General features: G+C 48.0%; 52 protein-coding genes and 4 tRNA genes (2 of these 56 running past the window's edge). 22 read left to right on the forward strand and 34 right to left on the reverse strand.

All coding sequences use genetic code 11. The features are described from left to right. Positions 1-422, forward strand: partial view of a peptide-methionine (S)-S-oxide reductase MsrA gene (gene msrA, locus L2713_RS11340; RefSeq protein ID WP_011717096.1) — the 3' portion only. It extends 58 nt beyond the left edge of the window; 422 of the gene's 480 nt are visible here — the last part of the coding sequence; its start codon lies off the left edge, out of view; its stop codon occupies positions 420-422. 119 nt (positions 423-541) lie between these two features. Here the strand turns inward: msrA and pgm are convergent, their stop codons facing one another. Continuing rightward, positions 542-2,194 carry a phosphoglucomutase (alpha-D-glucose-1,6-bisphosphate-dependent) gene (pgm, locus tag L2713_RS11345; RefSeq protein ID WP_248967976.1) on the reverse strand — a complete coding sequence of 551 codons (1,653 nt, stop codon included), beginning with the start codon at positions 2,192-2,194 and terminating at the stop codon, positions 542-544. Positions 2,195-2,265: 71 nt separating this feature from the next. Then, a complete protein-coding gene (seqA, locus tag L2713_RS11350) occupies positions 2,266-2,817 on the reverse strand; it encodes a replication initiation negative regulator SeqA (RefSeq protein WP_248967977.1) in 552 nt (183 codons plus the stop codon). 295 nt (positions 2,818-3,112) lie between these two features. Here seqA and L2713_RS11355 point away from each other — a divergent pair, with 295 nt between their 5' ends. From L2713_RS11355 to efp, 6 genes are all read left to right on the forward strand, one after another. After that, positions 3,113-3,889 carry an alpha/beta fold hydrolase gene (locus L2713_RS11355; protein ID WP_041416833.1) on the forward strand — a complete coding sequence of 259 codons (777 nt, stop codon included), beginning with the start codon at positions 3,113-3,115 and terminating at the stop codon, positions 3,887-3,889. A 101-nt stretch (positions 3,890-3,990) separates the two neighbouring features. After that, entirely contained in the window at positions 3,991-4,212 is a 222-nt protein-coding gene (locus tag L2713_RS11360) for a DUF2788 domain-containing protein (protein WP_007648263.1), read from the forward strand. A gap of 11 nt (positions 4,213-4,223) precedes the next feature. Continuing rightward, positions 4,224-4,496: a LexA regulated protein gene (gene ybfE / locus L2713_RS11365; RefSeq protein WP_011622798.1), complete on the forward strand. Its 273-nt coding sequence runs from the start codon at positions 4,224-4,226 to the stop codon at positions 4,494-4,496. Between the two features lie 55 nt (positions 4,497-4,551). Then, entirely contained in the window at positions 4,552-5,079 is a 528-nt protein-coding gene (gene fldA / locus L2713_RS11370; protein WP_011622799.1) for a flavodoxin FldA, read from the forward strand. A gap of 79 nt (positions 5,080-5,158) precedes the next feature. Beyond that, positions 5,159-6,340 carry an elongation factor P maturation arginine rhamnosyltransferase EarP gene (earP, locus tag L2713_RS11375; protein WP_248967978.1) on the forward strand — a complete coding sequence of 394 codons (1,182 nt, stop codon included), beginning with the start codon at positions 5,159-5,161 and terminating at the stop codon, positions 6,338-6,340. A gap of 44 nt (positions 6,341-6,384) precedes the next feature. Continuing rightward, positions 6,385-6,945 carry an elongation factor P gene (gene efp / locus L2713_RS11380; RefSeq protein WP_011622801.1) on the forward strand — a complete coding sequence of 187 codons (561 nt, stop codon included), beginning with the start codon at positions 6,385-6,387 and terminating at the stop codon, positions 6,943-6,945. 241 nt (positions 6,946-7,186) lie between these two features. Here efp and L2713_RS11385 read toward each other — a convergent pair whose 3' ends face one another. Further along, positions 7,187-8,569, reverse strand: a complete 1,383-nt coding sequence (locus tag L2713_RS11385; protein WP_011717101.1) for a Na+/H+ antiporter NhaC family protein — start codon at positions 8,567-8,569, stop codon at positions 7,187-7,189. Between the two features lie 739 nt (positions 8,570-9,308). Between L2713_RS11385 and L2713_RS11390 the strand changes: the two genes are divergently transcribed. From L2713_RS11390 to L2713_RS11400, 3 genes are all read left to right on the forward strand, one after another. Then, the gene (locus tag L2713_RS11390) at positions 9,309-10,523 is read left to right on the forward strand and encodes a pyridoxal phosphate-dependent aminotransferase (RefSeq protein WP_011622803.1); all 1,215 of its coding nucleotides are present in this window, start codon (positions 9,309-9,311) and stop codon (positions 10,521-10,523) included. Positions 10,524-10,777: 254 nt separating this feature from the next. Next, positions 10,778-11,365: a 5'-deoxynucleotidase gene (yfbR, locus tag L2713_RS11395; protein ID WP_248967979.1), complete on the forward strand. Its 588-nt coding sequence runs from the start codon at positions 10,778-10,780 to the stop codon at positions 11,363-11,365. Between the two features lie 25 nt (positions 11,366-11,390). Beyond that, positions 11,391-12,731, forward strand: coding sequence for an anti-phage deoxyguanosine triphosphatase (locus tag L2713_RS11400; protein ID WP_248967980.1), 1,341 nt, complete (start codon positions 11,391-11,393; stop codon positions 12,729-12,731). 70 nt (positions 12,732-12,801) lie between these two features. On the opposite strand, the gene L2713_RS11405 is transcribed toward L2713_RS11400, so the two are convergent. Genes L2713_RS11405 through zwf form a run of 4 tightly spaced genes read right to left on the reverse strand, consistent with a single transcriptional unit; the run spans position 12,802 to position 17,483 of the window. Further along, on the reverse strand, positions 12,802-13,443 hold the full coding sequence (locus L2713_RS11405) for a bifunctional 4-hydroxy-2-oxoglutarate aldolase/2-dehydro-3-deoxy-phosphogluconate aldolase (RefSeq protein WP_011622806.1): 642 nt from the start codon (positions 13,441-13,443) through the stop codon (positions 12,802-12,804). Positions 13,444-13,463: 20 nt separating this feature from the next. Next, positions 13,464-15,290, reverse strand: a complete 1,827-nt coding sequence (edd, locus tag L2713_RS11410) for a phosphogluconate dehydratase (protein WP_248967981.1) — start codon at positions 15,288-15,290, stop codon at positions 13,464-13,466. A gap of 12 nt (positions 15,291-15,302) precedes the next feature. Further along, positions 15,303-16,001, reverse strand: a complete 699-nt coding sequence (gene pgl / locus L2713_RS11415; RefSeq protein ID WP_011622808.1) for a 6-phosphogluconolactonase — start codon at positions 15,999-16,001, stop codon at positions 15,303-15,305. 9 nt (positions 16,002-16,010) lie between these two features. Then, a complete protein-coding gene (zwf, locus tag L2713_RS11420; RefSeq protein ID WP_011717106.1) occupies positions 16,011-17,483 on the reverse strand; it encodes a glucose-6-phosphate dehydrogenase in 1,473 nt (490 codons plus the stop codon). A gap of 312 nt (positions 17,484-17,795) precedes the next feature. On the opposite strand from zwf, the gene L2713_RS11425 reads away from it, so the two are divergent. After that, positions 17,796-18,650, forward strand: coding sequence for a MurR/RpiR family transcriptional regulator (locus tag L2713_RS11425; RefSeq protein ID WP_011622810.1), 855 nt, complete (start codon positions 17,796-17,798; stop codon positions 18,648-18,650). A gap of 185 nt (positions 18,651-18,835) precedes the next feature. Beyond that, positions 18,836-20,275, forward strand: coding sequence for a pyruvate kinase (pyk, locus tag L2713_RS11430; RefSeq protein WP_088212341.1), 1,440 nt, complete (start codon positions 18,836-18,838; stop codon positions 20,273-20,275). A gap of 128 nt (positions 20,276-20,403) precedes the next feature. Here pyk and L2713_RS11435 read toward each other — a convergent pair whose 3' ends face one another. Further along, the gene (locus L2713_RS11435) at positions 20,404-22,683 is read right to left on the reverse strand and encodes an acyl-CoA dehydrogenase (RefSeq protein ID WP_248967982.1); all 2,280 of its coding nucleotides are present in this window, start codon (positions 22,681-22,683) and stop codon (positions 20,404-20,406) included. 15 nt (positions 22,684-22,698) lie between these two features. Continuing rightward, a complete protein-coding gene (gene psrA / locus L2713_RS11440) occupies positions 22,699-23,337 on the reverse strand; it encodes a TetR family transcriptional repressor PsrA (RefSeq protein ID WP_248967983.1) in 639 nt (212 codons plus the stop codon). Between the two features lie 218 nt (positions 23,338-23,555). On the opposite strand from psrA, the gene L2713_RS11445 reads away from it, so the two are divergent. After that, positions 23,556-25,418, forward strand: a complete 1,863-nt coding sequence (locus L2713_RS11445; protein ID WP_248967984.1) for a M2 family metallopeptidase — start codon at positions 23,556-23,558, stop codon at positions 25,416-25,418. Between the two features lie 169 nt (positions 25,419-25,587). On the opposite strand, the gene smrA is transcribed toward L2713_RS11445, so the two are convergent. Then, on the reverse strand, positions 25,588-26,178 hold the full coding sequence (smrA, locus tag L2713_RS11450; RefSeq protein WP_089067744.1) for a DNA endonuclease SmrA: 591 nt from the start codon (positions 26,176-26,178) through the stop codon (positions 25,588-25,590). A 132-nt stretch (positions 26,179-26,310) separates the two neighbouring features. On the opposite strand from smrA, the gene L2713_RS11455 reads away from it, so the two are divergent. Together L2713_RS11455 and L2713_RS11460 are read left to right on the forward strand one after the other, a co-directional pair. Beyond that, complete coding sequence (locus L2713_RS11455; protein WP_248967985.1) at positions 26,311-26,889, forward strand: DUF4440 domain-containing protein; 579 nt, start codon at positions 26,311-26,313, stop codon at positions 26,887-26,889. Positions 26,890-26,916: 27 nt separating this feature from the next. Beyond that, entirely contained in the window at positions 26,917-27,411 is a 495-nt protein-coding gene (locus L2713_RS11460) for a YchJ family protein (protein ID WP_248967986.1), read from the forward strand. Positions 27,412-27,491: 80 nt separating this feature from the next. Here L2713_RS11460 and L2713_RS11465 read toward each other — a convergent pair whose 3' ends face one another. From L2713_RS11465 to L2713_RS11475, 3 genes are all read right to left on the reverse strand, one after another. Beyond that, the gene (locus L2713_RS11465) at positions 27,492-29,675 is read right to left on the reverse strand and encodes a putative bifunctional diguanylate cyclase/phosphodiesterase (RefSeq protein WP_248967987.1); all 2,184 of its coding nucleotides are present in this window, start codon (positions 29,673-29,675) and stop codon (positions 27,492-27,494) included. A gap of 188 nt (positions 29,676-29,863) precedes the next feature. Further along, a complete protein-coding gene (locus L2713_RS11470) occupies positions 29,864-30,151 on the reverse strand; it encodes a DUF406 family protein (RefSeq protein WP_248967988.1) in 288 nt (95 codons plus the stop codon). Positions 30,152-30,389: 238 nt separating this feature from the next. Next, entirely contained in the window at positions 30,390-30,878 is a 489-nt protein-coding gene (locus L2713_RS11475) for a VC2046/SO_2500 family protein (protein ID WP_248967989.1), read from the reverse strand. A gap of 125 nt (positions 30,879-31,003) precedes the next feature. Here L2713_RS11475 and L2713_RS11480 point away from each other — a divergent pair. From L2713_RS11480 to L2713_RS11490, 3 genes are all read left to right on the forward strand, one after another. Continuing rightward, positions 31,004-31,088, forward strand: a tRNA-Tyr gene (locus L2713_RS11480). 39 nt (positions 31,089-31,127) lie between these two features. Then, positions 31,128-31,212: transfer RNA gene (locus tag L2713_RS11485), tRNA-Tyr, on the forward strand. 130 nt (positions 31,213-31,342) lie between these two features. Continuing rightward, positions 31,343-31,427 (forward strand) — tRNA-Tyr (locus L2713_RS11490). Positions 31,428-31,607: 180 nt separating this feature from the next. Here the strand turns inward: L2713_RS11490 and queE are convergent. After that, entirely contained in the window at positions 31,608-32,276 is a 669-nt protein-coding gene (queE, locus tag L2713_RS11495) for a 7-carboxy-7-deazaguanine synthase QueE (protein WP_248967990.1), read from the reverse strand. A gap of 188 nt (positions 32,277-32,464) precedes the next feature. Between queE and queC the strand changes: the two genes are divergently transcribed. Together queC and rrtA are read left to right on the forward strand one after the other, a co-directional pair. After that, a complete protein-coding gene (gene queC, locus L2713_RS11500; protein ID WP_248967991.1) occupies positions 32,465-33,184 on the forward strand; it encodes a 7-cyano-7-deazaguanine synthase QueC in 720 nt (239 codons plus the stop codon). After that, positions 33,181-33,798: a rhombosortase gene (gene rrtA / locus L2713_RS11505; protein WP_248967992.1), complete on the forward strand. Its 618-nt coding sequence runs from the start codon at positions 33,181-33,183 to the stop codon at positions 33,796-33,798. Before queC ends, rrtA begins: the two co-directional genes overlap by 4 nt. Before the next feature lie 140 nt (positions 33,799-33,938). Here rrtA and uvrB read toward each other — a convergent pair whose 3' ends face one another. The 17 genes from uvrB to L2713_RS11590 all read right to left on the reverse strand — a co-directional run bounded on the left by uvrB (position 33,939) and on the right by L2713_RS11590 (position 54,429). Continuing rightward, a complete protein-coding gene (uvrB, locus tag L2713_RS11510; RefSeq protein WP_248967993.1) occupies positions 33,939-35,960 on the reverse strand; it encodes an excinuclease ABC subunit UvrB in 2,022 nt (673 codons plus the stop codon). A gap of 708 nt (positions 35,961-36,668) precedes the next feature. Then, entirely contained in the window at positions 36,669-37,430 is a 762-nt protein-coding gene (locus L2713_RS11515; RefSeq protein WP_248967994.1) for a DNA adenine methylase, read from the reverse strand. A 142-nt stretch (positions 37,431-37,572) separates the two neighbouring features. Then, positions 37,573-37,791 (reverse strand): hypothetical protein, encoded by a 219-nt coding sequence (locus L2713_RS11520; protein WP_224021798.1) that lies wholly within the window; start codon positions 37,789-37,791, stop codon positions 37,573-37,575. Beyond that, on the reverse strand, positions 37,788-39,587 hold the full coding sequence (locus L2713_RS11525) for a hypothetical protein (RefSeq protein WP_248967995.1): 1,800 nt from the start codon (positions 39,585-39,587) through the stop codon (positions 37,788-37,790). The genes L2713_RS11520 and L2713_RS11525 overlap by 4 nt, the downstream gene beginning before the upstream one ends. Continuing rightward, positions 39,584-39,892, reverse strand: a complete 309-nt coding sequence (locus tag L2713_RS11530) for a hypothetical protein (protein WP_248967996.1) — start codon at positions 39,890-39,892, stop codon at positions 39,584-39,586. The genes L2713_RS11525 and L2713_RS11530 overlap by 4 nt, the downstream gene beginning before the upstream one ends. Further along, positions 39,885-40,838, reverse strand: a complete 954-nt coding sequence (locus tag L2713_RS11535; protein ID WP_248967997.1) for a hypothetical protein — start codon at positions 40,836-40,838, stop codon at positions 39,885-39,887. The genes L2713_RS11530 and L2713_RS11535 overlap by 8 nt, the downstream gene beginning before the upstream one ends. A gap of 12 nt (positions 40,839-40,850) precedes the next feature. Further along, on the reverse strand, positions 40,851-43,343 hold the full coding sequence (locus tag L2713_RS11540; protein ID WP_248967998.1) for a hypothetical protein: 2,493 nt from the start codon (positions 43,341-43,343) through the stop codon (positions 40,851-40,853). Between the two features lie 12 nt (positions 43,344-43,355). Continuing rightward, positions 43,356-43,721 (reverse strand): hypothetical protein, encoded by a 366-nt coding sequence (locus L2713_RS11545; RefSeq protein WP_248967999.1) that lies wholly within the window; start codon positions 43,719-43,721, stop codon positions 43,356-43,358. After that, the gene (locus L2713_RS11550) at positions 43,718-47,644 is read right to left on the reverse strand and encodes a tape measure protein (RefSeq protein WP_428847968.1); all 3,927 of its coding nucleotides are present in this window, start codon (positions 47,642-47,644) and stop codon (positions 43,718-43,720) included. Before L2713_RS11550 ends, L2713_RS11545 begins: the two co-directional genes overlap by 4 nt. A gap of 119 nt (positions 47,645-47,763) precedes the next feature. Next, on the reverse strand, positions 47,764-48,510 hold the full coding sequence (locus L2713_RS11555; protein WP_144374889.1) for a phage tail tube protein: 747 nt from the start codon (positions 48,508-48,510) through the stop codon (positions 47,764-47,766). Positions 48,511-48,530: 20 nt separating this feature from the next. Further along, positions 48,531-48,971: a phage tail terminator protein gene (locus tag L2713_RS11560; protein ID WP_248968001.1), complete on the reverse strand. Its 441-nt coding sequence runs from the start codon at positions 48,969-48,971 to the stop codon at positions 48,531-48,533. Further along, positions 48,971-49,411: a gp436 family protein gene (locus L2713_RS11565; protein ID WP_248968002.1), complete on the reverse strand. Its 441-nt coding sequence runs from the start codon at positions 49,409-49,411 to the stop codon at positions 48,971-48,973. The genes L2713_RS11560 and L2713_RS11565 overlap by 1 nt, the downstream gene beginning before the upstream one ends. A 2-nt stretch (positions 49,412-49,413) precedes the next feature. After that, complete coding sequence (locus L2713_RS11570; RefSeq protein WP_248968003.1) at positions 49,414-49,863, reverse strand: HI1506-related protein; 450 nt, start codon at positions 49,861-49,863, stop codon at positions 49,414-49,416. Between the two features lie 69 nt (positions 49,864-49,932). Continuing rightward, entirely contained in the window at positions 49,933-50,853 is a 921-nt protein-coding gene (locus L2713_RS11575) for a Mu-like prophage major head subunit gpT family protein (RefSeq protein WP_248968004.1), read from the reverse strand. Then, positions 50,853-52,046 carry a phage protease gene (locus L2713_RS11580; RefSeq protein ID WP_248968005.1) on the reverse strand — a complete coding sequence of 398 codons (1,194 nt, stop codon included), beginning with the start codon at positions 52,044-52,046 and terminating at the stop codon, positions 50,853-50,855. Before L2713_RS11580 ends, L2713_RS11575 begins: the two co-directional genes overlap by 1 nt. A gap of 128 nt (positions 52,047-52,174) precedes the next feature. After that, the gene (locus L2713_RS11585; protein ID WP_248968006.1) at positions 52,175-53,368 is read right to left on the reverse strand and encodes a hypothetical protein; all 1,194 of its coding nucleotides are present in this window, start codon (positions 53,366-53,368) and stop codon (positions 52,175-52,177) included. Positions 53,369-53,388: 20 nt separating this feature from the next. After that, positions 53,389-54,429, reverse strand: a complete 1,041-nt coding sequence (locus L2713_RS11590; RefSeq protein WP_248968007.1) for a nucleoid-associated protein — start codon at positions 54,427-54,429, stop codon at positions 53,389-53,391. A gap of 376 nt (positions 54,430-54,805) precedes the next feature. Between L2713_RS11590 and L2713_RS11595 the strand changes: the two genes are divergently transcribed. Continuing rightward, entirely contained in the window at positions 54,806-55,648 is an 843-nt protein-coding gene (locus tag L2713_RS11595) for a hypothetical protein (protein ID WP_248968008.1), read from the forward strand. Positions 55,649-55,650: 2 nt separating this feature from the next. Here the strand turns inward: L2713_RS11595 and L2713_RS11600 are convergent, their stop codons facing one another. Then, positions 55,651-56,103, reverse strand: coding sequence for a phage virion morphogenesis protein (locus L2713_RS11600; RefSeq protein WP_248968009.1), 453 nt, complete (start codon positions 56,101-56,103; stop codon positions 55,651-55,653). A 55-nt stretch (positions 56,104-56,158) separates the two neighbouring features. Here L2713_RS11600 and L2713_RS11605 point away from each other — a divergent pair. Beyond that, a tRNA-OTHER gene (locus tag L2713_RS11605) sits at positions 56,159-56,246 on the forward strand. A 3-nt stretch (positions 56,247-56,249) separates the two neighbouring features. Here the strand turns inward: L2713_RS11605 and L2713_RS11610 are convergent. After that, complete coding sequence (locus L2713_RS11610; RefSeq protein ID WP_248968010.1) at positions 56,250-57,587, reverse strand: phage head morphogenesis protein; 1,338 nt, start codon at positions 57,585-57,587, stop codon at positions 56,250-56,252. Then, on the reverse strand, positions 57,580-57,671 hold the 3' portion of the coding sequence (locus L2713_RS11615) for a DUF935 domain-containing protein (RefSeq protein ID WP_248968011.1). 1,525 nt of this gene lie beyond the right edge of the window; the window shows 92 of its 1,617 coding nt (coding positions 1,526-1,617); its start codon lies off the right edge, out of view; it ends in the stop codon at positions 57,580-57,582. Before L2713_RS11615 ends, L2713_RS11610 begins: the two co-directional genes overlap by 8 nt.

The following is a 57,671-nucleotide window of genomic DNA, read 5'->3' on the forward strand; positions in this document are numbered from 1 at the left end:
AAGTCAACGGCGTGACCAACGCGACCTGCGGCTATATGGGTGGTAATAACGAAGCGACCACCTATGAGGAAGTCAAAAAAGGTAAGACAGGCCATGCTGAAGTCGTGCAAGTGGAATTTGACCCTGCGATTGTCAGCTACGACGAATTACTGGATGTGTTTTGGAAGAACCACAACCCCACCACGCTCAATATGCAGGGTGGCGATATTGGCACTCAGTACCGCAGTACCATTTTCTTCCATGACCGTGAGCAAAAAGCGACGGCCGAAGCTTCTAAACTGGCCTTTGCCCGCTCGGGCCGCTGGGGATTACGCCACATTGTGACTGAAATTGTACCTTTGCAGCAATTCCATGTGGCAGAGGAATATCATCAAAACTATATCGATAAGAACAACTTACCAAGTTGCCATCTCGAGTATTGATCATCACCATTTAGCATCTGCGTGAGCGGCTTGACTTCTCATCGCTGCAAATAAAAACGCACTCATAGGATTTCCATGAGTGCGTTTTTTATCGGTAAAATCAATGCTTAACTGCTAGGTCAGGCGCTAAGCGCCTTATCAATCAAGGCCTGTGCGTCCTTGATGATATCGGCAAGATGCTGCTCACTGATAAAGCTCTCACCATAAATCTTAAATAACGCCTCAGTGCCCGACGGCCGCGCCGCGAACCAACCATTGGCCGTCGTCACTTTAATGCCACCTATCGAGGCATTGTTACCAGGGGCGTGGGTCAATACGGCATCAATCTTCTCACCCGCCAGCATAGTAGCGTTCAAGGTCTCGGCATTAAGCTTGGCAAATTTGGCTTTGTTCTCAAGACTAATCGGGCTGTCGATACGCTTGTAGAAGCTTTGACCGAATTGCGCCACTAATTCTTGATGGCGTTGCCCCGGCGTCTTGCCAGTAACCGCGAGCATTTCGGCCGCTAGCAGTACCAGAATAAAACCGTCTTTGTCGGTACACCAAGTCGTGCCATCACGGCGCAGGAACGCCGCGCCAGCACTCTCCTCACCACCAAATGCAATGGTTGCCTCGGCTAATCCATCGACGAACCACTTAAAGCCTACCGGGACTTCGAGTAATTTTTTGCCATGGAAGGCGCAGATTTTATCGATAAGCGCGCTCGATACCAGCGTCTTGCCGATGGCTAACTGCTCGCTCCATTCAGGTCTGTGGGTCAGCAGATAATCAATGGCTACCGCTAAATAGTGGTTGGGGTCCATCAGCCCTGTTCCCGGACACACGATACCGTGTCTGTCGTAGTCAGGATCGTTACCGACGCATAAATCGAAGGATTCTTTATGGGCCAGTAAGCCTGCCATCGCATAGGGAGAAGAACAATCCATGCGGATCTTGCCGTCTTTATCGAGCGACATAAAGCTAAAGCTTGGGTCGACCTTATCGTTAACTAAGGTGATATCGATGCCATAGTGCTTGGCAATCGGCGTCCAATAATGAATACCCGAGCCGCCTAATGGGTCAACGCCCAATTTCAGCTTAGCCTTAGCGATAGCGTGCATATCGACCACATTGACTAAATCCGCGACATAGGGCGTGATCAAATCAATGGCATGCACATAACCCGAAGTTAACGCATCGGCATAAGCCAGCTTATTAACGCCCTTAAGCCCTGCGCGCAGGTAATCATTAGCACGGGATTCAATCCAAGCGGTGATATTGCCTTCGGCTGGGCCGCCATGGGGAGGATTGTACTTGATGCCACCATCCTGCGGTGGATTATGGGATGGCGTAATAATCAAACCATCACTTAACGCGGCGCCACTCAGCGCCGCTTCACGATTAGAGCAAATAATGGCATGGGACACCACAGGTGTGGGGGTAAAGCCATCATTTTGCTGAATATGCACAGTCACCTTATTGGCCGCTAACACTTCAATCGCCGACACGTAAGCCGCATAAGATAAGGCGTGGGTATCGATACCTAAAAATAGCGGGCCGTCGATATTCACCGATTGGCGATAATCCACCACGGCCTGGGTAATAGCCCAAATATGGTCTTGGTTAAAACTTGCTTGAAATGCGGTTCCGCGGTGACCCGAGGTCCCGAACGTCACACGTTGCTCGGCAGCATCCACATTAGGTTTGATGCTGTAATAATGGCTCATCAGCTTTGGAATATTCACCAGATCCGTCTGACTCGCGGTTTGTCCTGCCCGTTGATGTATTGCCACCTGATCCTCTCCTACTGGAAAATCGGTTAATTAAATGGAAACGCCGCATCATTGCGGCGTCGATAAAGGCGTTATACGCGTTCGGCAATGCCGTTGGCGATTTGGGCATCGCAGCCAAATTGCATTAAGGCTTCGACTAAAATGGCCCGTTTTTTGGCGGTGTTATTGTTGGTCGTGACCCAAAATCCGGTGTTACCGATTTCCTTAGGATTAGCAGTAGCACTGGCCTTGAGTAACTCTTCCCGTGAACGCGCAAAATAGAGTCGATCGCGACCTTGGATCTGTAAAATTTGCGAGAATTGCGCTTGGCTCTGTTGGTATAAACTCTCGAGCAAGAATAAGAAACGACCCACGGCGCCTTTTTGCTGCTCTAACTTATGCTCATCCACCAATTGATTGAAATCGGGCGCAGAGACTAAGGTTTCTACCTGAGACGCAATCTGTGGTTCAGGCGTCGTTGCTTCTAAACTCGGTTGGCTAATGGCCTGTGGCTGCGTTTGTTCAACCGCATCGACGGACAGGCCGAGTAATCGACGGAGAATGTCAGAGGCGCTCTCACCAATACGTTCCGTTTTGCTGGCAATATGACGATAGAGCTCTTCATCCACTTCGATGTATTTCATAACCTTATTATCCTTTGTTATTCGATAGGCTTAACCGAAAAAGTGCACCACAGGCGATCCTCGCAAAGGATCTGTGCGATCGTTGCCCCAGTGTATCTATCTCTATCAATCTGATAAAGCATCATTAATCTAAAAATGCGTGAAATCGCACATCAAATTAGCACAAGCGGGTTAATCGCTGAAAAAGCCAGCAAGTTCGGCGCACTGTGCCTCAAAATTGCCTCAAGACTTGTCAAACTTAACCCATTAGGGGCACAATCCGCAGCACTTTATGTACCACAGCACAGGCGATTTCATGAATTTTGCATCCACAGGTCAAGGAGAAGCAGTCCTCCTTATCCACGGACTCTTTGGCAATTTAGATAATCTTAAGGGGCTAGGACAAGTCCTCGAAGCAAATCATCAGGTTATCCGCGTTGATGTGCCTAATCACGGTTTGAGTGAACATTGGCAGGAGATGGATTACCCAAGCTTAGCCGAGGCCATGGTGGCATTGTTAGATGAACTTGAGCTTGAGCGTGTACACATTGTTGGCCATTCCATGGGCGGTAAAATCGCCATGGCAACCGCGCTTGCCTATCCAGAACGCATCATCAGCATGGTAGCCGCCGATATTGCCCCAGTTGCTTACCAGCCGCGCCATGATGCGGTATTTGCGGCACTCGAAAGTTTGCCACTTGAAGGCCACACCGACCGCCGCTTTGCGTTATCGCATTTATTAGCGGGTGGCATCGATGAACCGACCGCGCAGTTTTTACTCAAAAACCTCCAGCGCACCGACACCGGCTTTCGTTGGAAGATGAACCTGACTGGCTTAAAAAGCTGTTATCCCAACATCATTGGTTGGCCTAATGAAAACCACAAATCGCAGCAAGTCTATAACGGACCGAGCCTTTTTATCCGTGGTGGTGACTCCAATTATGTGACCGCAGAACATCGCGACGAGATCATGCGTCAATTTCCCGCGGCGCAGGCCAAAACATTAGAAGGTTGTGGCCATTGGCTACATGCTCAAAAACCAGCGGTGTTTAATCGTATTGTGTCTGAATTTATTGACAAACACTCAGTGTAAATGACAATGATTCTCGACCTAAATCATATAGCCGACACCCTGCTGATATGATATATTCGCGCCTCTTTTAGCCTTAGAAGACTCTAGAGGACTAAGAAAGTATGTTATCTCAGTACATGGAACAAATTGAAACCATTGGCCTGAACCTGTTTTTTGCCGCGATATTTTTCTTTATCGGCATGGCCATCCACGATGTGCTTAAACAAGGTAATGTGCCGAAATTTGGTCGATTTATTGTGTGGTTAGTGTTATTTCTCGGCTGCGCCGGGTTTATTGCAAAAGGTATTATCCAGATGTCCTGGGAAGGTTCAGGCATCGGTTAAACAATAAGAACATGGCAAAAGAAGCAACAGATAGAACAACCATTGACCTTTTTGCCAATGAAAAGCGCCGGGGCCGCCCACGTAGCAATCCTTTGTCCCGTAGCCAGCAACTTAAGGTCAATAAGCGCAACCAGATCCAGCGGGATAAAGCCAAAGGATTAAAGCGAATAGAGTTAAAGGTGTCACAAGATTTATATGACGCCTTGAATGAGCAGGCATTGGCCAGTAACATCAGCCGAAGCCAGTTAATCGAATTAATTCTTCAGCAAAAAATTGAATGCTGAGCAATCGATAGCAGCAAGATTAACGTATAAGTGAACTAGACATAAAGGATAGACAATGGCAACTGTAGGTCTTTTTTTCGGTAGCGACACAGGCAACACCGAAGCTGTCGCCAAGATGATCCAGAAGAAACTGGGTAAGAAAATGGTTGAGGTGAAAGATATCGCCAAGAGCACCAAAGAACAGATCGCAGAATACGACCTGCTGCTGTTCGGCATCCCAACCTGGTATTACGGTGAAGCACAGTGCGACTGGGATGACTTTTTCCCTGAATTAGAACAGATTGATTTTACAGACAAACTGGTTGCTATCTTCGGTTGTGGTGACCAAGAAGACTACGCAGAATACTTCCTCGATGCCATGGGCATGGTGGGCGATATCGTTCAAGCACGTGGCGGTATCATCATCGGTCACTGGCCAACGGCAGGTTATAACTTCGAAGCGTCAAAAGGCTTAGTCGATGATGACCACTTCATCGGTTTAGGGATTGACGAAGACCGTCAACCAGAGCTGACTGAAGAGCGTGTGGATGCTTGGGTTAAGCAAATCTACGAAGAAATGTGCTTAGCCGAGTTCGAAGACTAAGCTCAGTTCCGTAAAAAAAGCGGCCGAAACGCCGCTTTTTTTATGTGTGCTCTCCCGATTAATGAAAGCGATACACTCAATGGCAACCACCGCCCCCCACTGGGACATCTTTTGCTGCGTCGTCGATAATTACGGCGATATCGGCGTCACTTGGCGCTTAGCCAAACAGCTGGTCAATGAATATCAACTCCCCATTACACTCTGGGTCGATGACTTAAACAGCTTCTCGCATATTTTACCGAGCCTTGATCCAAACCAAAGCAGCCAAGTCTTTCATGGCGTCACCATCAATCATTGGACAACGCCCCTGCCCGTGGCATTTGTGCCTGGCACCGTATTAATTGAAGCCTTTGCCTGCGAACTGCCTGACGAGGTCAAACAACAACTCATCACGCTGCACAGCACCACACCGCAAGCGGTGCCTGTATGGCTGAATTTAGAATATTTAAGCGCAGAAGACTGGGTCGATGACTGCCATGGGTTACCCTCAATGCAGGCAAGTGGCATCAAAAAGTATTTCTTTTTCCCGGGTTTTACCCCAAAGACGGGTGGACTCATCTGTGAGCGTGAGCTATTTGCTGAACGCGATAGATGGCAACTGGATAGCACCAATAAACTGCAATTATTTGAGCGCCTTGGTCTTAAGGATATTCAAGCGCAAGATACTGTCTACAGTGTCTTTAGCTATGAAACTGATTCTCTACCGGCCTTGTGTGAGCTCTGGCAAGCCAGTGCAACAAGCGATGCCAAAATTCATGCGCTTATTCCCAAGGGACGCAGCTTAAACAGCTTACAACACTTATTACCCTGCAAGGTTGAGGCGCTCAGCCCCGGACAGCAAATTAAGCTAGGTCATTTGACTCTGCATATCTTGCCGATGACAGACCAACAAGGGTTCGACCGCCTACTGTGGAGCTGCGACTTTAATATTGTCCGCGGTGAAGACAGCTTCTTGAGGGCGCAATGGGCAGCTAAACCCTTTATTTGGCATATTTATCCGCAAGAAGATGATTATCATCTAATAAAATTAGGAGCTTTTATCCAACTTTACTGCGATAATCTGCCCCCTGATATTGCCGACACTTGGTCTAAATTGAATGTTGCATTTAACCAAGGCGAGCAATCTGCCGTGAAAACTCACTGGCAAAACCTAAATCCTGTCCGTTTGCCACTCTTGCAACATGCTAAAGATTGGCCAATTGACGCAATAAATGCTGCAGATCTTGCGACTCGGCTAGTCCAATTCGTCAAAAAAAGCTAAGATGCTGCGCTGAAATAGAAAATCGACATATAGGAAATTGTGTAATGAAAACTGCTCATGAAGTCCGTCCTGGTAACGTGATCATGTTTGAAGGCAGCCCATGGGTTGTACAGAAAACAGAAACAACTCGTTCTGGCCGTAACGCTGCCATCGTTAAGTTAAAGCTGAAAAACTTACTGCTTAACTCTGGTACTGAAACCACTTTCAAAGGTGAAGATAAGATTGACGATATTATCCTAGATCGTCTGGATTGTACTTATTCTTACTTTGCTGATCCTATGTACGTGTTCATGGATGCAGAATACAACCAATACGACGTAGAAGCTGAGAACTTAGGTGATGCAGCGGCTTACATCGTTGACGGTATGGAAGAAACTTGCCAAGTGACTTTCTACGAAGGCAAAGCAATTTCTGTTGAAATGCCAACCACTATCGTACGTGAAGTGATCTACACTGAGCCATCTGCTCGTGGCGATACTTCAGGTAAAGTAATGAAGCCAGCAACTATCACTGGCGGCGGTACAATCAGCGTGGCTGACTTCGTTAAAGTTGGCGACAAGATTGAAATCGACACTCGTACTGGCGAATTCAAGAAGCGCGTATAATCGCCCTTCCTACTCCCAGATAAAAAAGCCAGTGCCTGCACTGGCTTTTTTATTGCCTCGAATTTGATAATTCTAACGGTTTGCAGCGAACTGTTATCACATGAAATTGGGTATCGAAGTAAAGAGCGAAGAGTTCTTTAGTGGCGCGAGCCAGTCAACACGCTCAATAAACCTTCGCAATAAACGGTTGGCAATAAAAAAACCAGCCGTAGCTGGTTTTTTATATTTACTGCATCGCAGCTTAGGCAATCAAGATAAAGCCAAAGAACGCAATCACAGCGGCAATTAACGCATAGGGTAACTGAGTCACCGCATGGCTCACTAAGTTACAACCAGAGCCTTGTGCGGCCAATACGGTTGAATCTGAGTAGAAACACGCTTGGCTACCAAATGATGATGCCGACAGCAGCGCACCAATCACCAGTGGAATATCCGCACCAACCGATTGCGCCAGTGGCATCACAATTGGAATGGTCACCGCAAAAATACCCCAGCTTGAACCCGTCGCAAAGGCAAGAATAGCCATAGAGAGGAATACTACCGCTGGCAACATCTTAGGCGTCATGAATGGGCTCAATGATTCAATCACATATTGTGGCAGCAGCAGCGCATCACACACATCCTTAAACACGAATGCGGCGATCACGGTACCAATGGCGGGCAACATGCTCTTAAAACCATCGATCATCTGATCCATCATCTCTGACAGTGGCATTAAACGCTGCACCGCATAGTAAGGCAGCGTGATAACTAATGTCGCTAACAAGCCCTTCCACACGTCGATATCAAAATAAACGGTAAAGGCAACCAGTAGCAGAATAGGCACCAAGAAGTTGTGCAGCTTGCCCTGATTGTCGGCATGCTTAAACTCTTCTTCAATCGCAGCAATCGCGTATTCGTCAGAGGTTTGTACCTGGTCTAAATCGACTTGCGCCTCAGCAGGTTCACCTTGGGCGGCGCGCAGCTGGGCTTTTTTCATCGGACCAATGGCAGGCACAACACCTAACACCACCAGTAACACCATGGCTACGGCTAACCAAGCGTAAAGCATGTAGGGGATCGCCTGCATATATACGCTAATGCCCTGACCTTCAGCCGCCACACCGTTATCGACCAGCAAGCCACCAAAGAATACTGCCCAGGTGGATAATGGCACGAGCACGCACACTGGTGCTGCGGTAGAGTCAACCACATAGGCCAGCATTTCACGGGACACTTTAAACTTATCGGTCACACGCTTCATGGTTTCACCCACGGTTAACGCGTTCAAATAGTCATCGATAAAAATCACAATCCCGAGAATAAAGGTCATAAACAGAGAGGATTTAGGGCCTTTAGCAAATTTCAGTGCGTTTCGACCAAACGCCAGTGCACCACCAGTACGCACTAACAGGGCAATTAACGCACCAAAACAACCACACACTAAAATCAACCAACCGATGGTTTCATCGGCCATGACTTTTAATGAAGTGCTGGCGAAATTATTTAAGACTTGCGACGGATCGAGTAACAGAAAACCAGTTACCGCACCAATGATCAGAGAAAGAATGGGGCGGCGTAACCAAATGGCCAACACCAATACCACCAGAGGTGGAATAAGACTTAACGCTGTCGGTTCAGACATGCACTTAGGTCCTCTAAATAAGTTGCCTAAAGGCAAAAGTTTTTAGAACAGCGCCTGAAATCACCTCGATAACGGACGCCAATATTGCTGCTTCATGATGACTAACTCCGCTGATAAAACCTGCTAAAAGCTTGTTATCTTAGGTGCCTTGCCAAAAACATCGCGCAGAAAATAAAGCGCATCGAATATCGAGTCAACCATAAATTTATGCTAACCATAAATAATTTTTAATACTGAAATAAGCATTGATATATGTGCATGATTTTAAATAACTTTAAACCCGCACAACGAAATCTTTATTTGACCTTAAATGCTTAATAAGCATTCAGTTAATCTGCCTAAATATCAAAAAATCGCTGAACACCCGATAAAACCGCATTAACTAAAATCACCACTAGTAAATCAGCGGTTAAGCAAAAACTGATTAACAATTTTATTAACATTTAACCGCTGAATGGATTTTCAGTTTCAAAAAATGCGGCCACAGGCTCAAACAAGCCACTTGATAGTCGCAAAGGCTGACCCCACCAAAACCAACAGTGAATTAGTTTGATACTTTGCATGCATTCAGCATTTAAAACTTGTTTTAATTTATTTAAAGCTTGGTTAAAGCATATTTAACTGGCGAGTTTGATGAAAAAAACTTGTTATTTGTGCTCAAGCCCCCTTCCTTAAGCCCAATAATTTCGTTATGGTGCACAAACTTAAGCCTAAATTAACTGCATGTTTCGAGGTGTAAATGCGCCCTATCATCAAGTCCAACAAGTTGGATACTGTTTGCTACGACATCCGCGGCCCAGTGCACAAGGAAGCCAGACGTTTAGAAGACGAGGGACACCGCATCCTCAAACTCAACATTGGTAACCCTGCCCCCTTCGGTTTTGAAGCGCCGGAAGAAATTGTGCGCGATGTGATCCTCAATCTTCCCAGCGCCCAAGGCTACTGTGAGTCGAAAGGATTATTCTCTGCCCGCAAGGCGATTGTGCAGCATTATCAAGCGCAGGGCATTAAAGGCGTCGATATCGAAGATGTCTATATCGGTAATGGTGTGTCAGAGCTGATTATGATGGCCATGCAGGGCTTATTAAACACCGATGATGAAGTGCTGATCCCCTCGCCCGACTATCCGCTATGGACCGCGGCGGCGAATTTAGCCGGCGGTAAAGCGGTACATTACCGCTGTGATGAAGAGGCGGATTGGTTCCCGGATCTTGATGATATTAAGAGCAAAATTTCGTCTCGTACCCGTGGTATTGTGTTGATTAACCCAAATAACCCAACGGGCGCTGTTTACAGCAAAGAATTACTGCTGCAAGTTATCGAGCTCTGCCGCGAGCACAACCTGATTTTATTTGCTGATGAAATCTACGATAAGATTTTATACGACGAGGCCAAACATATTCCGGCCGCGAGCCTCTCTGACGATATCTTAACCGTGACCTTTAATGGACTATCAAAAGCCTATCGCGCAGCGGGCTTTCGTGTCGGTTGGATGATGTTGTCTGGCAATCTTAAGGCCGCCAAGAGTTATATCGAAGGTTTAGAGATGCTCTCCTCGATGCGCCTGTGTGCCAACGTGCCAAATCAACACGCGATTCAAACCGCGCTCGGCGGTTACCAAAGCATTAATGAGCTGATTTTACCGAGCGGGCGCTTAACCGTGCAGCGCGATACCTGTTATGAGTTATTGAACCAAATTCCCGGTGTGAGCGTGAAAAAGCCCAAGGGTGCACTGTACGCCTTCCCCAAACTGGACATGAAGAAGTTCAACCTCAGGGATGATGAGCGCTTAGTACTCGATTTGCTCAGGGATAAAAAAATCCTCCTCGTGCACGGCAGCGCCTTTAACTGGCCAGAGCCAGATCATCTCAGAGTGGTATTTTTACCCTATAAGGAAGATTTGACTAAAGCATTGACAGAGTTTGGCAATTTCCTCGAGACCTACAAGCAATAATGTTTTAGTCTCACCGCCAAGATGACCATTAGGTTAACCTCGACTAAAGCGATCCTCTGGGTCGCTTTATTTTTGCTGTGCGTAAAAACTCTTCAATCATTCCACTCACTTATCTACCTTGCCTGTGTTAGGCTAAAGCTTCATCGCCGTACTTTTTTATGCAGTATTTTTAAGCCGTATTTTTAAGCCACGCTTCTCACCGATTTGTCTCGAGTTGAGTGTTATGCGGTCCGGCATTCATATAAAGGAGCATTATGAGTCATTTATTTGCCCACCTCGCCCGAATGAAACTTATCCAGCGCTGGCCCTTAATGTACAACGTGCGCACCGAAAACGTTCAAGAGCATTCACTGCAAGTTGCCATGGTCGCCCATGCCCTCGTGATTATCAGTAATAAGAAATTTGGCACCACGCTCGATGCCCATCAGGCGACCAGTTTAGCGATTTTCCATGATGCCAGTGAGATTTTAACTGGCGACTTGCCGACTCCGGTAAAGTACTTTAATAAAGAAATCGAAGCCGAGTATAAGAAGATTGAGGCCATTGCCGAGCAGCGCATGCTCGATATGGTACCCGATGAATTTAAAGAGGATTATCGCAGCCTTTTTATTAGCGATTACGCCGATCCGATTTACAAAGCCATAGTCAAATCCGCCGATACCCTGTGCGCTTACCTTAAATGTCTAGAGGAAAACCGCGCTGGCAACACCGAATTTAATACCGCGCGTAAACGTCTCGAAGCCATGCTGGCGGCCAATCCCGATCCGTCGGTGAAATATTTTATGGATTGCTTTGTGCCAAGTTTCACCTTGAATTTGGACGAAATTAACAAGATGTTATGATGTATCACTCTCGCTAGGAATGCATATGAGCTCAAGTGTTTGGCAAGAACGCCGCCATGGCGAAGATAAACAAAGACGTAATGATCATCGAAGCCCTTTCCAAAGGGACAGAGCAAGGATCCTCCACTCCGCCGCCTTTCGCCGCCTACAGGCCAAAACCCAAGTGCTTGGGGTGGGCATGAATGACTTTTATCGCACACGCTTAACCCATTCACTCGAAGTGTCACAAATCGGCACCGGCATCGCGGCGCAGCTCAGCCGCAAGTATCCCGAGCATAAGCCCTTATTAGGCTCGATGAGCCTACTCGAATCCCTCTGTCTTGCCCATGATATTGGCCATCCACCCTTTGGTCACGGCGGTGAAGTCGCGCTCAACTATATGATGCGCCACCACGGTGGCTTTGAAGGAAATGGCCAGACGTTTCGTATTCTCTCGAAACTCGAGCCTTACACCGAGGCCTTTGGGATGAATCTGTGCCGCCGTACTATGCTCGGGATTTTAAAATATCCCGCGCCGCAATCACTGCTATTTGTGCCAGGTTCACATCCTGAAATCACCAATCACAGACAGCTTAAACCATCACAATGGCCGCCTGTTAAAGGCATATTCGACGATGATAGTGACATTTTCGATTGGGTACTGGAACCGTTATCCGTTGCCGATAGAGCGCGCTTTATCTCCGTTCAGCCGAGCCTGCAGCCAAACTACCCGCATCTACGCACTCAGTTTAAATCCTTCGATTGCTCGATTATGGAACTGGCTGACGATATCGCCTACGCCGTGCACGATCTTGAAGATGCGATTGTCATGGGCATAGTTACCGCCTCACAATGGCAACAGGATGTGGCGCCGACACTTAAGCACAGTGGCGATCCTTGGATCCGCCAGGAGCTTGCCGATATCGGCACTAAGCTCTTCTCCCATGAACATCATCTGCGAAAGGATGCCATCGGCACCTTAGTAAATGGCTTTGTCACCGCCATTATTATCAACGACGATCCGGCCTTCGAGGAACCGTTGCTGCGGTTTAATGCCAGCCTCGAACCCGAATTTGCTGATGCGCTCAATGTGCTAAAGCAGTTAGTGTTTAAATACGTTATCCGTAAACCCGAGATCCAAATGCTGGAATACAAGGGCCAACAGATAGTGATGGGGCTCTTTGAGGCGTTTGCCTCGGATCCTGAGCGGTTATTACCACTCAATACCCAAGAACGTTGGCGCACCAGTGAGCTGCAAGGCCAAAACAGCCACAGGGTGTTGGCGGATTATATTTCTGGCATGACGGATGAATTTGCCGGACGACTATACCAGCAATTGTTTAGCCCCAAGGCGGGCTCCAACGTGGAACTCAGCAAAGAGATGTAGCGCTGAACAGGCAGTAAAAAACCACCGCAAGGTGGTTTTTTATTCTTAGTGCGTTCTGCAAGTAAACGGCTTAGAGACCGCCAATCGCATCTTTACACAATTGAGTGATACGCGCCCAATCGCCCTGCTCCATCGCATCGGTTGGGGCAATCCAGCTGCCGCCGATACAATCCACATTTTTCAGCGCTAAGTAATCTTTATAGCTGCTTGGCGTAATTCCACCCGTTGGGCAGAAACGGATATCCGCTAATGGGCCAGAGAATGCTTTTAGCGCATCCACACCGCCCGAAGCTTCCGCTGGGAAGAATTTAAAGTGAGTGTAACCGAGCGCCATGCCAGTCATCACTTCAGAGATGCTGGCAACGCCAGGGATCAAAGGCACAGGGCCTTGCATACCGGCTTTAAGCAGCTCAACCGTCGCCCCAGGGGTGATAATAAATTGTGCGCCGGCGGCAATCGCCTGATCGAGCTGGGCTTCATTTAAAATGGTACCCGCACCGACAAGCGCCTCAGGCACTTCTTGGGCGATCTTAGTGATAGCTTCGAGGGCGCATGGAGTACGTAATGTCACTTCCAAAACGCTGATCCCGCCAGCGACTAAGGCTTTAGCCAACGGCACCGCATGTTCAATCTTGTTAATGACCATAACAGGAACAATAGGGCTGCGTTTAAAAATATCTTGTGGTTGTAGTGACCAGTTATTCTCAAGCATTGCGGTATTCTTCCTTTGTATTAATAAAGTTCGTCAATGGCGCTGGTACTGCGCGCACCGGTTTCTGGACTGCTTAAGTTTGAACGCAGTGCCCCAAACAACTCTCGGCCCATTCCATAGCGTGAGTGGCGTAAATCGATTTCTGCGGCGGTTCTCGCGGCAAGTTCGGCATCCGAGACCAATAAACTCAGCTCACCGGTCAGCGCGTCGACACGAATAAGATCGCCATCTTGCACTTTGGCAATGAGCCCGCCATCGATAGCCTCTGGCGTTAAGTGAATCGCTGCTGGTACTTTGCCCGATGCGCCCGACATACGACCGTCGGTCATAAGTGCCACTTTAAAGCCTTTGTCCTGCAGAGAGCCTAACAGCGGCGTTAACTTGTGCAGCTCTGGCATACCGTTCGCTTTCGGTCCTTGGCCTTTTACGACCACCACACAATCTCGGTCTAATGCACCGGATTTAAACAGCGCATCGAGTTTATTTTGATCGTCAATCACCACGGCAGGCGCTTCCACCACACGGTGCTTTTCTTGCACGGCTGACACTTTAATCACAGCACGGCCCAAGTTGCCCTTAAGCAGTTTTAAGCCACCGTTGTTTTGGAAAGGCGTAGCGACAGACGTTAATACTTCGGTATCTAGGCTGACGGTTGGACCATCTACCCAGCGCAGCTCGCCATCGAGTAATTTGGGCTCTTGGGTGTAACGACGTAGACCAAAACCTGCAACTGTGTTGACATCCTCGTGCAGTAGGCCCGCATCGAGTAATTCCTTGATAAGGAAAGCCATACCGCCTGCGGCGTGGAAGTGGTTAATGTCCGCATGACCGTTTGGATAAACACGTGCCAATAATGGAACCGCGTCAGATAATTCAGAAAAATCATCCCAGTTCACGATAATGCCAGCCGCACGCGCCGCCGCCACAATGTGCATGGTCAAGTTAGTTGAACCACCCGTAGCAAGTAACGCCACTATGCCATTCACCACGGATTTCTCGTTAACCACTTCACCGATTGGGCTGTATTGAGTACCCAGTTCAGTTAAGCGGCACACTTGCTTGGCCGCCATTTTATTCAGCGCTTCACGCAGTGGGTCGTCAGGATTCACAAAGGAGGAACCCGGTAATTGTAGCCCCATCACTTCAAGCATCAGCTGATTCGAGTTAGCCGTACCATAGAAGGTACAAGTGCCTGCGCTGTGGTAAGACTGCGCTTCGGCTTCAAGCAGCTGCGCTCTATCGACTTTGCCTTGGGCAAATTGCTGGCGAATACGGGCTTTTTCCTTGTTAGGGATCCCCGACTTCATTGGCCCTGCAGGCACAAACAGCATAGGTAAATGGCCAAAACTTAAGGCGCCAATCAATAAACCCGGCACGATTTTGTCGCAGATACCCAGTAATAAGGCACCATCAAACATGTTGTGGGATAAGCCCACCGCCGTCGCCATGGCAATCACTTCACGACTCAGTAAGCTCAGTTCCATCCCGGGTTGACCTTGAGTCACACCGTCACACATCGCAGGTACACCACCGGCGACCTGTGCAACACTGCCCACTTCCTGACAGGCATTTTTCAGCAGTTCAGGATAGGTTTCATAGGGTTGGTGTGCAGACAACATGTCGTTGAATGCGGTAATAATCCCGATGTTGGCTTTGGTCAGTTGACGCAATGAATTTTTGTCATCTGGATTACAAGCAGCAAAACCGTGGGCTAAGTTACCGCAGCTTAACGAGCTACGGTGTACGCCATGGTTACGAGCATCATTTAACGCGGCTAAATACGCTTCACGAGATGCTTTGCTACGGGCAATAATTCTGTCGGTTACAGATTGAACGACTGAGTGCATGAGAGTGACTCCTTAAGCGCTCCAGAACACGTCAACGGGCGTTTTACGCTGCGCTAACACGGCTCTGATGGGCATAGCATTAACATCATCATTTTCTAAGGCTTGACGATATACGGATAATTTCTGTTCCCCGACCAAATGCAGATAAATCTGTCTGCTATTGAGGATCGCATTCTTAGATAATGTGATCCGGCCATGGGGCGCCGTGGTGGGATTGGTTGCCACACACAGGGCTTGAGTGCTCAAGGCATCATTTAACTCGGCGCTGCAGGGGAACCATGAGCAAGTGTGACCATCGTTGCCCATACCGAGCACCACCACATCGAAGGGACGCGGGAAATTAGACAGCGACTCGGCGGTCATATCGGCGCCCGCTTCGGCGGTGGAAAACATATTCTTCAATCCACGGAACTTGGCATTGGCCGCACGGTTTTGCAGTAAATGTTCACGCACTAAACGCTCATTCGATGCACTGTCTTCCACATCTACCCAGCGCTCATCGGCGAGCGTGACATAAACATCACTCCAATCGATGGATTTCATGCTGAGGAGCTCAAACAGTTTCAGCGGTGTTGAGCCGCCGGAGACGACTAAGCTTGCCTTACCACGGGCATCCACGGCCTCTTGCAACTGGCTGGCGATCTTATTCGCCAACTGTTGCTCGAGCGCGGCGGGTGTATCAAAGGATTTAAATACGGTTTCTTTAATCATCGAAGTCCCCTATTCATCCCACGAACGGCCGTCTTTGGTGATCAGCGCGACCGACGCTACAGGTCCCCAAGTGCCCGCAGGATAAGGTTTCGGCTTCTCGTTACTTTGTTCCCATGATTGGATGATGCCATCCACCCAAGTCCAAGCCTGCTCCACTTCGTCACGGCGAACGAACAGTGCTTGGTTACCGAGCATGGCTTCGAGCAACAGACGCTCGTAAGCATCTGCGATACGCTCGTTTTTAAAGGTATCCGAGAAACTCAAGTCGAGTTTAGTGGTTTGTAAACGTTGCTTCTGCTCTAGCCCCGGCACCTTGTTCATCATCTGAATCTCAACCCCTTCATGTGGTTGCAGACGGATGGTTAACTTGTTAGGTGGCAAGTTACGGTAGCTTGAGCGATACAAATTGTGGGGTGGGTTTTTAAAATACACCACAATTTCAGAGCTCTTGAACGGCATGCGTTTACCGCTACGCAGATAAAATGGCACGCCCGCCCAACGCCAGTTGTCGATATCGACACGCAGCGCCACAAAGGTTTCGGTGTGGGACTGAAGGTTAGCGCCCTCTTCCTCTAAATAGCCTGGCACTGGACTGCCTTTTAGGAAGCCTGCACTATACTGACCACGGACAGTGTTTTCATACACATTGTCGGCATTGATTGGGCGCAGCGACTTCAGTACCTTCACTTTTTCATCGCGAATACTGTCGGCATCTAAGTTAACCGGTGGATCCATGGCAACCAGTGTCAACACTTGCAGTAAGTGGTTTTGGATCATATCGCGCATCTGACCGGCTTTGTCGAAGTAACCCCAACGGCCTTCGATACCCACTTCTTCAGCAACGGTGATCTGGACATGGTCAATGGTCCGGTTGTCCCACTTAGACGCGAATAACGAGTTAGCGAAACGCAGCGCAATCAGGTTTTGGACTGTCTCTTTACCTAAGTAATGGTCGATACGATAAACTTGGTTTTCTTTGAAGTAGGCAGAAACTTGATCGTTAATCACGCGGGAAGATGCAAGGTCAGAGCCAATGGGCTTTTCGAGTACCACGCGAGAATCGCTATGGATAAGGTTTTGTTCGTGTAAACAGCGGCAGATATCGCCAAAAATCGCAGGAGGGGTGGCAAAATAACTCACCATGACGCGCTCTTCTGGTTTGAGCAATTCATGGAAGGCGCTGTAGCCTGCAGATTCAGTGAAATTAGTGCCAACATAATGGCAGCGGGACAAGAAGCGTTGGACAGTCTCTTCGCAGAGGGCTTCTTTTACGAAGGTTTTTAACGCAAGGATGACGAGTTCTCTAAATTCATCCTGACTGAACTCATCTTTGGCAACCCCAATGACTTTGGTGTTTTTATCCAGAAGTTCAGCTTTATCTAGCTGGTATAAAGAAGGTAACAACTTGCGTCGTGCCAAGTCGCCTTTAGTACCAAAGAGTACGAAGTCACAAGCTTTGGCGCCTGATGTTGTTTTGCCCATTGCGTTACGCTCTCCTTTCTATGTCGTGTCCCTTCATGCCAATGAAGAAATCCACACTTTTGTTGTAATATAACAACAGAATTTGTTAAATGCATCTATTTTTATCAATATTAACATTCTTGCTAACTAGGCACCTAGGGCATAAATCTGATATGCTTTTTGTGCTTAAATTACTGATGATAGTAAATTCTTATTTCAAAAATGTACTTAAAACTTACTTAAGCAGTGTCGATTAGTGAGATCCTGAAACAGATCAGCAGCACTAAACAAAAATAAATAAAATTACATTCTCAATTTAGCGGACGTACGCGTATGAATACCCTAGAAAAGGTTCAAAAAAGCCTCACCCATTTTAGTAAGTCAGAACGCAAGGTTGCAGAGGTGATCTTAGCCTCTCCGCAAACAGCTATTCACTCCAGTATTGCCACTCTGGCTAAGATGGCAGATGTGAGTGAACCTACTGTGAACCGTTTCTGTCGCCGCTTAGATACTAAAGGCTTTCCTGATTTTAAGTTACATCTGGCGCAAAGTCTCGCAAACGGTACGCCTTATGTGAGCCGCCATGTGGAAGAAGATGACTCTCCAGAGTCTTACACCACAAAAATTTTCGAATCATCAATGGCTTCCTTAGATACAGCACGTCAAAGCTTAGACGTCACTGCCATCAATAAAGCCGTGGATATTCTGACTCAAGCCAAAACTATTTCCTTCTTTGGCTTAGGCGCTTCGGCCTCCGTTGCCCATGATGCCCAGAATAAATTTTTCCGTTTTAATGTGCCTGTCATCTGTTTTGACGATGTTCTGATGCAGCGCATGAGCTGTATTAACAGCAATGAAGGCGACGTAGTGGTGCTGATTTCCCATACCGGTCGCACTAAATCATTGATTGAAATAGCGCGTTTAGCGAGAGAAAACGGCGCGGCTGTAATTGGTATTACGGCTCGTAACTCACCGTTATCTATGGAATGTACACTGCCCGTGACGATGGAAGTGCCTGAAGATACCGATATGTATTTACCAATGGCCTCGCGTTTAGCGCAATTGGTGACTATAGATGTATTGGCGACTGGCTTTACCCTACGCCGCGGCCCGCGTTTCCGTGACAATTTAAAACGTGTGAAAGAAGTGTTGAAAGAGTCTCGTATCAATAAAGATCCGATACTGTAATTCACTTCCTATCTTAAAAAAGGCTAGTGCAAATCGTCCGTCTAGCCTTTTTTAAAGCAAATTTCAGCGATACCTCACAAATTTGAAACATAACTTTAGATCAATTTGATTGTAACTTTACTACATAATTTGGAATTGCATGGTAATATAGCCCCAAGATTTTTTTAACTTTAACGGAGTATCTTATGTTCCGCAGAACCAAAATCGTCACCACTCTGGGCCCCGCCACTGACCGTGACGATAACTTACGCCGTATTATCGCGGCAGGTGCAAACGTTGTTCGTCTTAACTTCTCCCACGGCTCCCCCGAAGATCATCTCAAACGCGCGACTCAAGCTCGCGAAATTGCAAAAGAATTAGGTGTCCATGTTGCTATTTTAGGTGACTTACAAGGTCCTAAGATCCGTGTATCTACCTTTAAAGACAACAAGAAAGTTCAACTGAACTTAGGTCAAGCCTACATTCTGGATGCCGAGTTAGGTAAAGGCGAAGGCGACGAGAATCAAGTCGGTATCGACTATAAGCAATTGCCAGACGATGTGAATGTTGGCGATATCCTGATGCTCGACGACGGCCGTGTTCAACTGCGTGTTGAGCGCGTTGAAGGTCGTAAAGTGCACACGACTGTTACCGTTGCTGGCCCTCTATCAAACAATAAAGGGATCAACAAACAAGGTGGTGGCCTATCGGCAGCTGCTCTGACTGAAAAAGACAAGGCAGACATTCTGACTGCGGCCATGATCCAAGTGGATTACTTAGCCGTGTCTTTCCCACGTAGCGGCGCCGATCTAGAATACGCCCGTTCTTTAGCGCAACAAGCTGGCAGCAATGCACTGATCGTCGCAAAAGTAGAACGTGCTGAAGCCGTTGCTAGCGAAGAAGCGATGGATGATGTGATTTTAGCCTCTGACGTAGTCATGGTTGCCCGTGGCGACTTAGGGGTTGAGATTGGTGACGCAGCACTGGTTGCAGTGCAGAAAAAGCTTATCGCGCGCTCTCGTCAACTGAATAAAATCGTGATCACTGCGACTCAAATGATGGAGTCAATGATTTCGAGCCCAATGCCAACGCGCGCTGAAGTCATGGACGTGGCCAACGCCGTGCTCGATGGTACCGACGCAGTGATGCTGTCTGCCGAAACCGCTGCTGGTGACTTCCCAGAAGAAACCGTTAAGGCGATGGCGAATGTGTGTATCGGTGCCGAATCTCACCCAAGCGTGAAAGTGTCTAAGCACAGATTAGATGCACGTTTCACTTCAGTTGAAGAAACGATTGCACTATCGACTATGTATGCCGCTAACCACTTAGAAGGCGTTAAAGCGATTATTGCCTTAACTGAGTCCGGCGCAACACCTAAACTGATGTCACGTATCAGTTCATCTTTACCAATCCTTGGTTTATCACGCCATGAGACAACGCTGGCGAAGATGGCACTGTACCGGGGTGTGTTACCGATTTACTTCGACTCAACCATTTATCCTGCCGATGAGTTAGCGCAAAAAGCGTTGGAATCATTAACAACTGCGGGTTATCTACAGAGTGGCGACTTGGTATTAATGACCAAGGGCGATGCGATGGAAACTATCGGCGGCACTAACACTTGTAAAGTGTTGATCGTTGCATAATTTTTGCTGATTGGCGTTAGCTAGACGTACAAAGTAAGGCTAACTGTCATTAAGCTTAAAAACAAAAACCACCTCAATTGAGGTGGTTTTTTTATATCTTGTCATTTCAATCGTGCTAGCAGACCCGATTAAAGGGCTTCAAAATCATTCACATTGATGGCCGCTAAGCGCAGCTTATCGGCATGTAACAGCTTTTGATGCTCATCTTGAGTCACAGTGCCCTGCTCCAGCGCTTTAGCAAATAACACTAAGTTAGGCACTTTGGCAGGTAACTCACCGGCGCGTTGTGCTTTCTTGAGCTTCTTGTAAATCTCTTTACAGGCATATTGCGCCACGAAGGCCTGTTCAACCTCAGCAATACCACCGACATCGCCTTCAAACTCAGGGCATAGGAAAGTAATGCGTTCACGGGCAGGACTTGGTTTTAACATGCCAGAGACCAATTCAGTCGCCATTTTATCGCTAGGCGCATTGAAATGGTTGCCGATGGGGAAAATCAGCGCGCGTAGCAACCATGCAAATGGGCGGTTCGGGAAGTTACGGATCACTTCTTCAAGCGCTTTAGCCGCTAAGTGCAAGCGATTTGCCATCACATAACGCACCGCAGGTAAATCGTCCTGTTGACGGCCATTATCTTCAAACAGTTTTAGGGTAGCCGAGCCTAAGTACAGCTGGCTTAACACATCCCCCATGCGTGCCGACAACATTTCCTTACGCTTCAAATCGCCGCCCATGATCAGCATCGAAATATCTGTCATCAAGGCTAATGCCGATGAAATGCGCGACATGTCTTTATAATATTGCTTGGTTTCGCCGCTCACTGGCGCACTGCCGAAACGGCTGGCAGTCAAGGCGTTGAATAAGGCGCTAAACGCATTACGAGTGGCGTAACCCATATGACCCATTAACAGCGAGTCGAAACGCTCGAGCGCATCGTGCTCATTTTCCATCGCCGCAGCTTCCATTTCGGCCAACACATATGGATGGCAACGGGTCGCACCTTGACCAAAGATCATCAAGGAACGCGTCAAAATGTTCGCCCCTTCAACGGTAATCGAAATCGGATTCGACATATAAGGGTGGCCTAAGTAGTTTTTAGGTCCTAATTGGATACCCTTACCCGACTGAATATCCATCGCATCGTTCATCACCGCACGGCCAAGTTCAGTCATGTGGAATTTAGCAATTGCCGTCACCACTGAAGGTTTAACTTTAAGATCGATGCCCGTAGTGGTTAAACGGCGCGCCGCTTCCAATTGATAGGTATTAGCAATAATGCGCGCCAGCGCTTCCTGCACACCCTCAAAGTTGCCAATCGCCATACCAAATTGGTGACGCACATAGCTGTAAGCTGTGGTGGTTTTGGTCGCCATATGGCCAGAAGCGGTAGCCAATGCAGGCAGAGAAATACCGCGACCCGCCGATAAACATTCAACCAGCATGCGCCAGCCTCTGCCCGCAAACTCAGGACCACCGATGATCCAATCCAGCGGAATAAAGACTTCCTCGCCCTTAGTGGTCCCGTTCATAAACGCCATGTTAAGCGGATTATGACGACGGCCAATCACCACACCAGGATGATCGGTTGGGATCAAGGCGCAGGTAATACCTAAATTCTTTTTATCGCCAAGCAAACCATCAGGGTCGCGCATCTGGAAGGCTAAACCTAATACGGTTGCCACTGGTGCGAGGGTGATATAACGCTTGTCCCAGGTTAATTTAAGGCCTAAAACTTCTTCGCCGTTAAACTCACCACGGCAAACAATACCCACATCGGGGATAGCGCCCGCATCACTACCTGCTTCAGGACCAGTTAATGCAAAACATGGGATCTCATCACCCTTGGCTAATGCAGGTAACCAGCGCTCCTTTTGCTCTTTGGTACCATAATGAGTCAAAAGCTCACCTGGGCCTAATGAGTTTGGCACCATCACAGTGACCGCGGCACTCACACTGCGGCTGGCTAATTTACTCACAATCGTCGAGTTGGCATAGGCAGAAAACGCACGACCACCAAACTTTTTCGGGATGATCAGTGCAAAGAAGCCTTCTTTTTTAAAGTAGTCCCACAGCTCTGGTGGCAAATCCTTACGATTATGCACAATGTCGAAATCATCGATCATCTTCAGGGCGGTCATAACCTGATTATCGATAAAGTCTTTCTCTTCAGCCGTCAGGGTTGGTTTACCGTAGCTGTGCAGGGTATTCCAATTCGGATTACCGCGGAATAGCTCGCCTTCCCACCACACATCACCCGCTTCCATCGCTTCGCGCTCGGTATCGGATAATGGCGGTAATACTTTTTTAAAGAAGTGAAACACAGGCTGGGTGATAAATTGCATCCGAAGGCTTTTTACTGCAAACAGCGCAATAATCGCAATCAGGGCAATAATTATAATCGTCAACATAATCAAGACCTTTTATTAAGAAGCCACGGGGACTGATACGCCCGCAGCCATATAGGGGATCACTTTACGGATCACGGCTTCGATGTCGTTATGCTCACCAAATTCGGCCGCGGCAATATCATTGAGCGCATCGGCTGACGCCATGGTGAAAACAATCGTGCCTAGGGTAAAGTGTAAGCGCCAAAACATTTCAGCAGGAGGAATATGCGGAGCACTGGCCGAAACAGCTTTAACAAAGGTGTCTAAATGCTGCCCATAATGGGTGGTGATAAACCAACGCAGGTGCCCTTGGCTTTCAATGTAACCGCGACCCAGCAATTGTAGGAAAATTGTCGTGCCTTCGGTGCGCAGCTCGTTCAAATCCAATAATGGATCGACTAACGCAGAGAAAATCTCCTCTAACGAAGCTTGTGTTGGCGCAGTATGCAAACATTTTATGGCCGTCGATGCGGCGGGCATAAACACGTCTAAATAGCGGGCTAACACGGCGCGGATTAACTCTTTTTTAGAGCCAAAGTGATAGTTCACCGAGGCTAAGTTAACCTCCGCCTTGCTCGTGATAAGTCGCAATGACGTCTCAGAAAACCCCCTTTCGGCAAATAGCTTCTCTGCGGCATCAAGTATTCTAGTTTTTGTATCGGATCGACTTGCCATTCCGTGACCTTGAATTAATTTAAAACACTCGTTTAAATTAAACATTGGTATGGGAGTTGTCAAACGAAAAATGGCCAAATAAGCTGCGCCATGCTGACAGGGATTAACAGGCCACTCACATCCGTTGCAAAAAACCATGAAAAGTCATCAAGTCCTGTGCAAAAAACACTGTGCTTAGGTAGAATGCTTAACACAAAAACAACAAAGGACTGCAATACATGGCTATTCTATTGAATCGTCCCACCACTCTTGCGCTCACCATAGCGCTAACCTTAGGCTTAACCGCCTGTAATGATGCCCAAAGCAAGGCCGAAAGCACTGCAGCGGCACCAGTAGCAACTCAGGCCGCGCCCGATAAAGCTCAGGCCATCGCCTTTATTCAAGATGCTGAAGCCCAGATGGCGCAGCTCTCTATCGAAGCGAATCGCGCCGAATGGATTTACAGTAACTTCATCACCGAAGATACCGCTGCACTCTCGGCCGCAGTCGGTGAAAAAGTCAGTGCCGCGTCGGTCAAATTCGCCACCGAAGCTGCCAAGTACGCCAATGTGGAACTCGATCCAGCCAATGCGCGCAAACTGAATATTCTGCGCAGCGCACTCGTGTTACCTGCGCCGCTTGATCCCGCCAAAAATGCTGAGTTGGCGCAAATCAGCTCCGAGCTCAATGGACTGTATGGTAAAGGCAAATACTGTTTCGCCGATGGCAAGTGTATGACCCAGCCAGAGCTGTCAAGCTTGATGGCGGAATCGCGTGACCCAGCCAAACTGCTTGAGGCATGGAAAGGCTGGCGTGAAATTGCAAAACCGATGCGCCCACTATTTCAACGTGAAGTTGAACTCGCCAACGAAGGTGCAAAAGATCTAGGTTACGCGAACCTCTCTGAGTTATGGCGCAGCCAATACGATATGAAACCCGATGAATTTTCACAGGAATTAGATCGTTTATGGGGACAAGTTAAGCCTCTCTACGAATCCCTGCATTGTTATGTTCGCGGCGAGCTGAATAACGAATACGGTGACACCATCGCGCCAAAAACCGGCCCTATTCCCGCACACTTACTGGGAAATATGTGGGCACAGCAATGGGGTAATGTGTACGATCTCGTCGCCCCTGACGATGCCGATCCTGGCTATGATGTGACGGAATTGCTCGAGCAGAAAGGCTATGATGAGCACAAAATGGTTAAACAGGCCGAAAGCTTTTTCACCTCGTTAGGCTTTGCGCCGCTGCCAGACAGTTTCTGGAGTCGCTCTTTATTCTTGCAACCCAAGGATCGTGATGTCGTTTGTCATGCCTCGGCGTGGGATTTGGATAACCTCGACGATATTCGCATCAAGATGTGTATCCAGAAAACCGCTGAAGACTTCACCGTTATTCACCACGAACTTGGACACAACTTCTATCAACGTGCCTATAAGCAGCAGCCTTTCCTGTTTAAAAACAGTGCCAATGATGGTTTCCATGAGGCCATTGGTGACACGATCGCGCTATCAATTACCCCAAGCTATCTAAAACAGATTGGCCTGCTCGAAGACGTGCCCGATGCTTCCAAGGATATTGGCTTACTGCTGAAACAAGCTCTGGATAAAATCGCCTTCCTACCCTTTGGTTTGATGATTGACCAGTGGCGCTGGAAAGTCTTTAGCGGTGAAATCACCCCAGCGCAATATAACCAAGCCTGGTGGGAATTAAGAGAAAAATACCAAGGCGTTAAGGCGCCAACGGACCGCAGCGAAGCCGATTTTGATCCAGGTGCCAAGTACCATGTGCCCGGTAACGTGCCTTATACGCGCTACTTCCTCGCGCATATTTTGCAATTCCAGTTCCATAAGGCACTGTGTGATACCGCCGGCGATAAAGGACCTGTACACAGATGCAGTATTTATGGCAATCAAGCCGCAGGGGAAAAACTCAATAAAATGTTAGAGCTGGGTGCAAGCCAACCTTGGCCAGTTGCTTTAAAAGAAGTGACAGGTACTGAGGGAATGGATGCCAAAGCCGTACTCGATTATTTTGCGCCGCTTAAAACCTGGCTCGATGAGCAAAACACAGCGGCGAATCGTCAATGTGGTTGGTAATTAAAACCAAGACGGAATGAAGACTCTAACGTCAGTAACACCTAGGCTCTTGGTGTGAAAATATAACCGATAAAAATGCCCAACGATGTTGGGCATTTTCTTTTTAAGCTTCGGCATTAATAACGAACGCGAGTATCAATCAGATAAAATCAATGCGTTCAGAAACCTATTAACGCCAACCCATTCCCTTACGATTTGCCTCTTTGTTCTCGATCTTAAGCTGTTCGGATTTAGTGAGCATCACATACAAGGCGCCCGTGCCGCCCTGCTCGGTTTTCGCCGAATGATAGGCCAGCACCATATCAAGTTGAGACAACCAATGGCAGACGGCAGATTTCAGCAGGCCAGCCACGGGTTTACTGTTATGACCCTTACCATGGATAAGCATGACGCAGCGTTCCCCATGGGCCTGTGCCGCTAACAGATAATTGAGCAACGCATCACGGGCCTGACTTAAACGGTAGGCATGTACATCTAATTCCATCTTAATGCTGTACTGCCCCAGCCTTAAGCGCTTAAACACTGCACCTTGTACCCCTTCGCGCTTAAAACTGGCGATATCATCGGGCGCTATTATCGGGATCAAACTCAAATCCAAGGGCATGCAGGCCAAATAAGCCTCGCGTTGCAACGCATCACGGCGCTGAAGTTGCTCCTCCGTTAGTGCCTTAGGCTGCAAATTCACCGCTTTCACATCACCCTTTAGTGGCACAACCCCCGCCATTTCCTCAAAAAACAGTGCTGATTCATCATCTAGCATGGCAAGCTCCTCCACTCTTAACGCTCAGTGTGCACTTTTAGAACAGAAACACACTTTGTAAACATTCAACCCTTTAGTTCAGCGGGCACCTCCATTATAGTGGCGCCATGAATGCTTGATTAGAATAATGTAATGAGATTTTTGCTGCTAGCCCTGATATGCCTATTGTCGCTTCCAAGTTTTGCTACTCCCGCAAAAGCCAAAACAACCATGACAACCGATCAGCTGATCAATGCGAATTATCCGCTGTTCACTAAAGCATTTACTGAGCTTGCCCCCGAAGTCACCGCAGACATTTATGCAAAAGATGCAAGCTACCTCTCTGAAAGCCAAAGTAAAGAAATCTATTATGGCCGCGACAGTATCGTTGCTATTTACCAACGTTTTTTCGATAAAATCCGCAATAAAAAGGCCCGTATCGATATCGATTTCCGGGTACTCAACCGTAAGCTATCCGGCAACAGCGCGTTCGACACTGGCTATTATTTAGTGCGTTTTTACCCCGCAGAAGAAACTGGCGAACCTGTGAGTGAATTTGCTGGCAAATTTGTGATTGGCACCCAAAAAGACTCTCAGCAGCGCTGGAACGTCACACTGGATATGAATAACCGTGCCGAACCCAGTTTCTATTTGAATGCCAAACCTGTACCCAATCTTTACTATGGCCGCCAGTTCCCACCGTTACCGGACAGCCAAAAGAAAAAGCAGTAATCTACTATATTTTAAAGCATTACTTTTATGATACACGAAAAAATCTGCCCTTGCGGCAGCCAAAAAATCTATCAAGATTGCTGTCAAATACTGCATCTAGGGCTCGATTCAGGAGCACAACTGGCGACGAGTCCTGAGCAATTAATGCGCTCTCGCTACTGCGCTTTTGTATTGAAAAATTTTGATTACATCATCAAAACACACCATGCAGATTACCTCGATGGCTTAACCCTTGAGCAGCTCCAACAAGGTCCACATCCCGAATGGTTAGGGCTCGATGTATTATCCGCCAATGACACTACCCAGCCCGATGGCAGCAAGTTCGGCACTGTTACCTTTAAGGCCTGGTATAAAATGAGTGGCGAGATTGATGCCATTTACGAGCGCTCAGAGTTTATCTTCGAGCAAGGTCGTTGGTTTTACACTAAAGGCCATCAAATGCATGCCAAATTACCGGGGCGCAATGATCCCTGCGTCTGCCACAGTGGTAAGAAGTTTAAGCAGTGCTGCATGAAGGGTTAACCAGTCCCCAGAGATAAAACAAAAGGCAATCGATTGATTGCCTTTTGTTTTTATATCACCAATACGACTAATCTAACTGGTTAATGCGTCACAAGATTAGGTTCTTTTGCCGCCAATAAGAATTGCGCAAATTCGGGCTCTCGCAACGCAGGACTGTATAAATACCCCTGCGCCTGATGGCAAAAACTCTTCGCCAAAAACGCTTCCTGCTCGGCGGTTTCAACCCCTTCGGCGGTCAAGGAAATATTAAGCGCGCTTGCCATCGCAATAATGGCCGAGACGATTTCTTGGCTTTCGCGGCTAATGGTGAGATCGGAGATAAAGGAGCGGTCGATTTTTAACTTACTGATCGGGAATTGTTTAAGATAGCGCATCGAGCTGTAACCCGTACCAAAGTCATCGATGGCCAGCCCTACACCCAGCTCTGCCAATTCCTGACATAAGAGCGTGGCATGGCGAATGTCGCCCATCAATTCCGTCTCGGTGATCTCAAGGATCAGGGTTTTAGGCTTTAAACGATAGCGCGTCAGCAGTTGCCAGACTTGCTCATACAGGTTTCCGCTAAAAAACTGCCGCGCCGACACGTTAACATGCATGCTTAAATCGGCATTATGGTGCTGCCATATATTCAATTGTCGGCACGCGGCCTCAAGCACCCAGCTGCCAATGGCGTTGATCATCCCAGATTGCTCGGCAATATCGATAAAGGCGCCGGGATACAGCACACCTTTTTTCGGGTGATGCCAACGGATCAAAGCTTCAGCACCGATATAGGTTTTCTGCTCCAGATCCCGTAAGGGCTGATAATAAAGTTCGAATTGACGGCCACGAATCGCGCTATGCAAATCACGCTCGATTTGTGCATCTTCCTTAAAGGCGCTGAGCAAGGTGCTGTTAAACACTTGAATAGCAGTGCCCTTTTTCTTCTTCGCGTATTGCACTGCGATATCGGCGCAGGTCAGCGGCGCGAACAGATTGGCCACCGAGGCGATATCGACAACCGCCAATGCAGGTTTGGGTTCGATTTGCTCACGACCGATTAAAATCGGCATGGCTAAATGCTGGTATAGGCGAGTACTGAAATAATCCAGATCGTAAACCGCGTTATCATCGGTGAGCAACACGGCAAACTCGTCGCTACCGACGCGGGCAATTTCGGTTGCCTTATTAATTTCCGAAAAATGTTTTAAGCGCCGGCCAATTTCAATCAGCAAGCTATCGCCATTTTCGTGGCCATAGGTATCGTTGAAACGTTTAAAGGCGACTAAATCGACCAACAGCAACAATCCATTGGTGGTGCGCTCCAATACGCGATTGAAGTGACTACGATTATTCAGCCCAGTGAGGCTACAACGCCAGGCTAAACGCTCAAGCTCCGCCTTATAGTTGTGCTCATCTGTGCTTTCTTCGCCGGAAACTAAAGCGTAATGATTGCCGCGATCGGTGATAAATTGGCTGACCACATACTTGAGCCAGTAGCGACTGCCATCGGCTCGATTAAATTGCACTTCGCCTTTGGCCTGCTCGCCTCTGAAAATCTTGGCCAAGGTCTGCTCGGCTAATTCACTGTGCTGCTTAAAGAAACTTAACTCTCGTAAATTGGTGCCTATGCTTTTTTCACGCGCTAAGCCGGTGATCTCTTCGTGGGCTTGGTTAACGTATTCCACTTTTTCGGTGTGCAGGTTAATCAACATGCTCATTTGACGAGACTGCTCGGTGGCACAGCGAAACAGGCTTAAGCGCTCTTCTTTGTCATAGGTATGTTTGGTGGCCAGCGTGAGGGCCAGTTGATCGGCCATTTGGCAGGCAAGGTGAATTTCGCTGTCGTGCCAATGGTGAGTCAGTTGCGCTCGCTCAAGGCAAAGCACGCCTTCAAGATGACCATTAATGCGAATGCCAATCTCGAGACTAGATAAAATTTTCCGAGGGATAAAATAGTTATCGACTAACTCAGTCAAGCGCGGATCGATAAGCGTATTACTCGCATCGATATGGCGATGATTTTTGAGTTCATCTAAATAGCATGGCAGCGTCTGCAACTGTGAAGGACGGTAAGTGTCTTGTAGGGCCATAGCGCCAAATTGCGCTACCAGGGATTGGCTCGATTGATCGGCGGAAAAAATCCATACCGACACCAGAGAAACGGCTAAATTTTGGCAAAGTAGCTCAGTGGCTAACTCTGCGGTCTTAGTAAAATCACCCTGCTGTTTAGCCGTGGAATGCACTAAAGACTCTAATAAATGCTGATGCTGACGTCGCTTCACTCTGATCCCTACAAAACTTCGTGTTGGGTAAAACGGTACTGCTGCGACTAACACACTAAAGAAGCGTGTTAATAGAGCCAATTAATCTTTATTTTTGTTGATGCAGATTACACTATCTACATTTAAAACAGCAACATCGGCCACACTTTATTACAAATTAACGCTAACGGACTTCACGGTCGCTTGCATCATAGGCCATTCTCTAATTGAAAAATCATTTTCTCGACACTCACATCGAAGACCAGTTTGAGGGTAACACCCACTTCATCCTGCACAATATTCCCTTGGGCTTGGCTAAAACGCGCTTGAGCCCGCTCCAACATCTTAGTCGCTTCGACCTCAGCCTCTGCACCCGCGAAGGATAACTCCAGCACTGTATCCTGCTCATCAATCACAGCGCCAATATCCACAAAACTGCCGCAATCGGTGCAAGTGTCGTTCACGGTAGCCGCTTGTCCTGCAATGATACCTTTCATCTGTTTTTCCTCTCTAATCGCTGTAAGGGTGATGCATCAACTTAAACCAGCATCATTAACGCCTTATTATAGGTAACAGTGGCGGCAGAGACTCAGCTTTAGCTCACGCTTATTATTGTGCATCGACACAGTTGACGGCTATTTGGCCAACAAGTTCCTTTAATCCCTAGCATTGCTTTTAAAGACAGAATCTTGCTTAACAGCCCGATAGCGACTTGGAGGCAAGACGACATACTCGTTAGGCGCTGGCCAATAACGGCACTAAGTTCCGTTGAATCGCCAGTTGATCGGCAAAATGCATGACGTCCATTTTCGGGGATGGCAACTGGCCACGTTGGCGCAGACGTGTGGTGAGATCGCAATTGCTTAAGGCTTCGGCCATCGCGATAGGCTCAGCACCGCGGATCACTAATGCCTCTGGGCGCAATGCCTGTTGCAGTTGAAACGCCCTCGCGCCTTGCTCAGCAAAAACAGCACTATTGTCGGTAACCTTGTTATCCGTCGATAAATCCGCCACAAGCGCTTGCTTGGGGGGTAACTCGAACTGACGTTGTAATTTTTCTGCATTATCGAGCTCTTTTTGCCATTGAAACTGCGCCATGTCCCTCGCGTCTGCAGACAATAGCGACAGCAACAGGGCGAACTCTCCTCGCCTGTTGTGTTCGATTGCCGCATTTAAGCGGGAGCCAATTTGGGCTTCGTTGATTAAAGGAACATCGATCTGCATAAAAAAACATCATTAAAACAACTCGTTGTTAGTTAATCGACCAGTTGAACCAGAACTTTAGGAAAATTTTCATATTTAGACTTTACATGCCAAACGTTTCTGACTACTATGGCGGCCGCAATTGAGGAGGGGTTCCCGAGTGGCCAAAGGGATCAGACTGTAAATCTGACGGCTCCGCCTTCGAAGGTTCGAATCCTTCTCCCTCCACCATTTGCACTAACAATTAGCGATACTATAAAAGATACTCGTGGAGGGGTTCCCGAGTGGCCAAAGGGATCAGACTGTAAATCTGACGGCTCCGCCTTCGAAGGTTCGAATCCTTCTCCCTCCACCACTTTTATCTTCTGTTCTTCGTCAATCGTTAGTCTGCTGTAAACTTGCTTTACCCTTAAATCCGGCCAAGATTTAAGATAACTTTAAAATCAGACTCGATGAGTCGGACTTAAAAGTTGAAGAAAATATGTGGAGGGGTTCCCGAGTGGCCAAAGGGATCAGACTGTAAATCTGACGGCTCCGCCTTCGAAGGTTCGAATCCTTCTCCCTCCACCACTTCTTTCTCATATCACTCTTTATACCGCTTTATTCCCCAAGTTTTCTTTCTAGCACACCAGCTTATCCAAAGTTATTTTTATCGCTTACTTAAGACTATTGTCTTTAATCCATAGATTTTGCTGATAAAAAACGCCCCATTCGGAGCGTTCAAGAAGAGTACATAGCGCTAAGTGGCGATTAATCGATATTCAAGTACTTATGGGTCTGAATCGATAAACGCCAGTTGCGGGCAATACACACCTTCATGGCTAATTCCGTCGCCCTTGGTTTTTGGCTGATCGGTTGCAGACAAATCGTTTTCGCTGACACATCAATCCCTTTGAGTAACTCATCGAGTTCGTCGATATGATTTTCGGTCGCTATCGGGTGCTTAATCTCGTTGGCGCGGATCAAGGCCTGCGCTAACACCTGATAACCACCTTTCATATTGATCTTGGGCGAGACAGTTACCCAGGTATCAGCATCGCACTTCACCTCAAAGGTGCCACTGGTCTCGATTTGAGTGGCAAAACCGGCAGCATGAAGCGTGTGAGTTAATTCATTCAGATCGTACATACAAGGCTCACCACCTGTGATCACCACATGGCGCGCCGTGTATCCCTTAGCGTTGAAAGCCTCGATAAGACTCTGCGCCGTATGGTTTGCCCAGCGCCCCACGGAGCCATCGACGGTGATCACTTGTTCGGGTGACACCTTATTTTCCTCAAGCAGATCCCAAGTCTGTTTCGTATCACACCAAGCACATCCCACAGGGCAACCCTGTAAACGCACAAAAATGGCGGGCACTCCGGTAAAGACACCTTCACCTTGAATGGTTTCAAAGACTTCGTTGACTGGGTAATTCATGCTAGCGTTCCGTTTTTCTGGGGCGGCATTTATAGAGGATTTTAGCTGCAGCTGCAAGTTTTTACCGCCTCAGCCATTGTGATACCAAGTGCCGAATACCCGTCGCCACGCGTCAGCAAAGAGTTTGCAAGCCCTAGCGCCTGAGTTACACTTACGCCCTATTTTATGTGTCAATTTAAGTGGATCCTATGTCAGCAGCATCAGTTTCAAAGGTGGTAGTGGTTTTCAGTGGCGGACAAGACTCAACGACTTGTCTTATTCAAGCCTTAACTCAGTTTGATGAAGTCCACGGGATCACCTTCGATTATGGTCAGCGTCACCGTGAAGAAATTGAAGTTGCTAAATCCCTCGCCAAGCGCTTAAAGATCACTAGCCATAAAGTGATGGATGTGAGTTTACTCAATGAGTTAGCTATTTCTGCCCTCACCCGCGATGCGATCCCTGTATCCCACGAATTAATGGAAAATGGCTTGCCCAATACCTTTGTGCCCGGCCGTAATATCCTGTTTTTGACTTTGGCGGGGATCTACGCCTACCAATTAGGGGCCGAGGCGATTATTACTGGTGTTTGCGAAACCGATTTTTCCGGTTATCCCGACTGTCGCCACGACTTTGTATGCGCGATGGAATCGGCACTAGTGCAAGGCATGGATAAAAAGCTTGAGATCATCACGCCATTAATGTGGCTCAACAAGGCCCAAACTTGGGCGCTAGCCGATAAATATCAGCAGCTCGATTTGGTTCGCCACCATACCCTGACCTGTTATAACGGCATTGTCGGCGATGGTTGCGGTGATTGCCCAGCCTGCCATCTTCGTAAACGCGGCTTAGAGGATTACCTGCAAAATAAAGCAGAGGTAATGGCCTCACTCGACAAGGCGACTGAAACGGGTAAACCGCAGGCGTGAGACTGGTGACGTTAAAAAAACTCGGCCCCTATTGGTTGGCGCTAATCGTCAGTCTGCTCTGCGCACTCTTGTATGTTGCGGGACTTTTTGCCCCGAGCATAGATAACCTGCTCGCCTATCGCCGCAGCGCCATCAGTGATGGCCAGTGGTGGCGCCTGATCACAGGCAATCTGCTGCATACCAATCATTGGCACCTGCTGATGAACCTCGCAGGATTATGGGTAGTGTTGTTTTTGCACCACTTTCATTACCGGCTCAAGGGCTTAACCGCGCTGTTTATCCTGCTTTGTCTGTTTGAAGGCATTGGTCTGTATCTGGGCTATCCGCAGTTATTAGGTTATGTGGGGCTGAGTGGCATGTTACACGGGCTATTCACCTTTGGTGCAGTGCAGGATATTCGCCGCAAAATGCGCTCGGGTTATTTGTTGCTTATTGGGGTGATAGTTAAAGTCGGCCATGAACAGTTCTATGGCGCCAGTGATGATGTGACCGCAATGATTGGTGCACGCGTGGCCACCGAGGCGCATTTAGTCGGCCTGATCTGCGGCTTAGTCTGCGCGCTTATGGTGTTTGTGTACCAACGAAGCAGATTCGCCAAGGAAACGCAGCGCTAATACCTCAAAGTTTGATTAATCCATACAAAAAAGCCGCCTCATATTGTTATGTTGGCGGCTTTTTTATTAAGTAGAGAAGCTTGGGATAGTTTAATTAGGATCAAAGTCCTGAGTCTAAATCAGCTGAGGCCTAGATTTTATTAGGCTGTGATCAGCAACTCCCGTAGCCGTTTCACCTCATCACGCAAGGCCGCCGCCTGTTCAAACTCCAAGTTACGCGCATGTTCATGCATTTGCTTCTCGAGTTTGTCGATATCATGGCTAAGCTGCGCCGCATCGGCTTGATAACGTTTGGCTTTAGGTTCAGCCACTTTACCCAGTGACGATGGGCTATAACCCTTTTCAGTGTCTCTGCCATCGTCGATATCCATCACGTCGGTAATGCGCTTAACCACGCCTTTTGGCACTATGCCATGCTCAAGGTTGTAGGCGTGTTGTTTCTCGCGGCGACGCTCGGTTTCACCCATCGCCTTGGCCATCGACTGAGTGATCCTATCCGCATAGAGGATAACCTTGCCATTGACGTTACGCGCGGCGCGACCTATGGTCTGAATAAGCGAACGTTCCGAACGTAAAAAGCCTTCCTTATCCGCATCGAGAATACAGACTAAGGAAACTTCGGGCATGTCTAAACCTTCACGCAGCAAGTTGATACCGACCAACACATCAAACTTACCGAGGCGCAGATCCCGAATGATCTCCACCCGCTCCACGGTATCGATATCCGAGTGCAAATAACGGACTTTGACGCCGTGCTCATCGAGGTATTCGGTTAAATCCTCCGACATGCGCTTGGTTAGGGTGGTAACAAGCACCCGCTCATTGACGGCGACGCGTTTGGCAACCTCGGAGAGTAAATCATCCACTTGAATGCTGACCGGGCGCACTTCTAACTCGGGATCGAGCAAACCCGTTGGCCGAACAACTTGCTCAACAATCTCACCACCACTCTTATCCAGTTCGTAAGGGTTTGGTGTTGCCGACACATAAATGGTCTGTGGCATCAATTGCTCAAACTCTTCAAACTTCAGCGGCCGGTTATCCAGCGCCGAGGGTAAACGGAAGCCATATTCCACAAGCGTGGTTTTACGGGAGCGGTCACCCTTATACATGGCGCCAATTTGCGGCACAGTGACGTGGGATTCGTCAATAATCAACAAACCATCGGCGGGTAAATAATCAAGCAAGGTCGGCGGTCCTTCACCCGGTGCACGGCCCGACAGATAGCGGGAGTAGTTTTCAATACCAGAGCAATAGCCCAGTTCGACCATCATCTCGATATCGTATTGCACCCGCTCGTGGATCCGCTGCGCTTCAATCAACTTATTATTGTCGAGCAAATACTGCTTACGCTCGCGCAGCTCTTCTTTAATTAACTCGGTCGCTTCGAGGATTTTTTCCCGCGGCGTCACATAGTGGGTTTTCGGATACACAGTAGTGCGCGCGATACGCTTAACAATTTGCCCCGTTAACGGGTCAAACTCGCTTAAGCGTTCAATTTCATCGTCAAAGAGTTCGACTCGAATCCCGTAGCGGTCAGAATCGGCGGGGAAAATATCGATAACTTCACCACGGGCGCGGAAAGTACCGCGCTGCAACTCGAGATCGTTGCGAGTATATTGCAACTCACTCAATCGCTTAAGAATATCCCGCTGCCCCATGGTATCGCCCTGGCGTAGGTGCAAAAGCATCTTCATGTAGGAATCGGGATCGCCCAGACCGTAAATGGCCGATACAGAGGCAATCAAGACGACATCCTTACGCTCTAACAGTGCTTTCGTCGCCGAGAGTCGCATTTGCTCGATATGGGCGTTAACCGACGCATCCTTTTCAATAAAGGTGTTCGATGCGGGCACGTAGGCTTCTGGTTGGTAATAATCGTAATAGGAGACAAAGTATTCCACCGCATTATTGGGGAAAAACTCTTTCATCTCACCATAAAGCTGCGCCGCCAGCGTCTTGTTTGGCGCCATAATAATGGTTGGGCGCCCCAGTTGGGCGATCACATTGGCGATAGTGAATGTCTTGCCGGAGCCAGTTACCCCCAATAAGGTTTGGCAAGCAAGGCCCGATTCTAAGCCATCGACCAACTTGGCAATAGCCGTGGGCTGATCCCCAGCGGGGGCAAATTGAGATTCAAGCTGAAAAACAGATTCTGACACGCGAACATATCCTTGTGGTTAGTCGCCCCATTCTAATCAACTCATCCTTCAAGCTCCAGCAGTTCTCCTTTAGAAGTCAAAGGGAGCATTAATCCCTAAAGCATCTGAATGACAGTTTGATGGACAGAAAATGAAACTTTTTGACCACGAGCTTTTAATGCTCAAATTGGCGATAAAACGCCCAAAAATACAGGAGAAATGCCAAATTAATACACAAGAGTTGACTTTCACTTGCTTACAAAATTGCAACCTCAAACAAGACCCAAAAAGATAAGGCTTGCAATTCATATCTATTTGATAAATATACTATTAAATTTTTATCGCCAAAATAGTGCAATTTAAGTCCATCACACGTGCAGCAAGGCTTTGCCGCCTGTTTCAAGCCGCAACTCACAGGGTTATCCACAGAATTTGTTGATAAGTCGAAATTAGCGAGAAACCATGCGGGATTGAGGACTATTCCACCCTTAGCTCGCGCGCTCGTCGGGTTTAGTAATTTTATTACATTTGATAAATGTTACTACTTGTTATGTAGCGCGCCACATGGTTTGAAAAACAAATTCATGTGAAATGAAAAAGTTATAAGCCGCTATTTACTAACGGATTCATCTATTTTGAAAAATGTGAGTTCACATAGATTGAAAAAATTGTATATAAGCCCTCTAAAAAGAGGGCTATTGAGACATATTAAACGCTGAATACATTCCCCTACCAATTCCAGATTAGTAGCTCTTGCTGCTCGCTAGAGCGTCCTGATCCTCCTACTGTATAACGAATACCTAACGTCTTCATTTCTAAGCCGTCAAACGCCTCACGCATTTCGGGGATGTCATTAACGCTGATCACCATCTTGCCTTTTATAGTCTTCGCCAGCTCGGCCATCAAGGCATATTGCTCTAGTCCAAACTCCACGCCATATCCTGCAGTACTCCAGTAAGGCGGGTCTAGATAGAACAAGGTTTCAGGCTTATCGTATCGTCTTACACATTCCGCCCAATCCAACCGCTCGATATAGGTTCTCGCGAGTCGAAGATGCGCAATGCTAAGATCCTCCTCAATACGCAGTAAGTTCAAACCAGCAGGGCGTGATGCCGAACTCCCAAAGTTCTGACTAGATACCTTGCCACCAAACGCCAGCTTTTGCAGATAGTAGAATCGGCTTGCTCGCTGAATATCGGTTAAGGTCTCAGGGTTAGTATTCTTCTGCCATAGGAATTCTTCACGGCTGATTAAAGCCCATTTAAAGTGCCTAATAAACTCCTCTAAATGATGTTTAATGACACGGTAAAGATTCACCAAATCGCCATTCATATCATTAACCACTTCCACCCGTGCTTCATCTTTGCTGAAGAACATCGCAGCACCACCGCAGAATGGCTCCACATAGGTATGATGCTCAGGAAATAACGGTAAAATCTCTTTAACTAATCTACGCTTACCCCCCATCCAAGGGATGATCGGTTTTGGCATGTGAGCCTCCTTTTTTAGGATTTTTTATGCTAGGCTCGGTTCGCCGTGTCGACGCGGTGAGGGAGCCTTGGTTGGCTCACAGGGTCTTATCCTGTGTGTTGACGGTCTGGTAATGTTGGTAGCATTGCCAGACCGCTCTCTTTTAAATCTCTATTTCAACATAAGTCAGATCGGCGGCTTGGCCTTGGATCTGCCCATCTACGATATACACTTTGCCGCTTGCCACTGAGTCACCCAATACTGTTTGATAACTGCCATCGGCGTGCTGCACTGTCGTACTGCCATTAGCCACGTTAACTACAGTCGCCACGCTGCGTTGCGGCTTAGGGTTTAGGTTCGCTAAGCGTTGATAGATATTCATGCTGCGACTCCATTAGCGTCCTTATTCCGTAATAAAGTCACGGTTTGATTGACCGTCACTTGACCAGTGGACTCACTCACCGTAGCGCTAATACTCCACGCCTCACACACCGACTTAAACACCTCGGCACCTTTACGAACCCCAATCAACATACCTGGTCGCATCGGTGGTAAATCCGCTAGCACCTTGGTACGTATTGAGGTCTGCACTTTATTACCCGCATTGGCTAGCTCAGTGGTGCCTCGCATTCTGGCGGCTTGGTTATCAGTGATTAACTTGTCCACTATATCAACACAAAAGTTGTCGCCAGCAGTCCCGAAGCGTTTCACTTTTGCTGCAACGCCCTGCTGTTCTCCCCTTACAAACACCGCATTAGCATCGGGCCGAATATCCACTTGCTCACTAAAATCGAGGATCACGCTATCGTGTAGAATCACATCAGGTACCGCAGTTGCGGTATTCCAAGGCACCACTGGCCACTGAGGGATCACGGTAATCGTTTGGGTTTCATCATCCACATCGAGCATGGCCCCAATCCCCGACGCCATCATGTTCAATGCTTCTGCGGGAGTTTTCGCGGCATAACTAAAAGCATTCGCGGGGATGGTAAAATCTGAGATCTGGCTGGCAATCGACCAGCCAGTGTTGGCCACAATGTCAGACATCAAACCGATAAAACTGCGGGAGGCCATATTCACATAGTTGGTCGCCTTCTTATATGGACTAGCAAGCGCCGCTAAACGACCTCGGCAAGTAGCACTAAAGCTTGACTTACCAAAACCTTTGGACTCGCTTGGAGACTCACACAGCAGATAAAAGTCATAACCGTTAATGCTAATTTTTAGCAGTTCATTGGCCGCACGCTCGGCATCGATGCGGGATGAAAACACCACAGTGCCATTGCTCGACCATTGGGAACGCGACTTAGCGATAGAGACCGATTTCAGCACCACCGCCGCACCATCACTTACCCGAATACAACTAATTTGCGGCTGCATGAGATAACTCCTTCTAATTTGCGGTTCAATGGGGATCTTAAAATCAATAGTGGGTAATGATGGATTCGTGCCTATCAGGCCGCCGCCATCGTCCCAGTAACAAACATTGGGTGAAGGAGTAAAGCGCAACACTATCGGGCTATGGTTGTCGGATAATAGCTCATTAAAGCGCAATGTGACCGTGCCAACGGATGGTTTGTACTTGCTCGAACATACCCAACGCGCAGCGTGTGGCCCCCATGTGATGCCCTGCATATCGCCTGAGCCTAGGATATCTGAATAAGCAAGCCTAACCTCTGTTGCGGCTAAATCACCTTGCAGTAAACCCAGTCCGATAATCTGCGTAGTGGCCTTAGGTTGGCGCCATGGCATTTCAACCATGGTTTGCGCAGCCTCTGGCGATAACCATAGGCTGGCAGCTTGCACCGAATGTGAATCGGGTACCAACCACAGCAGATCTGCTTTGCATGGCACCAGGTTATTCCAGCGCCAAACTACTGAGGCGGTTATCCCCATTAATGCCTTAGCTTGCCACTTGGCCGTTAGCAGTTGTTTCACATAATTAACTTGCCACTGCAGCTCCAACATTATGCCGTAGCTTTCAGTCGCACTCGCTATGGTTAGCTGCTGGGCGACACTCTGCCCTATGGCGATACCAAGGCCGCACATCATGCCAATGGTACCCGCGCTAATGGGTACCTCTGGCACTTCAGGTATAGGGTCATCAGTAAAGCGAAGAACAAGAGGTGAAGTGCTGACAATCCATGGTTTATCAAAACGGAGAACAAGGGTTGTCATGATCGAATCACTGGCATGATTGGCTTCAATAATTCGGCGTTTTTACCATCGACCATTTTACAATCATAGACACCATCCTCGTCTAATATGCCGACTATCAGCTTGTTATTAATGACAAACTCATTTGGCACACGCAGATTAACGATTGGGGTATCCGTTCTTTTATTTGCGTAATACTCTAATGTATCGCGGTTGAAAATAATGACTCTATTTGCGGCAGGGTCAACATCAACTGATACTATGGCTTGATAGGCATTGGTATGGAAACCACTTGTAAGTGTTATCGTTTTTAAACCATTAGGCATACCATTCACCTTCCATTTTTAACCAAAACATCGTTGTAGCGTACCCCTGTACTACACGATATAACACACCATCAAAAGTATGTTCGAACCCAGTTAAGGTGCGCCCACCTTGAACCGACGGAATAACCAATGCAGGTATGATTCCCCGTAGAAAAGGCAGATTGTCATTTACAGGGATATTACCAGCTGGGGCAGTTGAAACACCTCTACGCAATACCGCTGGTGTAAATACCATAGGGAGATTGGTTGCAAAAATCCCGCCCGGATTTTGGTCACTGGCAGTATAAGGAATAAGATTCGTATCTACCCTATATTCGGTTCTACCAGTTCCACTTGCTGATGGGTATAAAATAGCAACAAGGTTTGGAGAGCTACCAACATTGTCGCTGTAGCTTGCTGCTGTAGAATCTGCGGTGCCCGCTATACCATGAACTAGCGTAAAAGGGCTGGTATCGTTTGGATCAAATGTTTCAATGTCACCCACAAATACTGTCCAACACCCACTGCTATAACCCGTACTTGATGCCCATGTTAATTCCGATGAATTTTGAACCATCCAAAACCCGCGACTCGTACCAAAAACCACCCACCCATTAGTGCGCGCCTGATATAAACCTAATCTGCGTTGCAAAATTTTATCGATATAAACGCCAACATCAGTCATGCCTTTTGCAACAGATAGATCTATCGAAACGTTTGTCCCATTGGTGCCGTTGCTACTGGCAATCTGGAAATACCCGCCAGAACCCACTACAGGGTTATTTCGAAATACCGCTGCATAAGATGCCGCATTTTCAAACTCTAACGTCCAACCAAGCGGCGATTTATCACCATAGCCCTCGACCAAACATTTTTTAAGAATAGTGATCCAATCTAATGGGTTGGCGGCGGTGCCAACAGGCGCACCTTGGTCAGTGCTGCGATAAACGGTTACTGGTAATCCCATATCAACTCCTATTTAAGATTCATTACCAAAGAAGGACAACACGGCTTTATCTGTAGTGATTTGACTGTGGCCAACCTGCACATTACGCAGCAGCATAATGGGTTTGGAGGCGGCAAAGGTTGGGAAGCGCAGCACTTCACCCTGTTGCCAGCCACCACCCCACCCGCCTTTTCTGAGGATAAAGTACGGGCTGTTTGTCACTGGGTTGATTGGGGCGAAATCATTAAGGGTATCGCCAGTACCGATTTGGCCGAGGCGGCGACCAACACAGCGGAACGCGGTTGGACTGGTCATAATAAACGCCCAATCTTCATTTACGGCGGTGTTGTTTTTGACTTCAATTGGATAATCAACCGAGTTGTAATTACCCGTGGCGGGGTCGCCGTCAACGTCCCAATTATTGGCCCATGCGGTCATATCGCGTACTTGGCCGACACGGGCCTGCAAATCCCCTAAAATCAGCACACTGGCCACGGTAGTCCCTACGGGATATTCGCGGGATAACTCCTTGGCCAACACAATGCTGTTTGGGGTAAAACTTGACACTAACGCGAGTTCGCTAATCACATCGGTTAATAGAAATGGCGCGGCGAATCCTGCAAAGTCGCTATTAATGGTGACTGTGCATGCCGCTTTGTTCACGGTGTAGTGGGTGTTGTCGCTTGTCCATAGGCTGGCGCCATTGGCATCGGTAATATCGCTAAAGGTGGCGTTTTCACGAATGTTATAGACGGTACCAATATTCCCTGTGACTTGCTGCACTTGTGAGTGTGATAGCGCTATCGTGCCCCACTGGCGAAACATATCAACAATGCCATCGTTAGGGATACGCAGCGGATTAAGGCCGTAAATCTCAGCCGGTGGCAGTTGCCGGACTTGGTCGCTAATGTCATAGCGCAAGGTGATTAAATCCACTGCAGCACTAAAGGTCAGTTCGACAATACCATTAGTAATTGTGCCATCTACCCCTGCCCCTGTAACCACGCCTTGAGCATCTGCTGAGGCGCTAATCAGCGCTCGGTCTGATACGCGCTCAACCTGCACATAAAAGCTCTCGAGCAAGGGATTGGGTACCGCCAAGGTAAACTTGGCGACTGTATCCCCTGCCGCTGCTGCGTCGCTCGACTCAACTAAACCTGCATAGGTTAAGGTGAAGCTGCCACGGCTTACGACTTGTGGAGTGACCACGCCTGTTAAGTAATCAATTGTCGCCAGGTGTTCTGTGCCGTCATACAGCTTGCCGCTATTGCCATCAGCGCTCACTTGCTCATAAATATCTTGCGGCGCATAGTTGGCATCATCAAACACCACTCGGCCCTTAATACTGCCCACGGTAAGCTGCTTATTTGCAGGGAACACATTGGCGCTTGAATAAATGCTGTACTTATACGATGACACATAAAACAAGCTAAGAGTCGGGATATTAAATCTCGCGTTTGAGGTTAACGTGACGGTGATATTACCCGTGCCAATGGTCACTGACTGAATATAGCTTGTGTATCCACCTAAGTTAGCTGTGGGGACGGTTGAAATCGCCAACACGCCATTATCATCGGTCAGTAAGTCAGGCGTAGTGAAGGTATAGCTATAGGTACCTTCTGCTGCGGGTTGGTTGATCACTTTGCGGATCACTTGGCTTACCGTGGCATCGCCGTTCTCACTGCCACCGACAATGGTATTGCCTGGTTTTGGCAATATGGTGGTAATGGCGGGAAGCAATGAAAGCTGGGTGGTACCCACGGCTAAGTTCACACCATTGGCTACTGCCGTTAACTTGGTAACGCCGTGAAACTTAAGCGGTGATGCGGTATTCGATAAGCGCAACTTAGTGCAGTTGGTTTGGCCATTAATGTTTAATGATGGCCAAGGCGTGGCGAACGGGATCGGCGGGTCAAAGCTGACCGTTCCAACATAACCATTAACGATGCTGGTCTTAGTGACTTTGGCAAAATGGGTTTTACGTGGCCAGTCGGCATTTTCTACCCCAGTATATTCCACGGTAATACAGATCACTTGGCCGACCTGCAGATAGGTGGTTTTCCAATAATCGCGGTCATTAAATCGATACATAGACTGCAAATAGTCTGAGGAAAACGAGTTTTGATTCACAAGGAACCCGGGGCCGCCTTCACGAATTAATTCCCCTGCCGTTACCGATGATTCGATAATTTCTTTCATATCGGTCATGCGGGACGCATCATTAAGCGCGGGGGATTCAATCATAAACACGTTTACCAGCTCATCGACTGGTGGCTCACTGAAAAACACATAGGCCTGCTTAAGCTTGCCCGTGTCGTTGGTGTAAAGCGTTGGGTAAGCCTTAGCTATTTCGATACTCGATTGGGCGTGATCGATATCAGCGATAGCATCAAACATTTCATTAATCTGCCCTGATTGCACAGCGTTGTTCGTGCGCTGGCCGCCAGCCTCATTGCTCGAACCTAACAGTTCAGGCTTGAAGATTTTTAAGCTGTCGCGGGAAATTGGAGTCGGGGAAGTTGCCATATTAAATAGCCTTTAAACAGTGATTAACTTAATGGTGATGGCATCGACAGCATCGGGTGCGCTATCGCTGTAGTTAATAGCTGGTACACCGCTAATCGCTTGTTCGCGGTAATCCCAAATCACATTAAATACCGTGCCGTTAATATCCAGATTGAAGCTGGTCGCCCCTTTCGTGCTGGCGTGAGTTTCAAGGGCTTCAAATAGGTTGATGGATTCGCCATCACTGAATAACACAATGGATCGCCCAGCTTGTTTAGTCGCGACTTCGATATGCTGCGAACCATCGAGAGCAAATTCACTCGTGCAGACAAAGGGCGTATAACCGATGCGGTTAAGCCAAATAAATTGCGGTAATTGAATGGTGTCTAGGGTGATCATGACGTTGCCTTAATCTGCTCTAACTCGCGTAAAAACATCTGCTTAAACTCATCCAATAAATCAGCCTTCAGCACATTACCGGAGGGCATCACTAGCTCTAGCCGATACACCTGCACGCTGCCGCCCGTGCTTGGATTGTTGACCGATGGCGCTGGCGCTTGGCTGGCACTGCTGCGCGTGGAATTCGTCGCGGTGCTGGCGCTGCTTGATACGCTATCTTTAGCCCGTGCGCTGCGTTCTGCCGCATCGGCTTCAATTTGTTTAAGTTTGGTGGCGTAGATTTGCTGGCTGAGCTGTAGTGCTTCTTGGGCACTGGCAATGGACTCATTATCCTGGGCGGTTCGGGCTGCATCGAGCTGCGCCTTGAGTTCGGCCTGTTGCTGCTCATAGCGGCGTTTCTCAATAGCAGCTTGGTTATTATTGAGCTGATCCATCTCATCTTTGAGACTGCCCAAGGTCGCGTTGATATCGTCACGCAGGCCAAGAATCCGATTGCGGGTCGCATCAATGGCGGCCTGCAGCGGCTTGAGTTCTTCATCACCTAATTCACGGATTAAATAGCCGGACTCGCGACTGATTTGATTCACCCGACCAAGGGTTATCGTCGAGCTTTCAAGCTCTTCAGCCCACTTACGCGTCAGCAAGGTTTCATTAATGATCTGCTTTTCGCGGATAAAGGCTTGGTTACTGAGCTGTGCCAGCACACCCCAAAAGCCCGTGTTTACCCGCATATTGTTCATAATGCTTTTGGTCAGCTCATCGAGCCGAGCATTCAGTTTTTCGGTGCTATCTTCGTTAAAGTTGAATTGCTTATTGAGGTGAGCATAAGCCCCCGCGAACAGGTTGACATACTCAGTGGCGCGGCCTGTGGTTTCTTCTAATTGCTCAAGCTCTTGGCGCTGTTCTGCTAAGGTTTTGTTAGTCTCTTTGACTTGTTCGTCAGTTTCTTGCTCACCATCACCTAAGCCGCCCATTAAACGTTGCAGTACGTTGAGCACTTGCACCAAGCGTTCTTTTTGCTGCAAGTACTCTTCAGCGGTAATGCCGCCATCCTTATAGGCTTTTTCGAGCCTTAACATTTCATCGCTGACGGCGGCATACTTGCTTTTGATCTGCTCGTAGTTGGCGGCTTCAAGCGCTTGTACTTCGCTAAGCTGCTTTGTTTGATCGCGCAGCTTACCTTGCAGGCTAATCAGTTCCTGTTGAGCCTTGGACTTATCCTTGCTTGATACCGTGGAGCTTTTAAGCACGTCGTTACATTGCTTTAAACGGGCTTCGGTTTCTGCCACTGCACGGCTTAACTTCGCCTGTTCGGGTGAGAGTTCCTTAGTGCTGGCCGTATAGCCATACTGTTTAGCCGTAAGGTCGCTAAGCTCTTTAGAGAGTCCAAGGGTTGCCGCCTGCGCCTTTAGGGATTCTGGTACTACAGCACCAGTGGCTTCGGCAGCTGTCAGCGCGGCTTTTGCCCACGCTAAAAATGCATCCTTTTGCTGCTCAAGCGGTTCGCGGTTATTACGGATAAGATTAAAAGCAGCCTCAGCCTTATTGGTCGCCTCAATCAAGGCTTGGCTGCTGGTGATGCCTAAGTCTTTATAGGCTTGCTCTAACGCTGCAGTCCCTTTGGCCGTGGCATCGAGGTAGCTTTGTTGCTCTTCGAATTTGGCCCGCAGTTCGGTGAGCAGTTTTACATGGCCCGCATACTCTGTTCCCGCTGCTTTTAAAGGTTCTAAGGCCGCATCAATTTGGCGAATAAATCCGCCCATACCGCCTTTAACATCATCAAGGGTTTTAACCTGTTCGCTTAAAGTTAAGGTCAGGCGCAGCGCTTCATCGACCGTCAGCTTAATCGGTTCAACTACCTCAACCGCAGCCTGTTTGACTTCCTCCATGGCTTTGGCGGCGTTCTTCCATTTACCGCTGGCATCGTCATAAATCAGCTTGCCGTCATCCACTGCCTTGTTGAACTCGGCCATAGTGGTAAAGGCAACACCCGTTTGCTCGCTTAAATCCTTAAGGGAAAACGCCAACTGCTTTGTGCTGGCCGCTGCTGTACGTTTGGATTTGGCTAATGCTTCTTCGGCGATCAGTAGCTCTTGGTACACCCGCGCCAATTCAACCAACTCGTTGATTAATGCTAGATACAAACCAGCCTTAGCAGCCGTAGCTAAGGCGGCTTTTAATTTACCAGCCGCTAGAGTGGCGGTTTCACTGGCAGCGGTTGTGCCTGCAATGGCTCCGGTATACAGGCGCATTGCACCAATGACGGCATTAGCACCCGTGATCACATCGCTAAAGTAGCTACCAACCTTTAAGGCTAAAAATGCCTTAGCCACAAACCCGATTTCATCACGGTAGTGGTACAGCATGGCCGCGCCATCTTGCACCGCAGAGCCAATGCTGACGATGGTATCGCTGATTTGCTGCGCCCATTGCTGTAAACGGCCGTCGCTTGCCATGGCAGCAAACTCTTGGTTTAGCTGGCTGATTTGCCCCTTAAGCCAATCAAGCGCGCCGGACTGAGCCACTAGGTCGTAAAAGTTAGTGAGATTATCTTTAAGGTTGGAAACTTGGCCACTGAGTAAAGCCATTTGCGCGGCGGCACTGCCGTTACTTGCGCGGCCCATCTCATCGATAAGGGCTTGGATAACATCACGCCCCAGCTTACCTTGGCTGCTTAACTTCTCTAGTTCGAGGCTATTCTTGCCCGTGACTTTCGCCAGCATGTCCCACACAGGAACGCCGCGCTCAATCAGTTGCAGGATCTCCTCACCCTGTAATTTCTGTTTTGCCCAGGCTTGGCCCAAAGCCAAGGTGATCCCCTCGACTTCTTGAAACCCGCCACCGAGTTTAAAGGCTTGATCCACAATCGCCTTCATGGTGCCGTTCATTGGGTCAAGGCCAAAGGCTTTGGCTTTTACAAACGCTTGGTTAACTTCATTGAGTTGCAGTGGCACATCGATGGCGAACTGCTTTACCCAAGCGGTGGCTTGGCGGCCAGATTCAAAGCTGCCCATCACGGCGTTCATCTGCACGCCTAAGCGCTCAAATTGATCCCCTGTGGCAAAGATGTCTTTAACGGCTTGGGCTACGCGGTCAAAGCCCAAGTATGCGCCCGCCAAGGCGGTCACTTGGCCGATCACCCCACGCAGGCTGGCAGCATGATCGCGGGCACTGGCATTGCCTTTATCTAGCTGATTAGCAAACTTATCGACATTGCGGCCAGTACCGTCAAATTCGCTACTTAACTTGCGCTGTGCGGTGGTGAGGTTGTTATAGTCAATACCCGATTTGGACAGGGCATTTTGCAGCTTAGTGTGGCTGGCCGATTGCTGCGCTAACTCGCGCTGCATTTGCTCCAGCTCTTTTTCGGCCACATCGATGGAGCGAGCCAGCTGCACAAAGGGTGTGTCGGTTTGGCTGGCACGTTGCTTTAAGTCCTGCAGTGCTAACGCCGCTGCCGTAACCGCAAGCTCTTGCTGTTCCAGCTCATTGCGGGAGCGTTTAAAGGTGTTGATTAGGTCTTGCTGGTTTGCCAGTTCATCGAGCTTATTAGCTAAGGTATTGGCTTTTTGGCTAGTCGATTGGCTGCTATCGCCTACGTCATCCAGCCCAGTGGCTAAGGGCTTAAGCTCGTTAGTGAGCTGCTCTGCTTGGTTGCTAGTATTGCGACCACTTTGGGCCACTTGGTCTAGCTGGTTGCTTAAGGGATCAAGGCTGTTTTTGAGTTCATCAACTTGATTCGCGCCCGCTTGGCTGGCGTCGCTAACGCTATCAATTTCATCGGCTAAGGCTTGCGTCTTAGGATTCGCCGCATCCGACTCGGCACCGATGCGCTTAAGCTCATCGACCAAGGCGGCAATATGCTGCTTGCCCGTGGCTTCGGCCACGATCCGCAGGGCGAGTTCTAAGGTTTTATCAGCCATGGCTATCTCGTTAATGCTCTCATTAGTATCTAAATAATCGGTATTTAAACGGCGGTTAAAGGGGGATTTAAGGGCATGGCAATTGAGTCCGGCCATGCCCTTGGGTTAAGCAAAACCGCTTAGGTATCCAGCTCTAGGTACTCGAACGGATGATCCTTACCCGCCACTAACTGGGCTTTACCCGCAAGGGTCGCGCTCACAAACTCACTGGCGGCAAAGTCCAATGCGGCTGTGGGTTTTAAGCTGGCATCGAAAATATCGAGCTTTATCGGCTTGCCTGTTTCTAAGTTGGTACCTTCACCGAACACGCGAGCACGGGTTTGGGCCTTAATACCACCGCGCACCAAGGTACCGCTGATCGCGTTATGCTGGCCTGATACCGTCACAGCACCGCCCGCTTCTACCGCACCGCCTTTAAGGGCACGCACTAAACCGAGGGCATAATTAACCTCATAGTCTGTGCCCAGCACTAAGGTGGCCGCGTCTTTCTTTACCGCAAAACCGATGGTGGCAAAGTTAGTTTCGGGTAACTGCACCCAACGCTGATTGGTTGGTAAAGTCACGGCCTCATCGGTTAAGGTGCCGCTGCCCGAGTTGACCACTTGGGTATCGCCCAGCAGTGCCATGGCAATCAGTTCGGCGGGTTGATCATCGAACGACCATTCCACCTCAACTGGCTTGGCAATATTCACCACGCTTAAGGCTTGGCCGTAGCTTTCCTTCTTGCGACTGCCACGCACTTTTTCATCGGCATCGGCTTTGATCGCGAGCTTGGTGGTGTTAATGGGGCCGATGATCCCCGTTGATTGCCCTTGGGCATTTAAGCGGTCAACAAAGAAGTTGCCTGCGACTAATAATCCACTCATGGTGAAATCCTCTTAGGTTGTTAAGGTTTGAATCGTAAAATCACACTTAACGCCACGGGGTAATAACCGTGGCTTTTAGTGAAACGGGGTTTAACGGCACTGTTAACGCGCACAAAGGGGCCAAGCATCTGACCATCAACTGCAATGGACTTGCCCACAACCGCGTTTAATAGGCTGACTAGCAGCTCACCTGCGGGGCGTTCGTGGATGGATAAACGACACGCCAGTACCACAAGCCAGGTCTGCTTAACTTGGCTGCTGTTGCCGCCTTGAGAGGTCTCCTGCAAGCCATCGCCCAGATACAGCACATGGGCGGCGGGGGTGATTTGGCTGCGCTCATCGACTTCGCTTAGCTCATTGGCTTGATAGACCTTTCTCAGCTTCTGGCTAGTGACTAATGGCTCCAGTAATTGGGTTAACGCATCACCCGCAGCCAAGTAGTTATCTTTAATCTCAAACATCAGATAAACCCCTTAGCTGACTTGCGGCCAAACACACTGCCCGCGCTTTCGATGCTGATAACCAGCTCGCTTTGGCCTGCGGTTTCGCCCGTCTCGGCCAGCCCTAAACTGATATCGCCCTTACTCACTGCGGTTAAAAACTTCACCACGGCGGCATAGCGCTTCTCGACTTGTTCAGGGGCTTTATCGCCATACAAAAAGTAACGGGCGATATCGCAGCAGTTACGCTCCAGCACGGCGGGAACTGTGGTTAACGGCAGCACATAACGGCCTGCGATATAGCCATCAATCTCAGCCGATGCATCGCGCAGCGCTTGCTCCAGCAAAGCGAGATTGATTTCCCCTAGCACACTGTCCTCACGTTCGGTCAGCAGGGTTAAATCCTGCTCACCAAAGCGGCTGAGCATATTGTCAGGGGTGGCGTACATCACTTGAGCCATGGTTATTCACCGTCAGCGTTAGCGGTAAATGCAGCCCATTGCGCATCACGTTCAGCGGCACTAATGGGTTGCCCCATCAAGGCTTCAAGGGCGCTGCATTGCGGCTTACCACTTGAGGTAAAGTGCTCATTGTTTGCCTTGTCGAGCTTGGCTATCGCCTCGGCAAAACTGAGTGGCACTGCCGCTGTGGTGGTATCGGTGCTGGTTAGTGACGGATCACTGTTTGGAATGTCCAGACTCCCCGGCGAATCCACTGCCATTGAGGTCTCGAAAACCTTAAGGCGGGTATCAGCTTTAATCGCTGCGACTTGTTCATCCGACAGCTCGGCCAGCGGCAAATGGTTATCGCCTTTGTTGAAGGCCAACCCCGCACGGCGATAGCCATTGGGCTGACGACTAACCACCATAAGGACTGAAACGTTATCTTGAGTTTGAGCAGAAACTTGGGCCATTTCATTGCTACCTCGTAAAGTGAAAAACTGTGATTGGGTGGCACATCCTTGTGCCGATTCGATTAGCGCTTACAACTGTGGAACCACTAACAGCTCGACCTTGCCTTTCAGCTCGTTCTCAACTGTGGTGCCGTTCTCATCGATAAGCTCTCTGGTAAGCAACTGAGTGGCTACTTTCTCCAGCGAACTGGGAACAACCAACAGACTTGGACGGATCTTGAGCTTCTTACCGCCATCACGTTTGAAGGCTTTCATCTTCTCGATGGTGTCCCACAGGTTGTCTGCGTTGAGGACACGCTTATTGGCAAAGGCCATTTGCCAGAAGCCAAAGCCTGCTTCACAGCGCATATCGGTACCGAACTCGAATTGATTGTTAGTCCATACCGCAGGATCGGTTGGGTTAAACAAGGTGTTTAAATCCAGCTTGCGGCGCTCCTGGAAGATCACTGGCTTAAGTGGGCGGGTTGTGTCGAGTAAGAACCAAGGCTCCCCCGTATAGGCACCATCGACGACCATATTGGCCACTGAAACATCGGCTCCCGTGCCATCGTGCTTCTCGTTAACGGGGTGGTCGGTATCAAAAAAGTTCTGTCCGTCGTAACACAAGGTACTAAAGCCTTCGGCTAACAACTCGAACACCAGATCGTCTGGAAACTCTTCACCTTCCTGCGCTAAGGCTTGCACCATGGGCTTATAGGTACCGATAACCTCGTCCTCTACATCATCGCGGCTTATCCCAATGGTGGTTTCAAAGGTACGGTTAGTGATTGAGTAACCATGTTCCTTGATGGAGTTGATCAAACGGGCACCAATCCACTCCCGCATAGTCGGCATCGAGCCTAACCAGCCATAGGTATTGGACTTAGTATTGCTTGGTACGACTGAGGCAATTTTTAAATACAGTGGCTCAGTCTTGGTCAAAGCATTTTGAAACTCGCTACGCACCATCGTGCGCAGGGCTTGTAATACTGCAGCATTAATCGCGGCCATTATTTTTGCTCCTGTTCAGCGGCTAATGCTTTAGCAACGTCAGCGTGCGACATGCCCCAAGAATCGGCCAGTTTGATTTGGTCGGCAGTTAGTGCCGCGAGTTTGGTGTCCTTGTCCTTATTAGGATCGGGGACTGTGGTGGTTTGCTTAGCGGTTAATGCCGCGATGGGGGTGCGTGCATCAATGTTGGCAGTGAGTGCTGCCATGTTTTGATTGCCCAATTGGGTGAGGTAATCGCGCTCACACTCAAAGGCTTTACCCTCATCAATCGCCGCCTTAACGGTTTGCTCAACAGTAAGCACGCCGTTTTCAGCAGTGAGCGCCACCAGCTGCTCGCGCAGTGCATTCACTGTGGCAATGGGCACGTACTTAGTTAGGTCAATGGCTGGCGACTGTACCTGTTGAGATTTGGCACTTAAGGCGGCGACTTCTTGCTTAAGGCCATCCACGCTATTTGCGGCCGTGGTTAGCGTATCAAGCGCAGATAGTGCTGCGACCTCCTGATCCGCAGTTAAGGCCGTTGCAGCCTCGGGCACTTCTACCCCAAGGGCAGCTAAGATTTTTCTCAGTAATGGGTTCACATGGAGTTCCTCCGTGTCGGTGGATTGGTTAGGTTGGTCTGGATTGAGGCTTGTATTAAGAGCAGCCAATGCGGCCAGCGAGGCGAGTGGCAACATGCCATCAACGCCTGGGCGATTGGTTAATGCGGCGGAGTGAATAAATTGCGGGCGGCCAGTGGCCTTGTCATAACCAAACACTAGGGAGAAATAGCGATATTCCTTAGCGTTAAGGTAGGCGATAGCGTTATCGGTAAAGCGTGGCTTAATAAACAAGCCCTGCCCTTGACGATATTGCACATCATCGATATTGAACCAGCCAGAAGCAGGCGCAGGCTGGCCATTTTGTTCTTTGTTGAGGGTTTGGTGTTCGTAGTCAATAACCAGATCACCGGCTTTGTGGGGGGTATTCGCTTTTAAGGCCGCAAAGGCCGCTGCATCCATCAACCATTTGCCACCCGGCACATCATCGGGGCGACCATCAACGGCAGCAAAATGACCATCAGGCAATGCCTGAATATAACCATCTTCACCGAACAGAACGCCCGTGGTGTTTGGGTTAATCGCTATGGTGCTACTGAGCGCAGCAACACCAATAGTGATAGTGATAGCGGTTTGTGGTTTGGACTTTGACACAACGGCACTCTCAATAACATTGGAGTGCCCATCATGATCGAGTGGAGCTAACTAGCGGATTGGAAAGGTTTCGGGATTAACATAATTCAATATATGTTTTTGAATATGAGTTTCCTTGTTTTTGAAAGTCAAAGCCAAAATTTAAAAATGTACAAAGTCACTAATAAACCAATAAATGCTGTAATGTCCGCGAACAATAAACCACGTTTGAGGTATTTATATCGCTCATCAAGTTTTAAATGTAACTCTTCTATTCTGGTGTAACCAGTTGGATAAGAAGATTTAAAACGTTTCATCAGTTCAGTGTACTCCGAATGCACCGCGCATAGAGTTGAACGTTGCATCACAGTCAATTCCCTAACGTATAAAAACATTAACAAACTAACTAGCACAACCCCCACATTCTTAACAATTGTGATTTGAGCTGTTACCGGGTCAGTAATAGTAGATAAAGGTATTATTTGTGAAAAAGACACAAACAATGTGATCGGTATAGCTAGCAACTTATTAGCTACTTCTGAAAAAGCAGCATTTAACTTTGAGACATATTCACGATACTGTTCTTCGTATTCTTGTCTAACTTTTTCAAATGAAAAACTAGCGGCGAAAAGGCGATAACCTTCTTCGAATCTTACTGAAAACTCTGAAAAATTAGAGACTAAAAATTTAAATCTATGTTTTACTTCAACTGAAGATAATAAACTTACTAAAGCTTCTTTAAGAATACTGGACTTCTCAGCCTGATGATTGGTATCAGATAATGTTCTCTTGAGTAAGACAAAACCATCAAGTTCATACTTTAACAAATCCATGTCGTAACTAGGCACAGTTAGAATCAACTTGGATTTTTGCAAAAAAATCAGTTTATTAGGTTCGCAATAATCTGCATGTTCATTCAGTAACTGTACCAGTTCGGTTATCTGTATATAGTGTAAAGTTTCAGCATCTTGCGGGATCTGATCAGGATATAAAAAACACTCCCCATCGTTATACAGCAAAAAGCAATCAGGGACTTTTGATTGATTTCCACCAAAACTTATTAGTTCTGAAAGATTCTCAGCAAAAAAAGCGTCTACTCCTTGGTAATCGCTAGATTTTATGTTTAGTTTAGCAATTTGACCTAAAGCATTACTTTTTATACTTTTTATTGCTGTATGACGACCTTGGATTTCACATGTAGCACCAATTACTTGGTTATCGGCGAGTTCTTTTATCCAGCTAAGACTAGATTCAGATAGCAGTAAAGACCCCTGCAACTCTCTGTCTTTAAAAGAAATTTCAGAGAGCTGTAAGATCAAGTTTTTAACTTGGCGTAACTTCAATTTACTCATAAATTTAGAGGTTATTCATCTATTAACGGGTCTTTTTTCTCTAATTGGGCTAATAGTTTTGGCGGTATTGAATTGATAGTTAAGGACTTTGCCTCTGGTTCAAAGACGATTACATTACCCAATAAAGCTTGATCAAAACTTATGCTCAATTGCTTTGTAACACCTTTAAAACGCACAAATCCCCTTAGCTCACGAGTATCAACACTAAACTGATCGTTCAGATTATAGGGGTCATCCTGCGCAATTTGAACTAACTTTTGGGGGTGCTCTGGAAACAAATGTGCATTCATGTGCTCCAAACACACTGGCTGACCGAGCTTTTTCTTTTCTAAAGCTGCAGTATAAGCTAGCTCTCGAATCTGAGACGTTTTAGTTTCATCATACCCTAATGTTACACAGCACTGATTCACGGCATCAATAAACAATCGTGTATCTTCTCTCTCTTCAGTAAATTCCTTACATCCAATGAAATCTGAAAAATAATCCCTCATTTCACTAGCAGTTCTGCCTACTTTAAATGCCAAATACCTAGAATGTAGTCCAGCTAACCAGTCAGTTATATTAATCCTCGCAGCTAAATGTAAGTGCTCAAGGTCTAACCGTTCGTTCTCGTTAAACTCTAGATCTTTACTTAGAGTCATACCCACAGCCATTCGAAGCAACACAACAGATAAAAAGTGAGACTCACCACGCTCTGCATGGTAGAACACTAGATATCCTCCTGCGGCATTTTTAGCCTTTTCTAAATGTTCGTCTGCAAATAACTTCGCTAAAGTACGAGTCAATCCGACAAAGTCTGTAAACTCATTGTTAACAAAATCATCTTTTAGAAGTTCAGCAAATCGAGGAAGCAATGCATCTGGGTCATCATTGTTATCGTTAGTGAAACATCCCGAGCTTAGACTAGAGTCATTGAAAAGCTTAACTAACTTATCTGTCACATCTGCAGTTAAACCTTCAATATTATTCACTTCTTCACGACGATTAAGTCGAATCAGGTTAGTTTTATCATCTCTAACAACCTGATGTACAATAAATTTATTAATACCCATTAAAGTTCCTTCAAAATTTTATTTATGCAAACTGGCAAAGGAATTCAATGGGGGGGCTTCCTTGCCAAGATTTGCGAATAGTGTTACTAGGTTGGGCCGTATCTCATTACTAGATGTCTAGCGAGATGCTTTAACACTTACATAGTTCAGTTGTGAACTTAACACATTCAATTCAAATAACAATTCAATTACACCATTTTGTGATTTAAATACCTTTAATATCCCTTTAAACCCTTCTGAAATCGTTTAAATGGTTTTGTGGTATATCTTTGTACCAAGTTGAGAGCTACGCCTCTTAAAATGCGTTTTAGCGCTTTGCGCTAAAAGCGCCTTCCACTTAGAATGATGGCCTCATTTTTACCTCCAAGGACGGCGTATGACCAATAATCCCCCTAAGCAACTCCAAGCCGAGCAGGCACAAACACCTCGAACAGAGAAGTCTTTTAAATGGCTCATTGTGTTTCTGGCCATTGTTGCGGTTTGTTTGGTGGCTTTTTACTTTTTAAACTTCCACGGGGGTATCTGGGATAAAGGCGACTTTGGTGCCTTTGGAGATTACTTTGGGGGCGTGCTAAACCCGATACTTGGTTTTGCTACTGTTGGCCTGCTTGTGTGGTCATTGAAATACCAAATGGATGAGTTAGCTCTTTCACGGCAGGAACTGGCTCTCACCCGACAAGAACTTGCAGAGACCAAAGAAGAAACAGCTTTAAGCCGGAAGGCGATGGAGGATCAAGTAAACCATATTAAAAATGAAGCAAAGCTAAATGAGTTAACACGACTATTAGAGCGCTCACAAAAAAAATATGATGCTATCATTAACCAGAGTTTTCCAATAGCCAAAGTAAAAACCAATCCTGCCACAACCAGAATGATTAGTGATACGTATCAATCCTTACTTAACAAGACATTGTTAAATGTAGATCCTATCACCTATGAGGCAATTATTCTGGCATCAGCAAAAGACGAAAAAGTAATAAACCATTTAAATCTACTTAGGCGTGAAACTATACTTATTTCAGATTTAGCACTTACATATTATTCGATCAATAAAAGTGAAGAGTTCGCAAGAGCTTACATGTTTGATTCTTACGATATGCTGCAAACAATAAACCGAATCTACCCTGATGAAGTGACTCAAGGCAAAATCACCACAATTGCAACTCTTTTATCTGGATATATGAATGTAGCTAAAATTCCCAACACAGATAAGTCTTAGCTTTATAGTAAATACTCCCCCAAGATCCCTAACATCGATTGCTCATCTTCGCGGCTTACACCTAGGTATGGCCGTGCCGGAATTCCCGCTGGGCCTGCGGGCATATCGTCGGTACCACCGAACTGGTGAATAGCGGCGTAGATTTTATTGCTACCAATCGCCGCCCAAAAGTCGCCGCTGTCGGCTGTTACGCTGGCAGCTAGCCCGCCAGCACTGGCCTGCAGTATCTTGCCGCCCTGGCGTTTAGGGTTTGCTTTAAGATAGGCATCACTTAAAGATGCCCAAGCTTGACCTGTTACGGGATCGGCCTCTGCTTCAAACGCAGATTCTGTGGCTGACTCTAGCACGGCGGCAATATCGTTCATGGGTTCGCTTAAGTCATCGAGCTTATCTACTAAACTCCCTAGCACTTGCAGCACGGGGGAATCACTTAAGACGATTTCTACCTTGTTCATTTTTCATCCTTCACACTGTTAACCGCTGGCTACAGTGGTATACTGATCTAGCGAACGATGTGTACTCTTAATTGGTAAAGCAGACTCGATTAAGCGCTTAGGCGTAAATCGTGTGTATGTGGGTTCGACTCCCACCATATCGTCCGCTATCCCTCCAGCTTGCCCTCTAACAGTTCGTACTGTCCGTGCTTTAAGTCCACCGCATTGATCTTATAAACGTTGATCACCGCATCCATTGCTTGCTGGCGTTTCATCTTCCACGCGCTATTAATGATCACTTTAACCTTACGGCCATCATCCTCAGTGGCATAGACATACAACAAATTCTGGTTCTTGCTATCCCATAACACGGCCTCAGGTTGTGCCAACATCAAGGGTAATTGCTGATACTCATCCCGAGTTAATGCCACCCCTTCTTTGATATGACGTGGGCTATCTGCGTGCACCAGCTGCTTCTCGCCAATGGCAAGTAATGCGGTGGGTTCTGCGCCTAAACGCGTTGTCACTGCCGCTTGGATCGATGGCGTCATAAAACCTAACGCCTGAACGCCTAAGCCTGGACGCCGCTTTTGTCCTGGATGAGTGGCGAGTACTTCATCCGTCCACTGGGCGAACTGAGCTTGGCGCAGTGGGCTGTTATTGAGGGTTTGAATAAACTGGGCGCGGGTATCGAGGGATTGAATGCTGCCAAGCTTTTTAGCAACTGCCACATCGGTACCAAAGGCGGCTTCGCCTGGACTATAGGCCCAGCCTAAATCGGGACTCATGCTGCTGCCATCGGGTAGATCAATCCGTGCATGGGGCACGGTTAACACTTCACCCGTGCCGCGCGCGACTGTCTCGGTATCAAAACGCTGGATATAGCCTTCGCCATTTTCCACCGTCAGGCCCATGGCCTTTACCTGCGCCTCGGTAAGCGCCCGAACGCGGCAACGACAGCCCCAACCATTTGGCGGATAGATAATGTCCCATATCGGATCGTCAAAGCGGAATACCTTACCCCTCAGCCGCGCATGGGCTGGGCGAGTTTGGCCGTCATCAATCGCCACATACTGCCAATAGGGGTGGGTTTTAGTACGCGACAACATGCGCCGATAGCGCCCAGCCATATATGCGGTTTGCAGATTCTGGCGGTAGATAGTGTTTAAGCGGTAAGGACTGCCCAGCTGAACCTCGCGGCCATCGACGTCCTTTTTACCCCACCACCCGAGCTTTTCAAGCTGCGGTTTGAGGTTGGCCTGAAACTGCTTAGCGGTTAATCCTTGGCTAAGGGCCGCATCAACCTCATTGCGGATCGCCGTGAGCACATCCATTTGGGTAGCCTTGGCCACCGTAAACGCACGGGCATGGGCGCGCGTCCAGACATCTTGCCAATCGTCACTGATGGCAAAACCCTTGGCACGAAAATAAGCCACCGCATCAGCGGGGGCTTGGTTAATGGCAATGCTTAAATCAACAGTTTCAGGCACTCTTTGTTTAGGCATTTGCCATTCCCCACAGTTCAGCCACAAACATTAGCCGCGCGAGCGTTTCGGTAAGCTGCTCGGTATCCATGTTGGGATAGTCCT

This window comes from Shewanella seohaensis (assembly GCF_023283775.1).
Classification (GTDB): Bacteria; Pseudomonadota; Gammaproteobacteria; order Enterobacterales; family Shewanellaceae; genus Shewanella; species Shewanella seohaensis.

What these genes read in the sequence shown, in the direction of transcription:
- seqA (WP_248967977.1), bottom strand. Translation starts at nt 2,817, where the DNA reads ATGAAATACATCGAAGTGGATGAAGAGCTCTATCGTCATATTGCCAGC.
- L2713_RS11355 (WP_041416833.1), top strand. Translation starts at nt 3,113, where the DNA reads ATGAATTTTGCATCCACAGGTCAAGGAGAAGCAGTCCTCCTTATCCAC.
- L2713_RS11360 (WP_007648263.1), top strand. Translation starts at nt 3,991, where the DNA reads ATGTTATCTCAGTACATGGAACAAATTGAAACCATTGGCCTGAACCTG.
- ybfE (WP_011622798.1), top strand. Translation starts at nt 4,224, where the DNA reads ATGGCAAAAGAAGCAACAGATAGAACAACCATTGACCTTTTTGCCAAT.
- fldA (WP_011622799.1), top strand. Translation starts at nt 4,552, where the DNA reads ATGGCAACTGTAGGTCTTTTTTTCGGTAGCGACACAGGCAACACCGAA.
- earP (WP_248967978.1), top strand. Translation starts at nt 5,159, where the DNA reads ATGGCAACCACCGCCCCCCACTGGGACATCTTTTGCTGCGTCGTCGAT.
- efp (WP_011622801.1), top strand. Translation starts at nt 6,385, where the DNA reads ATGAAAACTGCTCATGAAGTCCGTCCTGGTAACGTGATCATGTTTGAA.
- L2713_RS11385 (WP_011717101.1), bottom strand. Translation starts at nt 8,569, where the DNA reads ATGTCTGAACCGACAGCGTTAAGTCTTATTCCACCTCTGGTGGTATTG.
- L2713_RS11390 (WP_011622803.1), top strand. Translation starts at nt 9,309, where the DNA reads ATGCGCCCTATCATCAAGTCCAACAAGTTGGATACTGTTTGCTACGAC.
- yfbR (WP_248967979.1), top strand. Translation starts at nt 10,778, where the DNA reads ATGAGTCATTTATTTGCCCACCTCGCCCGAATGAAACTTATCCAGCGC.
- L2713_RS11400 (WP_248967980.1), top strand. Translation starts at nt 11,391, where the DNA reads ATGAGCTCAAGTGTTTGGCAAGAACGCCGCCATGGCGAAGATAAACAA.
- L2713_RS11405 (WP_011622806.1), bottom strand. Translation starts at nt 13,443, where the DNA reads ATGCTTGAGAATAACTGGTCACTACAACCACAAGATATTTTTAAACGC.
- edd (WP_248967981.1), bottom strand. Translation starts at nt 15,290, where the DNA reads ATGCACTCAGTCGTTCAATCTGTAACCGACAGAATTATTGCCCGTAGC.
- pgl (WP_011622808.1), bottom strand. Translation starts at nt 16,001, where the DNA reads ATGATTAAAGAAACCGTATTTAAATCCTTTGATACACCCGCCGCGCTC.
- zwf (WP_011717106.1), bottom strand. Translation starts at nt 17,483, where the DNA reads ATGGGCAAAACAACATCAGGCGCCAAAGCTTGTGACTTCGTACTCTTT.
- L2713_RS11425 (WP_011622810.1), top strand. Translation starts at nt 17,796, where the DNA reads ATGAATACCCTAGAAAAGGTTCAAAAAAGCCTCACCCATTTTAGTAAG.
- pyk (WP_088212341.1), top strand. Translation starts at nt 18,836, where the DNA reads ATGTTCCGCAGAACCAAAATCGTCACCACTCTGGGCCCCGCCACTGAC.
- L2713_RS11435 (WP_248967982.1), bottom strand. Translation starts at nt 22,683, where the DNA reads ATGTTGACGATTATAATTATTGCCCTGATTGCGATTATTGCGCTGTTT.
- psrA (WP_248967983.1), bottom strand. Translation starts at nt 23,337, where the DNA reads ATGGCAAGTCGATCCGATACAAAAACTAGAATACTTGATGCCGCAGAG.
- L2713_RS11445 (WP_248967984.1), top strand. Translation starts at nt 23,556, where the DNA reads ATGGCTATTCTATTGAATCGTCCCACCACTCTTGCGCTCACCATAGCG.
- smrA (WP_089067744.1), bottom strand. Translation starts at nt 26,178, where the DNA reads ATGCTAGATGATGAATCAGCACTGTTTTTTGAGGAAATGGCGGGGGTT.
- L2713_RS11455 (WP_248967985.1), top strand. Translation starts at nt 26,311, where the DNA reads ATGAGATTTTTGCTGCTAGCCCTGATATGCCTATTGTCGCTTCCAAGT.
- L2713_RS11460 (WP_248967986.1), top strand. Translation starts at nt 26,917, where the DNA reads ATGATACACGAAAAAATCTGCCCTTGCGGCAGCCAAAAAATCTATCAA.
- L2713_RS11470 (WP_248967988.1), bottom strand. Translation starts at nt 30,151, where the DNA reads ATGAAAGGTATCATTGCAGGACAAGCGGCTACCGTGAACGACACTTGC.
- L2713_RS11475 (WP_248967989.1), bottom strand. Translation starts at nt 30,878, where the DNA reads ATGCAGATCGATGTTCCTTTAATCAACGAAGCCCAAATTGGCTCCCGC.
- queE (WP_248967990.1), bottom strand. Translation starts at nt 32,276, where the DNA reads ATGAATTACCCAGTCAACGAAGTCTTTGAAACCATTCAAGGTGAAGGT.
- queC (WP_248967991.1), top strand. Translation starts at nt 32,465, where the DNA reads ATGTCAGCAGCATCAGTTTCAAAGGTGGTAGTGGTTTTCAGTGGCGGA.
- L2713_RS11515 (WP_248967994.1), bottom strand. Translation starts at nt 37,430, where the DNA reads ATGCCAAAACCGATCATCCCTTGGATGGGGGGTAAGCGTAGATTAGTT.
- L2713_RS11520 (WP_224021798.1), bottom strand. Translation starts at nt 37,791, where the DNA reads ATGAATATCTATCAACGCTTAGCGAACCTAAACCCTAAGCCGCAACGC.
- L2713_RS11525 (WP_248967995.1), bottom strand. Translation starts at nt 39,587, where the DNA reads ATGACAACCCTTGTTCTCCGTTTTGATAAACCATGGATTGTCAGCACT.
- L2713_RS11530 (WP_248967996.1), bottom strand. Translation starts at nt 39,892, where the DNA reads ATGCCTAATGGTTTAAAAACGATAACACTTACAAGTGGTTTCCATACC.
- L2713_RS11535 (WP_248967997.1), bottom strand. Translation starts at nt 40,838, where the DNA reads ATGGGATTACCAGTAACCGTTTATCGCAGCACTGACCAAGGTGCGCCT.
- L2713_RS11540 (WP_248967998.1), bottom strand. Translation starts at nt 43,343, where the DNA reads ATGGCAACTTCCCCGACTCCAATTTCCCGCGACAGCTTAAAAATCTTC.
- L2713_RS11545 (WP_248967999.1), bottom strand. Translation starts at nt 43,721, where the DNA reads ATGATCACCCTAGACACCATTCAATTACCGCAATTTATTTGGCTTAAC.
- L2713_RS11550 (WP_428847968.1), bottom strand. Translation starts at nt 47,644, where the DNA reads ATGGCTGATAAAACCTTAGAACTCGCCCTGCGGATCGTGGCCGAAGCC.
- L2713_RS11555 (WP_144374889.1), bottom strand. Translation starts at nt 48,510, where the DNA reads ATGAGTGGATTATTAGTCGCAGGCAACTTCTTTGTTGACCGCTTAAAT.
- L2713_RS11560 (WP_248968001.1), bottom strand. Translation starts at nt 48,971, where the DNA reads ATGTTTGAGATTAAAGATAACTACTTGGCTGCGGGTGATGCGTTAACC.
- L2713_RS11565 (WP_248968002.1), bottom strand. Translation starts at nt 49,411, where the DNA reads ATGGCTCAAGTGATGTACGCCACCCCTGACAATATGCTCAGCCGCTTT.
- L2713_RS11570 (WP_248968003.1), bottom strand. Translation starts at nt 49,863, where the DNA reads ATGGCCCAAGTTTCTGCTCAAACTCAAGATAACGTTTCAGTCCTTATG.
- L2713_RS11575 (WP_248968004.1), bottom strand. Translation starts at nt 50,853, where the DNA reads ATGGCCGCGATTAATGCTGCAGTATTACAAGCCCTGCGCACGATGGTG.
- L2713_RS11590 (WP_248968007.1), bottom strand. Translation starts at nt 54,429, where the DNA reads ATGGGTATTAATAAATTTATTGTACATCAGGTTGTTAGAGATGATAAA.
- L2713_RS11595 (WP_248968008.1), top strand. Translation starts at nt 54,806, where the DNA reads ATGACCAATAATCCCCCTAAGCAACTCCAAGCCGAGCAGGCACAAACA.
- L2713_RS11600 (WP_248968009.1), bottom strand. Translation starts at nt 56,103, where the DNA reads ATGAACAAGGTAGAAATCGTCTTAAGTGATTCCCCCGTGCTGCAAGTG.
- L2713_RS11610 (WP_248968010.1), bottom strand. Translation starts at nt 57,587, where the DNA reads ATGCCTAAACAAAGAGTGCCTGAAACTGTTGATTTAAGCATTGCCATT.